The organism is Streptomyces sp. NPDC031445 (genome assembly GCF_055581365.1).
This window is the reverse complement of record NZ_JBVIJO010000008.1, coordinates 345,066-400,625: the sequence shown is the minus strand read 5'-3', so window position 1 is coordinate 400,625 and position 55,560 is coordinate 345,066. Positions and strand designations below refer to the sequence as shown.

53 protein-coding genes and 1 riboswitch (2 of these 54 running past the window's edge) are annotated in these 55,560 nt (G+C 73.4%); of the genes, 31 read left to right on the top strand and 22 right to left on the bottom strand.

What is annotated here, in order from left to right:
• Positions 1–165 carry the 3' portion of a hypothetical protein gene (locus ACZ5DC_RS23180; protein ID WP_468655496.1) on the top strand. The gene continues 1,023 nt to the left of window position 1, outside the view, so 165 of the gene's 1,188 nt are visible here — the last part of the coding sequence; the start codon falls outside the window, past its left edge; the stop codon is at positions 163–165.
• A 37-nt stretch (positions 166–202) separates the two neighbouring features.
• Here ACZ5DC_RS23180 and ACZ5DC_RS23175 read toward each other — a convergent pair whose 3' ends face one another.
• Complete coding sequence (locus ACZ5DC_RS23175) at positions 203–1,438, bottom strand: glycosyltransferase 87 family protein (protein WP_468655539.1); 1,236 nt, start codon at positions 1,436–1,438, stop codon at positions 203–205.
• A 165-nt stretch (positions 1,439–1,603) separates the two neighbouring features.
• On the opposite strand from ACZ5DC_RS23175, the gene ACZ5DC_RS23170 reads away from it, so the two are divergent.
• Positions 1,604–2,746 (top strand): glycosyltransferase family 4 protein, encoded by a 1,143-nt coding sequence (locus ACZ5DC_RS23170; RefSeq protein WP_468655494.1) that lies wholly within the window; start codon positions 1,604–1,606, stop codon positions 2,744–2,746.
• 343 nt (positions 2,747–3,089) lie between these two features.
• Here the strand turns inward: ACZ5DC_RS23170 and ACZ5DC_RS23165 are convergent, their stop codons facing one another.
• On the bottom strand, positions 3,090–4,886 hold the full coding sequence (locus tag ACZ5DC_RS23165) for an AMP-dependent synthetase/ligase (RefSeq protein ID WP_468655492.1): 1,797 nt from the start codon (positions 4,884–4,886) through the stop codon (positions 3,090–3,092).
• Positions 4,887–5,193: 307 nt separating this feature from the next.
• Between ACZ5DC_RS23165 and ACZ5DC_RS23160 the strand changes: the two genes are divergently transcribed.
• The 6 genes from ACZ5DC_RS23160 to ACZ5DC_RS23135 all read left to right on the top strand — a co-directional run bounded on the left by ACZ5DC_RS23160 (position 5,194) and on the right by ACZ5DC_RS23135 (position 10,183).
• Positions 5,194–5,991: a metallophosphoesterase family protein gene (locus tag ACZ5DC_RS23160; protein ID WP_468655490.1), complete on the top strand. Its 798-nt coding sequence runs from the start codon at positions 5,194–5,196 to the stop codon at positions 5,989–5,991.
• 123 nt (positions 5,992–6,114) lie between these two features.
• Positions 6,115–6,558 (top strand): SRPBCC family protein, encoded by a 444-nt coding sequence (locus tag ACZ5DC_RS23155; protein ID WP_366751472.1) that lies wholly within the window; start codon positions 6,115–6,117, stop codon positions 6,556–6,558.
• Positions 6,559–6,602: 44 nt separating this feature from the next.
• On the top strand, positions 6,603–7,775 hold the full coding sequence (locus ACZ5DC_RS23150) for an ArsA family ATPase (protein WP_468655488.1): 1,173 nt from the start codon (positions 6,603–6,605) through the stop codon (positions 7,773–7,775).
• A gap of 55 nt (positions 7,776–7,830) precedes the next feature.
• Positions 7,831–8,319, top strand: a complete 489-nt coding sequence (locus tag ACZ5DC_RS23145) for a DUF5304 domain-containing protein (RefSeq protein WP_468655486.1) — start codon at positions 7,831–7,833, stop codon at positions 8,317–8,319.
• Positions 8,320–8,386: 67 nt separating this feature from the next.
• Positions 8,387–9,340: an ROK family glucokinase gene (locus ACZ5DC_RS23140; protein WP_468655484.1), complete on the top strand. Its 954-nt coding sequence runs from the start codon at positions 8,387–8,389 to the stop codon at positions 9,338–9,340.
• A 99-nt stretch (positions 9,341–9,439) separates the two neighbouring features.
• On the top strand, positions 9,440–10,183 hold the full coding sequence (locus ACZ5DC_RS23135; RefSeq protein WP_468655482.1) for an endonuclease/exonuclease/phosphatase family protein: 744 nt from the start codon (positions 9,440–9,442) through the stop codon (positions 10,181–10,183).
• A gap of 6 nt (positions 10,184–10,189) precedes the next feature.
• Here ACZ5DC_RS23135 and ACZ5DC_RS23130 read toward each other — a convergent pair whose 3' ends face one another.
• Together ACZ5DC_RS23130 and ACZ5DC_RS23125 are read right to left on the bottom strand one after the other, a co-directional pair.
• Positions 10,190–10,819: a hypothetical protein gene (locus ACZ5DC_RS23130; RefSeq protein ID WP_468655480.1), complete on the bottom strand. Its 630-nt coding sequence runs from the start codon at positions 10,817–10,819 to the stop codon at positions 10,190–10,192.
• Positions 10,812–11,591 carry an alpha/beta hydrolase gene (locus tag ACZ5DC_RS23125; protein ID WP_468655478.1) on the bottom strand — a complete coding sequence of 260 codons (780 nt, stop codon included), beginning with the start codon at positions 11,589–11,591 and terminating at the stop codon, positions 10,812–10,814. The genes ACZ5DC_RS23130 and ACZ5DC_RS23125 overlap by 8 nt, the downstream gene beginning before the upstream one ends.
• 117 nt (positions 11,592–11,708) lie before the next feature.
• Here ACZ5DC_RS23125 and ACZ5DC_RS23120 point away from each other — a divergent pair, with 117 nt between their 5' ends.
• The 4 genes from ACZ5DC_RS23120 (at position 11,709) to ACZ5DC_RS23105 (ending at position 15,552) form a co-directional block, all read left to right on the top strand.
• Positions 11,709–12,461 (top strand): lysophospholipid acyltransferase family protein, encoded by a 753-nt coding sequence (locus ACZ5DC_RS23120; RefSeq protein ID WP_468655537.1) that lies wholly within the window; start codon positions 11,709–11,711, stop codon positions 12,459–12,461.
• A gap of 36 nt (positions 12,462–12,497) precedes the next feature.
• Positions 12,498–13,733: a MacS family sensor histidine kinase gene (gene macS / locus ACZ5DC_RS23115; protein WP_468655476.1), complete on the top strand. Its 1,236-nt coding sequence runs from the start codon at positions 12,498–12,500 to the stop codon at positions 13,731–13,733.
• Positions 13,730–14,404: a response regulator gene (locus ACZ5DC_RS23110; RefSeq protein ID WP_468655474.1), complete on the top strand. Its 675-nt coding sequence runs from the start codon at positions 13,730–13,732 to the stop codon at positions 14,402–14,404. Before macS ends, ACZ5DC_RS23110 begins: the two co-directional genes overlap by 4 nt.
• A gap of 119 nt (positions 14,405–14,523) precedes the next feature.
• Positions 14,524–15,552: a 6-phosphofructokinase gene (locus ACZ5DC_RS23105; protein ID WP_468655472.1), complete on the top strand. Its 1,029-nt coding sequence runs from the start codon at positions 14,524–14,526 to the stop codon at positions 15,550–15,552.
• A gap of 16 nt (positions 15,553–15,568) precedes the next feature.
• Here the strand turns inward: ACZ5DC_RS23105 and ACZ5DC_RS23100 are convergent, their stop codons facing one another.
• Positions 15,569–17,440 (bottom strand): anthranilate synthase family protein, encoded by a 1,872-nt coding sequence (locus tag ACZ5DC_RS23100; RefSeq protein WP_468655470.1) that lies wholly within the window; start codon positions 17,438–17,440, stop codon positions 15,569–15,571.
• 100 nt (positions 17,441–17,540) lie between these two features.
• Positions 17,541–17,597: a trp operon leader peptide gene (locus ACZ5DC_RS23095; RefSeq protein ID WP_366751506.1), complete on the bottom strand. Its 57-nt coding sequence runs from the start codon at positions 17,595–17,597 to the stop codon at positions 17,541–17,543.
• Positions 17,598–17,694: 97 nt separating this feature from the next.
• On the opposite strand from ACZ5DC_RS23095, the gene ACZ5DC_RS23090 reads away from it, so the two are divergent.
• A complete protein-coding gene (locus ACZ5DC_RS23090; RefSeq protein ID WP_468655468.1) occupies positions 17,695–19,047 on the top strand; it encodes a class II 3-deoxy-7-phosphoheptulonate synthase in 1,353 nt (450 codons plus the stop codon).
• A 168-nt stretch (positions 19,048–19,215) separates the two neighbouring features.
• Entirely contained in the window at positions 19,216–19,440 is a 225-nt protein-coding gene (locus ACZ5DC_RS23085; RefSeq protein ID WP_030641969.1) for a (2Fe-2S)-binding protein, read from the top strand.
• 19 nt (positions 19,441–19,459) lie between these two features.
• On the opposite strand, the gene bfr is transcribed toward ACZ5DC_RS23085, so the two are convergent.
• Positions 19,460–19,978, bottom strand: a complete 519-nt coding sequence (gene bfr, locus ACZ5DC_RS23080; RefSeq protein WP_468655466.1) for a bacterioferritin — start codon at positions 19,976–19,978, stop codon at positions 19,460–19,462.
• Between the two features lie 171 nt (positions 19,979–20,149).
• Here bfr and ACZ5DC_RS23075 point away from each other — a divergent pair, with 171 nt between their 5' ends.
• Positions 20,150–20,782 carry a sulfite oxidase-like oxidoreductase gene (locus ACZ5DC_RS23075; protein ID WP_468655465.1) on the top strand — a complete coding sequence of 211 codons (633 nt, stop codon included), beginning with the start codon at positions 20,150–20,152 and terminating at the stop codon, positions 20,780–20,782.
• A 12-nt stretch (positions 20,783–20,794) separates the two neighbouring features.
• Here ACZ5DC_RS23075 and ACZ5DC_RS23070 read toward each other — a convergent pair whose 3' ends face one another.
• From ACZ5DC_RS23070 to thiO, 6 genes are all read right to left on the bottom strand, one after another.
• Positions 20,795–21,343 carry a DUF4396 domain-containing protein gene (locus ACZ5DC_RS23070; protein ID WP_468655535.1) on the bottom strand — a complete coding sequence of 183 codons (549 nt, stop codon included), beginning with the start codon at positions 21,341–21,343 and terminating at the stop codon, positions 20,795–20,797.
• Positions 21,344–21,415: 72 nt separating this feature from the next.
• Positions 21,416–22,291, bottom strand: a complete 876-nt coding sequence (locus ACZ5DC_RS23065) for a deoxyribonuclease IV (protein WP_468655463.1) — start codon at positions 22,289–22,291, stop codon at positions 21,416–21,418.
• A 106-nt stretch (positions 22,292–22,397) separates the two neighbouring features.
• Positions 22,398–24,371, bottom strand: coding sequence for a Stk1 family PASTA domain-containing Ser/Thr kinase (gene pknB, locus ACZ5DC_RS23060; RefSeq protein ID WP_468655461.1), 1,974 nt, complete (start codon positions 24,369–24,371; stop codon positions 22,398–22,400).
• A gap of 126 nt (positions 24,372–24,497) precedes the next feature.
• Positions 24,498–25,292 carry a thiazole synthase gene (locus ACZ5DC_RS23055; RefSeq protein WP_468655459.1) on the bottom strand — a complete coding sequence of 265 codons (795 nt, stop codon included), beginning with the start codon at positions 25,290–25,292 and terminating at the stop codon, positions 24,498–24,500.
• 3 nt (positions 25,293–25,295) lie between these two features.
• A complete protein-coding gene (gene thiS, locus ACZ5DC_RS23050) occupies positions 25,296–25,508 on the bottom strand; it encodes a sulfur carrier protein ThiS (protein ID WP_030641983.1) in 213 nt (70 codons plus the stop codon).
• Positions 25,505–26,731, bottom strand: a complete 1,227-nt coding sequence (gene thiO, locus ACZ5DC_RS23045) for a glycine oxidase ThiO (RefSeq protein WP_468655457.1) — start codon at positions 26,729–26,731, stop codon at positions 25,505–25,507. The genes thiS and thiO overlap by 4 nt, the downstream gene beginning before the upstream one ends.
• A riboswitch (TPP riboswitch) is annotated at positions 26,729–26,840 on the bottom strand. (Overlaps the previous gene by 3 nt.)
• A 53-nt stretch (positions 26,841–26,893) precedes the next feature.
• Here thiO and ACZ5DC_RS23040 point away from each other — a divergent pair.
• The 6 genes from ACZ5DC_RS23040 (at position 26,894) to ACZ5DC_RS23015 (ending at position 31,723) form a co-directional block, all read left to right on the top strand.
• The gene (locus ACZ5DC_RS23040) at positions 26,894–27,244 is read left to right on the top strand and encodes an avidin-fold protein (protein WP_366751454.1); all 351 of its coding nucleotides are present in this window, start codon (positions 26,894–26,896) and stop codon (positions 27,242–27,244) included.
• 32 nt (positions 27,245–27,276) lie between these two features.
• Positions 27,277–28,536 carry an NAD(P)/FAD-dependent oxidoreductase gene (locus ACZ5DC_RS23035; protein ID WP_468655455.1) on the top strand — a complete coding sequence of 420 codons (1,260 nt, stop codon included), beginning with the start codon at positions 27,277–27,279 and terminating at the stop codon, positions 28,534–28,536.
• Between the two features lie 37 nt (positions 28,537–28,573).
• Positions 28,574–28,939, top strand: a complete 366-nt coding sequence (locus ACZ5DC_RS23030) for an Rv2175c family DNA-binding protein (protein WP_366751452.1) — start codon at positions 28,574–28,576, stop codon at positions 28,937–28,939.
• Between the two features lie 92 nt (positions 28,940–29,031).
• The gene (gene thiE, locus ACZ5DC_RS23025; protein WP_468655453.1) at positions 29,032–29,682 is read left to right on the top strand and encodes a thiamine phosphate synthase; all 651 of its coding nucleotides are present in this window, start codon (positions 29,032–29,034) and stop codon (positions 29,680–29,682) included.
• 119 nt (positions 29,683–29,801) lie between these two features.
• Positions 29,802–30,725, top strand: coding sequence for a methylenetetrahydrofolate reductase [NAD(P)H] (gene metF, locus ACZ5DC_RS23020; protein ID WP_468655451.1), 924 nt, complete (start codon positions 29,802–29,804; stop codon positions 30,723–30,725).
• Between the two features lie 56 nt (positions 30,726–30,781).
• Positions 30,782–31,723 (top strand): SCO2102 family sporulation regulator, encoded by a 942-nt coding sequence (locus tag ACZ5DC_RS23015; protein ID WP_468655449.1) that lies wholly within the window; start codon positions 30,782–30,784, stop codon positions 31,721–31,723.
• Between the two features lie 63 nt (positions 31,724–31,786).
• Here the strand turns inward: ACZ5DC_RS23015 and ACZ5DC_RS23010 are convergent, their stop codons facing one another.
• From ACZ5DC_RS23010 to ACZ5DC_RS22990, 5 genes are all read right to left on the bottom strand, one after another.
• On the bottom strand, positions 31,787–33,322 hold the full coding sequence (locus tag ACZ5DC_RS23010; RefSeq protein ID WP_468655447.1) for a phytoene desaturase family protein: 1,536 nt from the start codon (positions 33,320–33,322) through the stop codon (positions 31,787–31,789).
• Between the two features lie 58 nt (positions 33,323–33,380).
• Entirely contained in the window at positions 33,381–33,983 is a 603-nt protein-coding gene (locus ACZ5DC_RS23005) for a DUF4126 domain-containing protein (RefSeq protein ID WP_468655445.1), read from the bottom strand.
• 469 nt (positions 33,984–34,452) lie between these two features.
• Positions 34,453–35,082, bottom strand: a complete 630-nt coding sequence (locus tag ACZ5DC_RS23000; RefSeq protein ID WP_103815274.1) for a TetR/AcrR family transcriptional regulator — start codon at positions 35,080–35,082, stop codon at positions 34,453–34,455.
• 47 nt (positions 35,083–35,129) lie between these two features.
• Positions 35,130–37,214, bottom strand: a complete 2,085-nt coding sequence (locus tag ACZ5DC_RS22995; protein ID WP_468655443.1) for a YhgE/Pip family protein — start codon at positions 37,212–37,214, stop codon at positions 35,130–35,132.
• Positions 37,186–37,971, bottom strand: a complete 786-nt coding sequence (locus ACZ5DC_RS22990) for an ATP-binding cassette domain-containing protein (RefSeq protein WP_468655441.1) — start codon at positions 37,969–37,971, stop codon at positions 37,186–37,188. Before ACZ5DC_RS22990 ends, ACZ5DC_RS22995 begins: the two co-directional genes overlap by 29 nt.
• Before the next feature lie 167 nt (positions 37,972–38,138).
• On the opposite strand from ACZ5DC_RS22990, the gene ACZ5DC_RS22985 reads away from it, so the two are divergent.
• From ACZ5DC_RS22985 to ACZ5DC_RS22975, 3 genes are all read left to right on the top strand, one after another.
• Positions 38,139–38,768 carry an SAV_6107 family HEPN domain-containing protein gene (locus ACZ5DC_RS22985; protein WP_468655439.1) on the top strand — a complete coding sequence of 210 codons (630 nt, stop codon included), beginning with the start codon at positions 38,139–38,141 and terminating at the stop codon, positions 38,766–38,768.
• A 133-nt stretch (positions 38,769–38,901) separates the two neighbouring features.
• Positions 38,902–39,729, top strand: a complete 828-nt coding sequence (locus ACZ5DC_RS22980) for a class I SAM-dependent methyltransferase (RefSeq protein WP_468655437.1) — start codon at positions 38,902–38,904, stop codon at positions 39,727–39,729.
• Positions 39,730–40,044: 315 nt separating this feature from the next.
• On the top strand, positions 40,045–40,428 hold the full coding sequence (locus tag ACZ5DC_RS22975; protein ID WP_468655435.1) for a DUF3040 domain-containing protein: 384 nt from the start codon (positions 40,045–40,047) through the stop codon (positions 40,426–40,428).
• A gap of 319 nt (positions 40,429–40,747) precedes the next feature.
• Here the strand turns inward: ACZ5DC_RS22975 and ACZ5DC_RS22970 are convergent, their stop codons facing one another.
• The 4 genes from ACZ5DC_RS22970 to ACZ5DC_RS22955 all read right to left on the bottom strand — a co-directional run bounded on the left by ACZ5DC_RS22970 (position 40,748) and on the right by ACZ5DC_RS22955 (position 46,329).
• Positions 40,748–43,129 (bottom strand): transglutaminase TgpA family protein, encoded by a 2,382-nt coding sequence (locus tag ACZ5DC_RS22970; RefSeq protein WP_468655433.1) that lies wholly within the window; start codon positions 43,127–43,129, stop codon positions 40,748–40,750.
• Positions 43,129–44,487: a DUF58 domain-containing protein gene (locus ACZ5DC_RS22965; protein WP_366751440.1), complete on the bottom strand. Its 1,359-nt coding sequence runs from the start codon at positions 44,485–44,487 to the stop codon at positions 43,129–43,131. Before ACZ5DC_RS22965 ends, ACZ5DC_RS22970 begins: the two co-directional genes overlap by 1 nt.
• Positions 44,487–45,533: an AAA family ATPase gene (locus ACZ5DC_RS22960; protein ID WP_468655431.1), complete on the bottom strand. Its 1,047-nt coding sequence runs from the start codon at positions 45,531–45,533 to the stop codon at positions 44,487–44,489. The genes ACZ5DC_RS22965 and ACZ5DC_RS22960 overlap by 1 nt, the downstream gene beginning before the upstream one ends.
• 247 nt (positions 45,534–45,780) lie before the next feature.
• Positions 45,781–46,329 carry a beta-class carbonic anhydrase gene (locus ACZ5DC_RS22955; RefSeq protein WP_468655429.1) on the bottom strand — a complete coding sequence of 183 codons (549 nt, stop codon included), beginning with the start codon at positions 46,327–46,329 and terminating at the stop codon, positions 45,781–45,783.
• Between the two features lie 419 nt (positions 46,330–46,748).
• On the opposite strand from ACZ5DC_RS22955, the gene rsmH reads away from it, so the two are divergent.
• The 7 genes from rsmH to murD all read left to right on the top strand — a co-directional run.
• Positions 46,749–47,705: a 16S rRNA (cytosine(1402)-N(4))-methyltransferase RsmH gene (gene rsmH, locus ACZ5DC_RS22950; protein WP_468655427.1), complete on the top strand. Its 957-nt coding sequence runs from the start codon at positions 46,749–46,751 to the stop codon at positions 47,703–47,705.
• A 67-nt stretch (positions 47,706–47,772) separates the two neighbouring features.
• Positions 47,773–48,318 carry a cell division protein FtsL gene (gene ftsL / locus ACZ5DC_RS22945; protein ID WP_468655425.1) on the top strand — a complete coding sequence of 182 codons (546 nt, stop codon included), beginning with the start codon at positions 47,773–47,775 and terminating at the stop codon, positions 48,316–48,318.
• Between the two features lie 310 nt (positions 48,319–48,628).
• Entirely contained in the window at positions 48,629–50,593 is a 1,965-nt protein-coding gene (locus ACZ5DC_RS22940) for a peptidoglycan D,D-transpeptidase FtsI family protein (RefSeq protein WP_468655423.1), read from the top strand.
• A 31-nt stretch (positions 50,594–50,624) separates the two neighbouring features.
• Entirely contained in the window at positions 50,625–52,280 is a 1,656-nt protein-coding gene (locus tag ACZ5DC_RS22935) for a UDP-N-acetylmuramoyl-L-alanyl-D-glutamate--2,6-diaminopimelate ligase (protein ID WP_468655421.1), read from the top strand.
• Positions 52,281–52,308: 28 nt separating this feature from the next.
• Positions 52,309–53,724 (top strand): UDP-N-acetylmuramoyl-tripeptide--D-alanyl-D-alanine ligase, encoded by a 1,416-nt coding sequence (locus ACZ5DC_RS22930; RefSeq protein WP_468655419.1) that lies wholly within the window; start codon positions 52,309–52,311, stop codon positions 53,722–53,724.
• On the top strand, positions 53,724–54,794 hold the full coding sequence (gene mraY, locus ACZ5DC_RS22925) for a phospho-N-acetylmuramoyl-pentapeptide-transferase (RefSeq protein ID WP_366751504.1): 1,071 nt from the start codon (positions 53,724–53,726) through the stop codon (positions 54,792–54,794). The genes ACZ5DC_RS22930 and mraY overlap by 1 nt, the downstream gene beginning before the upstream one ends.
• On the top strand, positions 54,776–55,560 hold the 5' portion of the coding sequence (gene murD, locus ACZ5DC_RS22920; RefSeq protein ID WP_468655417.1) for a UDP-N-acetylmuramoyl-L-alanine--D-glutamate ligase. 658 nt of this gene lie beyond the right edge of the window; only the first 785 of its 1,443 coding nucleotides appear in the window; its start codon is at positions 54,776–54,778; the stop codon falls past the right edge of the window. Before mraY ends, murD begins: the two co-directional genes overlap by 19 nt.

The following is a 55,560-nucleotide window of genomic DNA, read 5'->3' as shown; positions in this document are numbered from 1 at the left end:
GCCGAGCGGTGGGGGGCGGACCGGCTCGCCGCCTTCTACCGGGCCGTCGGCGCCCACGGCAGGCGGACGGGCGCGGTGCGGCAGGCCCTTCAGAAGGTGCTCGGGACGACACCGGGGGAGTTCACCGCGAGCTGGCGCGCCTACCTCACGACCCGCCTCGGCTGAGCGCGGCGTGCCGCCCGGAGCCCCTGGTTGCCCGGAGTCACGAGGACACCGGGCTCTCCTGCGCGTGGGTGGGCCGGGGCGGGAAGGGGGTGGTGGCGTGCGGCGGCGCGGTCGCGCGCCACAGCCGGCGGGCCGCCATGACGGTGGCCGCGACCAGCAGGCCGTTGCGCACCACCAGCAGCGCGACCCCGTACCAGTCGCTCGTCACCACGTGCGAGAAGCCCAGCGGGAACTCCAGCACCGTCACGAAGGACGCGAGGAGACAGAGCAGCGCGGGCGGTCCCATGCGGCTCGCCCGGTACGAGACGCAGACGGCGGCCAGGCCGGTCAGCCACACCAGGTACTGCGGGCTGATCACCCGGCTGGTCACCGTGAACAGCAGCACCGCCGTCAGGGCCGCGTCGGCGAGGGTGTGCGGCGCGAACCGGGTCGCGCGCAGCCGCCACAGCAGCAGCCAGCCGAACGCGGCCCCGGTCAGCGCCAGCGCGGCCGTGCTGACCTGGTCGACGTGCGGGCCCAGGAACTCGATCGAGCCGTAGTTCAGCAACACCTCGCCCCGCCAGCCGAAGTGCCGGGCCACGTGGAAGACCAGCGAGCCCAGCGACTCCACCTCGGTGCCCCGGTCCCGCTGGAAGGTCAGGAACGCGAAGGCGCCCGGCATGGACACCGAGAACAGCAGGGCGAGTCCCGCCGCGGTCACCACCGCCGACGCCCACGCCCGCCGCCGCACGGCACCGACCAGCAGCAGCGCCGGCCACACCTTCAGCAGCGCGCCGAAGGCGGTCAGGGCGCCCATCACCCGCGGGTGCCGGGTCCCGGCCAGCAGCGCCGCCACGGCCACCGCGGTCACCATCACGTCGTAGCGGGCGTACACCGTCGGCCCGAGCAGCGGCACGCCCGCCACCCACACCCAGGCCCCGCGCGGCGACCGGTCCGGCCGTCCGCCCGCGTACCGCAGCAGGGCCAGCACGACGGCGTCGGCGAGGCAGGCCAGCACGAAGAAGGCGTGCGCGTACGACAGGAAGGGCAGGACGCCGGGGGAGAGGACCGGGAGGGCCGCGGCGGGCGGGTACTGCCAGGTCACGTCGTCCAGCGGAAACGTTCCTTGGCGCAGGACCTCGTACCAGCCGCGGTAGATCACCGACACGTCCGAGGTGACGTCCGGGCCCGGGAAGGCGAACACCCGGAACACGAACAGCAGCAGCGCCGCACGGGTGACGGCCCAGGTCGCGAGCAGCCCTGCCAGGGACCGCCCGGCACCCTTCGTCTCCACCTGATCCCCCTGCCGTCCGCTTCCCGCGCCGATCGCCGTGCCGTCCGCGTCCGAGGTGAGCGTCCGTGACGCGGCGAGCGTCCATGATGTCGTGCACACCTGTGCGCATGCCACAGGCTCGGCCGCTCCCGGCCGTGAACGCCCCGTTCGGTAGGGTCGGCGGCGATGCACAAGACCCTGATCGTCACCAACGACTTCCCGCCCCGGCCGGGCGGCATCCAGGCATTCCTGCACAACATGGCGCTGCGCCTGGACCCCGGCCGGCTGGTCGTCTACGCCTCCACCTGGAAGCGCGGGCGGGAGGGCGCCGAGGCCACCGCCGCCTTCGACGCCGAGCAGCCCTTCACCGTCGTACGCGACCGTACGACCATGCTGCTGCCCACTCCGGGGGCGACCCGGCGGGCCGTCGGGCTGCTCCGGGAGCACGGGTGCGCCTCCGTCTGGTTCGGCGCGGCGGCACCGCTGGGCCTGATGGCGCCGGCGCTGCGCAAGGCCGGCGCCGAGCGGCTGGTGGCCACCACCCACGGCCACGAGGCCGGCTGGGCCCAGCTGCCCGCCGCCCGGCAGCTGCTGCGCCGGATCGGCGAGTCCACGGACACGCTCACCTACCTCGGCGAGTACACCCGCTCCCGGATAGCGACCGCCCTCACGCCGGAGGCGGCCTCGCGGATGGCGCAGCTGCCGCCGGGCGTCGACGAGAAGACCTTCCACCCGTCCTCCGGCGGCGACGCCGTCCGCGCCCGGCTCGGGCTCACCGACCGCCCGGTGGTCGTCTGCGTCTCCCGGCTGGTCCCGCGCAAGGGACAGGACACCCTGATCCGGGCCATGCCCCGCATCCTGGCCGCCGAGCCGGACGCCGTCCTGCTCATCGTCGGCGGCGGACCGTACGGGAAGGACCTGCGCCGCCTCGCCCACGAGACGGGGGTCGCCGGCTCGGTGCGCTTCACGGGCGCCGTGCCCTGGTCCGAGCTGCCCGCGCACTACGGCGCCGGGGACGTCTTCGCGATGCCCTGCCGCACCCGGCGCGGCGGACTGGACGTGGAGGGCCTCGGCATCGTCTACCTGGAGGCGTCGGCGACCGGCCTGCCGGTCGTCGCGGGCGACTCCGGCGGCGCCCCTGACGCGGTCCTGGAGGGCGAGACGGGCTGGGTGGTCCGGGGCGGCTCGGTGGAGCAGACCGCCGAACGGATCGTGGCCCTGCTGGCCGACGCCGGACTGCGCCGCCGCATGGGGGAGCGGGGCCGCCGGTGGGTGGAGGAGAGGTGGCGCTGGGACCTGCTCGCGGAGCGGCTGAAGACGTTGCTCTGAACCCGGTCCCACCCGGATCGCGCGGGTCCTCGGCGAGGACACCGCGCGCGTGCGCCGCCCCCGCAAAGGCCCGCTCGCCAGGGCCGGGGTGATGGCTGGGGCCCGCTCGTCCAAGCCGCAGCCTCCCGCTGCGCGGCCTGCGTGCCCGCGCAGTGGCCCCCTGGCCGAGGTCTGCTCGTCCGGGCCGGGGCTGTCGGCGCGGCTGGCTCGTCCGGGCCGTGGTTTCCCGTTGCGCGACCTGCGCGCTCGGGCCATGACCCTCCGCATGACTCCGCTCGCCCGGGCCAGTGCCGTGGCCAGAGGTCACTTGTCCGAGCCGGGGCGTGCGTCAAGCCCGCCCCGGTCACTTGGCGTAGATCGCCTCGATCTCGTCCGAGTAGTCCTTCGCCACCACGTTCCGCTTCAGCTTCAGCGACGGGGTGAGGTGGCCCGACTCCTCCGTGAACTGGGCGGGCAGGATGCGGAACTTCCGCACCGATTCGGCCTTCGACACCGCGGCGTTGCCGTCGTCCACGGCCGCCTGGATCGCGGCGTTCAGATCCGGGTCGTCCTTCAGCGACGCCGCGGTGGACCCCGCCGGCTTGCCGTGCTCGGCGCACCAGCGGCCCAGGAACTCCTCGTCGATGGTGACCAGCGCGCCCACGAACGGCCGACCGTCGCCCACCACCATGCACTCCGCGACCAGCGCGTGCGCCCGGATCCGGTCCTCGATCACCGCCGGCGCGACGTTCTTGCCGCCCGCCGTGACGATGATCTCCTTCTTCCGGCCGGTGATCCTCAGATAGCCGTCCTCGTCGAGGGTGCCGATGTCACCGGTGTGGAACCAGCCGTCGGCCAGCGCCTCCGCGGTCGCGGCCGGGTTGTTCCAGTACTCCTTGAACAGGTGCTCGCCGTGCAGCAGCACCTCGCCGTCGTCCGCTATCCGCACCACCGAGCCGGGCAGCGGCTGTCCGACCGTGCCGATCTTCTGCCGGTCCCAGGGGTTGAACGCGGTCGCCGCGCAGGACTCGGTCAGGCCGTAGCCCTCCAGCACCGTGAAGCCGATGCCCCGGAAGAAGTGCCCGAGCCGCTCGCCCAGCGGGGCACCGCCGGAGATGGCGTACTCGCCCCGGCCGCCCAGGACCGCGCGCAGCTTGCCGTAGACCAGCTTGTCGAAGACCCGGTGCCTGAGCTTCAGGCCGAACGACGGGCCCGACGGGCTGTCCAGCGCCTTGCTGTAGGCGATGGCGGTGTCCGCCGCCTTGTCGAAGATCGCGCCCTTGCCGTCCGCCTGCGCCTTGGCCCGCGCCGAGTTGTAGACCTTCTCGAAGACGCGCGGCACGCCGAGGATCAGCGTCGGCCGGAACGCGGCCAGCTCGTCGGTGAGGTTCTTGATGTCCGGGACGCAGCCCAGCTTGATCGGCGCCATCATCGGCGCCACCTGCACCAGCCGCCCGAAGACGTGCGCGAGCGGCAGGAAGAGCAGGACGGAGCACTCACCGGTGCGGAACAGCGGGCGCAGCCGCTCCACGACGTTCCCGCACTCGGCGAAGAAGCTGCGGTGGGTGAGGACGCAGCCCTTGGGGCGCCCGGTCGTGCCGCTGGTGTAGACGATGGTCGCCGGGTCGTCGGCCTTGGCGAGCGAGCTGCGCTCCTCCACCGCCTGGTCCGACACGTCCTGGCCGAGCCGGGCCAGCTCCGCGACGGCCCCGGCGTCGATCTGCCAGAGGTGCTTCAGCGCGGGCAGCGACTCGCGCACCGCCTCCACGGCCGCCGTGTGGCCGTCCAGCTCCGTGACGCAGGCGGTGGCGCCCGAGTCGGACAGGATCCACCGCACCTGCTCCGGCGAGCTGGTCTCGTACACGGGCACGGTGATCGCGCCCGCGCTCCAGATCGCGAAGTCCAGGAGCGTCCACTCGTACCGCGTCCGCGACATGAGGCCCACCCGGTCGCCCGGCTGCACCCCGGAGGCGATGAGGCCCTTGGCGGCGGTGCGCACCTCGGCCAGGAACTCCCGGGCGGTCACGTCCTGCCAGGCGCCCCCGGCCTTGCGGGCGATGACGGCGACGTCGGGATGCTGCGCGGCGTTTCTGCGGACGATGTCGGTCAGATTCCCGTCCGCGGGGACCTCGTACAAAGCCGGAAGGCTGAACTCGCGCAAGACTGCTGCTCCTCATAGGGCGCCGGCGCCACGACGTTGTGCGATGCGACGGTGCGGTCCAAGGCTCGGGCAAGTGCTCCGGTACAACATGAGGATTCACATGTTGAAATCCTGAGCACGACTGGACTGCCCGGACGTTACCCGCCGGTATGGCGTCTACGACAGGGGGTCCAGGCGAGATGTTCGCTGCGTCACACACGGGGGCGTTCCTTCGCGCACAGTAGTCCACGGCCGAACCGACCGGCGAGTAACCGCAGGCCGGCCCGGCACTGTTCACCCGGACCGCACGCGCCTACGCTTGATCGCCATGGCATCCTCACGTTCCGGCGCCCGGCGCACCCGCGTCCATGTGGTCAGCGACGTGCACGGCAACGCCCGTGACCTGGCCCGGGCCGGCGACGGTGCCGACGCCCTGATCTGCCTCGGCGACCTCGTCCTCTTCCTCGACTACGCCGACCACGCGCGCGGGATCTTCCCGGACCTGTTCGGCAAGGAGAACGCCGACCGCATCGTCGAGCTGCGCACCGCCCGCCGCTTCGAGGAGGCCCGCGCCTTCGGCGCCCGGCTGTGGGCCGGGATCGGCACCGACCGGGCCACGGCCATCGAGAAGGCCGTGCGCAAGCAGTACGCCGAGCTGTTCGCCGCGTTCCCCGCCCCGACGTACGCCACCTACGGAAACGTCGACATGCCGACGCTCTGGCCGGAGTACGCCCGGCCCGGCACCACGGTCCTCGACGGCCAGCGGGCCGAGATCGGCGGGTGGACCTTCGGCTTCGTCGGCGGCGGACTGCGCACCCCGATGCGCACCCCGTACGAGATCGGCGACGAGGAGTACGCGGCGAAGATCGAGGCCGTCGGCGAGGTCGACGTCCTGTGCACCCACATCCCGCCGGAGGTGCCCGAACTGGTCTACGACACCGTGGCCCGCCGCTTCGAGCGGGGCAGCCGGGCCCTGCTGGACGCCATCCGCCGCACCCGGCCCCGGTACGCGCTGTTCGGGCACGTGCACCAGCCGCTGGTGCGCCGGATGCGGATCGGCGCCACCGAGTGCGTGAACGTGGGCCACTTCGCCGGGACCGGCACGCCCTGGGCACTCGAATGGTGAGGCCGGGCAGGCGGGGTGAAGGCGGCGGGCCGGCGGCGCGGTAGCCTTCACGCTGCACACACGTGCGCAGCCCGGCGCACACGAACCTCTCCCACCCGGCCCGCATCTGGAGGAGCCACGGCGATGGCGGAACACACCAGTTCGAGCATCACGATCGAGGCCGCTCCGGCCGACGTCATGGCGGTGATCGCCGACTTCGCGCGCTACCCGGACTGGACCGGTGAGGTGAAGGAGGCGGACGTCCTCGCCACGGACGAGCGGGGCCGCGCCGAACGGGTCCGCCTCGTCATGGACGCCGGCGCCATCAAGGACGACCAGACCCTCGCCTACACCTGGACCGGCGACCACGAGGTCTCCTGGACCCTCGTCAAGTCCCAGATGCTCCGTTCCCTCGACGGCTCCTACCTGCTGAAGCCGGCCGGCGCGGGCGCCACCGAGGTCACCTACCAGCTCACGGTCGACGTCAAGATCCCCATGCTGGGCATGATCAAGCGCAAGGCGGAGAAGGTCATCATCGACCGGGCGCTGGCGGGTCTGAAGAAGAGGGTCGAGTCGGGGGAGGAGTAGACGGCTCCGTCCACCCCCCGCGCACGGCGGTAGCGTTCACCGTCATGCGCACCATCCTGATCACGGGCCCCGGCGGCAGCGGTCGTACGACCGTGGCCGCCGCCACCGCGCTCGAAGCCGCCCGCGAGGGCCACCGCACCCTCCTGCTGAGCGCCGACCGCACGGACACCCCCGGCACCGCCCTGGGCACCGCGACAGGACCGGTCCCCACCGAGGTCACCCCGCGCCTCACCGCCTGGCGGCCCGATGCCGCCGAACGCTTCCGCCAGGACCTCACCGCCTTCCAGACCCGCGCCGCGAACGTCCTCGACCTCCTCGGCGCCGCCCGCCTGGACGCCGAGGAGGTCACCCCGCTGCCCGGCGCGGAGGAACTGTCCTTCCTGCGCGCGCTGCGGGACGCGGCCCTGTCCGAGCGCTACGACCTCCTCGTCGTCGACCTCCCGCCCCTCCCGCAGGCCCTCGCCCTGCTCTCCCTGCCCGAGGAGCTGCGCCGCTACCTGCGCCGCCTCCTGCCGCCCGAACGGCAGGCCGCCCGCGCCCTGCGCCCGGTCCTCGGCCGGCTCGCCGGCGTGCCCATGCCCGCCGACTGGCTCTACGAGACGGCGGCCCGCTGGGACGTCGAACTGGCCGCCGTCGAGGCCGTCCTCACCGACCGCGACACCGCCGTGCGCCTGGTCGCCGAGCCCGGCCCGGCCGGCGCCGACGCCGTCCGCACCGCCACCCTCGGCCTCGCCCTGCGCGCCCTGCGCACCGAGTCCCTGATCGCGAGCCGCGTCCTGCCCGAGACCGCCCCCGACAGCTGGCTCTCCGCGCTCCTGGCCCAGCAGCGCAAGGCGCTCGCCGACTGGCAGGAGTCGTACGACGTCCACCCCGTCCCGCACCTCGGCCACGACCCGCACGGCCCGGACGACCTCACCGCCCTCGCGGTGCCCGGCGTCAACCCGGCGACCACCCCGGTCGGGTGGCCCGTCACCGACCGGCTCGCGGAGGACGGCGTGCTGGTGTGGCACCTCCCGCTGCCCGGCGCGATACGGGACGAGCTGGACCTCGTCCGGCGCGGCGACGAACTCCTGATCACCGCGGGCCCGTTCCGCCGCATCGTCGCGCTGCCCTCCGCCCTGCGCCGCTGCACCGTCGCCGGCGCCGGGCTCCGGGACGGCGAGCTGCGCATCCGGTTCGCCCCGGACCCCGGTCTGTGGCCCGCCGCCGGACGGTGAACGGGTACGGCCGTTCGGGTAACGTCGTAAAGGCGAACCGGAGTCAGGAGCCGCCATGAGCGAAGAGCGTCCCGCACCCGACCCTTCCCCGGAGGAGCCGGCGAAGGCGACCGACGCCGACGCCTGGGCCACGGCCGCCGCCGAGGACCTCGCCGCCGAGCAGGCCCGCCGCCGCGCCGAGCACGGACCGCCGCCGGGCTCGGCGGCCGAGGAGCTGAGGAAACTCGTGGACACGGTGGCCGACAAGCTGTCCGGCCTCCAGTCACCCCTCCTCGGCGGCCTCGCCGGACCCGCCGCCCAGCAGGTGGTGCGGCAGGTCGTCCAGCAGGCGAAGGCCGCCGTCGAACCCGTCATAGAGCGCAACCCCGACGTCTTCGACCACCTGGCCGCGGCCGGCGGTGAACTGCTCGCCGCCTACCGCTCCGCCGTCCAGGCCCAGGAGCGCCGCTGGACCACGGACACGTCCGGCCCGGCGCGGGACCGGAAGGACCCGGGCGACCCGGACGAGGGCACCGGCCCGGGGGAGCGCATCGACCTGGACTGAAGCCCTCGCACGGCAGGGCCTCGGGTACGGTTGGCCGTAGCGGGGCTCGACCGAAACTGAGGGATTCATGGGACTCACCATCGGCGTCGACATCGGCGGCACGAAGATCGCGGCCGGCGTGGTCGACGAGGAAGGCAACATCCTCTCGACCTTCAAGGTGCCGACCCCCACCACGCCCGAGGCCATCGTGGACGCCATCGCCTCGGCGGTGGAGGGCGCACGCGCCGGGCACGAGATCGTCGGCGTGGGTATCGGCGCGGCCGGTTACGTCAACCGGCAGCGCTCCACGGTGTACTTCGCGCCGAACATCGACTGGCGCAACGAGCCGCTCAAGCAGAAGGTCGAGGCGCGCACCGGCCTCCCGGTCGTGGTCGAGAACGACGCCAACGCCGCCGCCTGGGGCGAGTACAAGTTCGGCGCGGGCAAGGGCCACCGCAACGTCATCTGCATCACGCTCGGCACCGGCCTCGGCGGCGGCATCATCATCGGCAACAAGCTGCGCCGCGGCCACTTCGGCGTCGCCGCCGAGTTCGGCCACATCCGGATGGTGCCGGACGGCCTGCTGTGCGGCTGCGGCTCGCAGGGCTGCTGGGAGCAGTACGCCTCCGGCCGCGCCCTGGTCCGCTACGCCAAGCAGCGGGCCAACGCCACCCCCGAGAACGCCGAGCTGCTGCTCTCGCTGGGCGACGGCACCCCGGAGGGCATCGAGGGCAAGCACATCTCCATGGCCGCCCGGCAGGGCGACCCGGTCGCGGTCGACTCCTACCGCGAGCTGGCCCGCTGGGCCGGCGCGGGCCTGGCCGACCTCGCCTCGCTGTTCGACCCGTCCGCCTTCATCGTCGGCGGCGGCCTGTCCGACGAGGGCGAGCTGGTCCTCGACCCCATCCGCAAGTCCTACAAGCGCTGGCTGGTCGGCGGCAACTGGCGTCCGGTCGCCGACGTGATCGCGGCCCAGCTGGGCAACAAGGCGGGCCTGGTGGGCGCGGCGGACCTGGCCCGGGAGCCCGACCCGGTCATGTAGTGCCCGAAGGGGCGCGAGGAACGGCGCGGCGAGTCACGACGGATGCGGCCCTCGCCCGCGGTTCCCGCGCCCCGGCCCACGGGGCGTACATTGATCCACATGGCGCTGCTCCCCGACTCCGCGACGCAGGCCGACGGCTCCGCGGTCGTCCGTGTCCTGAGCTACAACATCCGCTCGATGCGCGACGACACGGACGCGTTGGCGAGGATCATCACCGCCTGCGCTCCCGACCTGGTCCTCCTCCAGGAGGCCCCCCGCTTCTTCCGCTGGCGCAAGAAGCTGGCGCGGCTCGCCGCGGCCTCCGGCCAGGTCATCCTCACCGGCGGCGCCACGGCGGCGGGACCGGCGATCCTGTGCTCCCTGCGCGCCACCGTCGAACGCACACAGGACGTCCTCCTGCCGCTCACCCCGGGCCTGCACCGGCGCGGCTTCGCCACGGCCGTGGTCCGCTTCGGCGGCGTCCGCCTCGGCGTGGTCAGCTGCCACCTCTCGCTCCAGCGGGTCGAGCGCCACGACCAGGGCGGCCTGCTGCTCGACCGTCTCGCCGGACTCGGTGCCGAGCACGCCGTCGCGGGCGGCGACCTCAACGAGGGGCCCGACGGGCGCACCTTCCGCCGGCTCGCCGGCACCCTCCAGGACTGCCGTACGACCGCCCCCTGGGGCGGCGAGTTCACCTCCACGCCCACCGACCCCCGCCGGCGCATCGACGCGATCTTCGCGACCAAGGGCATCGAGGTGCTGGGCTGCGGGGTGCCCCTGGACCAGCCGGGCGTGCGCGAGGCGGACCTGAGGGCGGCCACGGACCATCTCCCGGTCCTCGCCGCCCTCAGAATCCCGGCCTGAGCCGGCTCAGACCACCGCGCCGCGCCCCGGGTCGTCGTCCTCCTCGTCGTCCGTCCGCATCCGCGTCACCAGCGTCACGAAGCCGCCGAGGAAGCCGCCGATGCCGAGGGTCGCCAGCCACCAGGTCATGTCCCAGCCGAGCAGCACCGCCAGCAGGAGCAGGACCGGGCCGCCGACCACGCCGAGCCAGGCGAACCTGGCGGTCGTGTCGGAGGTCGGCAGCGGGGGCGGCTCCGGCGGCACGAAGTGGCCCTCGTCGTCCTCGCCGAAGTCGTCGTCGGACGGCTCGGGCGCCGTGTAGTCCCGCGGGCCGACGCCCGGCGCGAAGGAGACCGAACCGCCCAGCGGCCGGGCGGGCTGCCGGTCCGCGGACTCCTCCGGTTCGTCGCGCGGCTCGTCCTCCTGGTCCTTCACGGCCTTCTTCTCCAGCAGCGCGAGGTCCTCGACCGGCTTGAAGGGCCGGGCGCCCGGCGGGTCCGGCGGTTCCTCGCCGTACCCGGCGACGATGGCGCGCCAGACGGCGTCCTCGTCGAACGGCACCTCCTGCCGGTCCGGCTCGCGGGTCTCGTGACCGCCCTGGTCCTCGTGGCCCTCACGGCCGTCGCGGTCCTCACGGTCGGAGTAGTGCTCAGCCAACTGCGGCCGTCCCTTCCTTGCCGACACCGGGTGCGAGCCGGCCGATGAAGGCGAGGCTCTCCTCGAAGATCCGGTCCGCGTCGTTGTCCAACGTCGCGACGTGGTGACTGTGTTCCAGCACGATCTCCGTGACGTCCGTGGCCGACACCCGGCTCAGCACCCGCGCCGAGTCGGCCGCCGGGACGACGTGGTCCCGGGCGCTGCGCAGGAGCAGCAACGGCTGGGTGACCTGGGGCAGCTCGCCGTCCAGCCGGCGCAGGAACATCCGCAGCGAGTGCGCCGCGTGCAGCGGCACCCGGTCGTAGCCCAGCTCGGCCGCGCCCTCCTTGGCGATGTCGCTGGCGATGCCCCGCGTCGTGCGCACCAGGTGCCGGGCCACCGGAAGGGCGTACGCCGACAGGCCGTGCACCTTGTTGGCCGGGTTGACGACCACCGTGCCCGCGACCCGCCCGCCGTGCCGGGCCGCGAGCCTGAGGGCCAGCGCCCCGCCCATCGACAGGCCCGCGACGAACACCCGGGAGCAGCGCTCGGCGAGCAGCCGCAGTTCGCGGTCCACCTGCGCGTACCAGTCCTGCCAGGTCGTGAGCTGCATGTCCTCCCAGCGGGTGCCGTGGCCGGGCAGCAGGGGCAGGGAGACGGTCAGGCCGTGGGCCGCGTGGTGCTCCGCCCAGGGGCGCAGCGACTGGGGCGAGCCGGTGAAGCCGTGGCAGAGGAGAACCCCCACCTCACCGCCCTCGTGGCGGTACGGCTCGGCTCCGGGGAGAACTGGCATGTGCTTCACCGTACGCGACCGCACCGACACCGACCAGGGTCGTCGGGCTCATTGACGGTCCCGCGGGTTAAGGTCTCCTCGGAGAGACCAGGAGGCATACGGGTGTTGTACGGCGCGATGAAGGTCGCCATCGGAGGGCCGCTGAAGGTCGCCTTCAGGCCATGGGTGGAGGGCCTGGAGAACATTCCGGCCACGGGCCCGGCCATCCTGGCCAGTAATCACCTGTCCTTCTCGGACTCGTTCTTCCTGCCGGTGATGCTGGACCGCAAGGTCACCTTCATCGCCAAGGCGGAGTACTTCACCACGCCGGGTGTGAAGGGCCGGCTCACCGCCGCCTTCTTCAAGGGCGTCGGCCAGCTCCCGGTGGACCGTTCCGGGGCGCGCGGCGCCGGTGAGGCGGCGATCAAGAGCGGCATAGAGGTGCTGGAGCGGGGCGAGCTGTTCGGCATCTACCCGGAGGGCACCCGCTCGCCCGACGGACGGCTGTACCGGGGCAAGCCGGGCGGCCTCGCGCGCGTGGCCCTCGCCACCGGCGCGCCGGTCATCCCCGTGGCCATGATCGACACGGAGAAGATCCAGCCGCCCGGGCAGGTCGTGCCGAAGCTGATGCGGCCGGGCATCCGCATAGGCAAGCCCCTGGACTTCAGCCGGTACCAGGGCATGGAGCACGACCGGTTCGTGCTGCGCGCGCTGACCGACGAGGTCATGTACGAGATCATGAAGCTCTCCGGCCAGGAGTACGTCGACGTCTACGCGACCGCCGCCAAGCGGCAGATCGCGGAGGCGGCGAAGGCCGCCAAGGAAGCGGAGAAGGCGGCGAAGGCCGCCAAGGAGGCGGAGCAGGCCGGCGAGGAGCGGGCCGGGTCCTAGGCAGGGCACGAGGGGGACCGGGGGGAACCGGGGGACATGCCCAAGCGCGAACGCGTCATGCGCATGTCGGTCGAGCTGCCGCTGTGGCGCGCGCTCGCCGGCTACCGCGTCCTGACCATGCTGTACGCGATCGGCCTGTGCGCCACCGCGTACGACCACTTCGTGCGGCCCTGGGTCGCCGTCGCCTACTACGCCGTGCTGGCCGTGTGGACCCTCGCCACCCTGCCCAAGGTGGCGAGCGCGGCGAGCTGCACCCGGCGCTTCCTGGCCGCCGACCTGACCGTCGCCCTCGTCGGCATCCTGCTCACCCCGGTCGCCGACAACCACGAGCGGATCGCGGGCGGCGGCCCCACCCTGCCGTCGATATGGACGGCCGGCGCGGTGCTGGCCTTCGCAGTCAAGGGCGGCTGGCGCTGGGCGGCCGTCGCCTCCACGGCCGTGGCCGCCGTCAACCTGGTCGAGCGCGGCCGGCCGGCCCGGGACACCGTGCACAACGTGATCCTCGTCTGGGTGGCCTCCATCGCCATCGGCTACGTGGTGGAGGTGGCCCGCGCCTCCGAGCGCACCCTCGCCCGCGCGCTGGAGATCGAGGCCGCCACCCGCGAGCGGGAGCGGCTGGCCCGCGACATCCACGACAGCGTGCTCCAGGTGCTGGCGATGGTGAAGCGCCGGGGCGCGGCCCTCGGCGGCGAGGCGGCGGAACTGGGCCGGCTGGCCGGGGAGCAGGAGGTGGCCCTGCGCACGCTGGTGTCGGGCGGCCTGGTCCCGGTGTCCCGGGTCTCGGAGGACCTGGCGGCCGGAGCCGTGGTCCGCGCGGTGGAGGAGCCCGACGAGGACGCCCCGGCCGGCCCGGTCGACCTGCGCTCCCTGCTCGCCCGGTACGCGTGCGCCCGGGTCAGCCTCGCCGAGCCCGGTGCCCCGGTGCTGCTGCCGTCGGCCGCGGCCCGCGAGGTGGCCGCCGCGGTCGGGGCCGCCCTGGACAACGTGCGCCTGCACGCGGGGGCGGACGCCCGGGCCTGGATCCTGGTGGAGGACGAGCCGGACGAGATCGTCGTCACCGTCCGGGACGACGGCCCCGGCATCCCCGAGGGCCGGCTGGCGCAGGCCGAGGGCGAGGGCCGGCTCGGGGTGGCGCAGTCCATCCGGGGCCGGCTGCGCGACCTCGGCGGCAGCGCCGAGATCGTCTCCGTGCCCGGGCAGGGCACGGAAGTGGAACTGAAGGTACCGAAGGGCGCCGTCCGGGCGCGGGGGAAGAAGGCGGAACAGCGATGACACAGCAGGACCCGATCAAGGTCATGGTGGTGGACGACCACCCGATGTGGCGTGACGCGGTCGCCCGTGACCTGGCCGAGTCCGGCTTCGAGGTGGTCGCCACCGCCGGCGACGGCGAGCAGGCGGTCCGCCGCGCCAAGGCCGCCGCCCCGGACGTCCTCGTGCTGGACCTCAACCTGCCCGCCAAGCCCGGCGTCCAGGTGTGCAAGGAACTCGTCGGCCTCAACCCGGCGTTGCGCGTCCTGGTCCTGTCGGCGAGCGGCGAGCACGCCGACGTGCTGGAGGCCGTGAAGTCCGGCGCGACCGGCTACCTGCTGAAGTCGGCGTCCACCGGGGAGCTGCTGGACGCGGTGCGCCGTACCGCCGTCGGCGACCCGGTGTTCACGCCGGGCCTCGCCGGGCTGGTCCTCGGCGAGTACCGGCGGCTGGCCGCCGAGCCCGCGCCCGCGCCGGACGCCGACGAGCCGGGCGCGCCCCGGCTGACGGACCGGGAGACGGAGGTGCTGCGGCTGGTGGCGAAGGGTCTGAGCTACAAGCAGATCGCCGAACGCCTCGTCATCTCCCACCGCACGGTGCAGAACCACGTGCAGAACACCCTCGGCAAGCTCCAGCTGCACAACCGGGTGGAGCTGGTGCGGTACGCGATCGAGCGCGGCCTCGACGAGGAGTAGGACCGGCGCGGCCCGCTTCCGGCCGTGCACCGGAATCACCCTTCCCGCCCCTCCCGGTGTGACCTGAATCACCATTAGCGTGACCGGGTGTCAGGGAACCGCTGCGAAGGGACATTTCCATGCGGGTCGGAGTACTGACCGGAGGCGGCGACTGCCCCGGGCTCAACGCCGTCATCCGGGGCATCGTCCGCAAGGGCGTGCAGGAGTACGGCTACGACTTCGTCGGCTTCCGGGACGGCTGGCGGGGTCCCCTCGAAGGCGACACCGTCCGTCTCGACATCCCCGCGGTGCGCGGCATCCTGCCCCGCGGCGGCACCATCCTCGGCTCCTCGCGGACCAACCCCCTCAAGGCGGACGACGGCATCCGCCGGATCAAGGCCAACCTCGCCAAGCTGGACGTCCAGGCGCTCGTCGTGATCGGCGGCGAGGACACCCTGGGCGTCGCCGCGCGGCTGTCCGGCGAGTACGGGGTGCCCTGCGTCGGGGTGCCCAAGACGATAGACAACGACCTGGCGGCCACCGACTACACCTTCGGCTTCGACACCGCCGTCAACATCGCCACCGAGGCCATCGACCGGCTGCACACCACCGCCGAGTCCCACATGCGGGTCCTGGTGGTGGAGGTGATGGGCCGGCACGCCGGCTGGATCGCGCTGCACTCCGGTCTGGCCGGCGGCGCCAACGTCATCCTCATCCCCGAGCAGCGCTTCGACATCGAACAGGTCTGCGACTGGGTGACCTCCCGGTTCCGGGCGTCGTACGCGCCGATCGTGGTCGTCGCCGAGGGCGCCGTGCCGAAGGACGGCGACATGGTGCTCAAGGACCGGTCGCTGGACTCCTTCGGGCACGTCCGGCTGTCCGGGGTGGGCGAGTGGCTGGCCAAGGAGATCGAGAAGCGCACCGGGAAGGAGGCCCGCACCACGGTCCTCGGGCACGTCCAGCGCGGCGGCACGCCGAGCGCCTTCGACCGCTGGCTCGCCACCCGCTTCGGTCTGCACGCCATCGACTGCGTCCACGACGGCGACTTCGGCACGATGGTCGCCCTGCGCGCCACCGACGTCGTCCGCGTCCCCCTGGCCGAGGCGACGGCCCGGCTGAAGACGGTGGACCCGAGGCTGTACCAGGAGATCGGGGTGTTCTTCGGCTGACGGCGGCCTCCCGCGGCTACACGGTCGTACGGCGCAGCCGGCCGATCAGCTCCCGTACGACCGCCGTCCCGTTCAGGGTCAGCACCGACTCGGGGTGGAACTGCACGCCCGCGAAGCCGGGGCCCCGCAGGGCGTGCACCTCGCCGTTGGCCGCGCGGCTCACCTCGACGCCGTGCGCGGCCAGTTCGCGGGCGGCCTCGTCGTCGCAGCGCGCCGTGAAGCTGTTGTAGAAGCCGACCGTCTCCGGCCGTCCGAACAGCTCGATCTCCGTCTGCGCCCCCTGGTACGGCACCTCCTTGCGGACCAGGTCAAGGCCCAGCTCGGCCGCGAGCAGCTCGTGCCCCAGGCAGACGCCCAGCACCCCGTGCCGGTGTTCGCGGATCACGGTGGCCGCGAGCTCCCGCAGGAACCGCATCTTCGGGTCGGCGCCGTCGCGCGGGTCGCCCGGTCCGGGGCCCAGCACCACCGGCCCCTCGTGCGCGCGGACGGCCGCCCGCAGCCCCGGCTCGTCGAAGCGCCGTACCGTCACCTCCAGTCCGCCCGAGCGCAGCACGTGCGCCAGCATCGCCGTGAAGGTGTCCTCGCCGTCGACGACCAGCGCGTGGCCCGCCGGTTCCGGCGCGTGCTCCTGCATCCGCAGCCAGAACGGCGCGAGCCCGGCCCGGCGCCCGTCCAGCGCCGCCCGCACCCGGGGGTCGTCGGCCAGCCGGGGCCGCTCCCGCTCCGCCCGCGGCCGGGACGGCCGTACCCCGAGGGCGGCCAGCACGCCCGCCGCCTTGGCGTGGGTCTCCGCGACCTCGCCGGCCGGGTCGGAGCCGCGCACCAGCGTCGCCCCCACCGGAACGCGCAGCCGGCCGCCGGCGGAGATGTCGGCGGTGCGGATCAGGATGGGGGAGTCGAGGGTCTGCGCGCCCCCGGAGTCCCGCCCGAGCAGGGCCAGCGCCCCGGCGTAGTACCCGCGTCCCACGCCGTCCCGTCCGAGGGGCTCGTACCGCTCGATCACCCGGCAGGCGTTCTGCACCGGCGAGCCGGTCACCGTCGCCGCGAACATGGTCTCCCGCAGCACCTCCCGCACGTCCAGCGAGGACTTCCCGCGCAGCTCGTACTCGGTGTGCGCGAGGTGCGCCATCTCCTTCAGCCGCGGGCCGACGACGACCCCGCCGCGGTCGCCGACGGTGCACATCATCTTGAGCTCCTCGTCGACGACCATCGACAGCTCCTCGACCTCCTTGCCGTCGGCGAGGAAGCCGAGCAGGTGCTCCGGGGTCGGGCCCTCGGGGGGATAGCGGTACGTCCCGCTGATCGGGTTCATCACCACGGTCCCGCCGCTCATCCGGACGTGCACCTCCGGACTGGCCCCCACCAGCGTCCGGTCCCCGGTGTGCACCACGAACGTCCAGTACGCGCCCCGCTCGCCCTCCAGCAGCCGCCGGAACAGCGCGAGCGCGTCGGCGCGGCCGAAGCCGGGGATGGCGCCCTCGTAGGTGCGCCGGATCACGAAGTTCGCGCCCTCGCCCCGGCCGATCTCCTCGCGCAGCACCCGCCCGACGGTCTGCGCGTACTCCTCGTCGCTCACGTCGAAGCCGCCGCCCTCGACCCGCACGTCGTGCGCGGGCAGCCGGCGCAGGGCCTCGTCCAGCGGCAGCGTGTGCGTCTCCTGCGGGGTCAGCACCAGCAGCGGGGTGCCGTCGTCGCGCACGTCGAAGCCGCGCTCGCGGATCTGCCGGAACGGAATCAGGGCGAGACCCTCGTCGGGCAGGTCGGCGAGCCGGTCCCGGCCGCTCACCGGGCCGAGCAGCACCTCCACCAGGTCCTCGTCGCGGCCCGGGGTGCGGCGGCGGAGCAGGGCGAAGGGGCGGGGATCGGACAGCAGGTCCATGAGGTCCACGGGTCGGGTTCCTTCTCGATCGTCTGACGGAGAGGAACGACCCCGGACACACCGAAGGCCGCCCCTCGGGCGGCCTTCGCGAAGTCGTGCGTACGCGCAGTCAGTGGGCCGCCGGATGAGCGGTCCACCACCAGGTCTGGGTCGAAAGCGCGAACATGCGACGCACCCTACCGCATGTCCGCACTGTGTACGCGGTGTCTCATCAGCTGAGCACCGGCGGGGACGGCGCGACGGCACCCCGTAATGTTGGGGTCGTGACCGTGAACGCTAAGACCAGCCCGAGCGCTGGCAACACCTGGCGAGACCTGCCCGCGGCGCAGCAGCCCGAGTACCCCGACCCCGAGGCTCTGCGCGCAGTGATCGCGGAGCTCGAGTCGTATCCGCCGCTCGTCTTCGCGGGCGAGTGCGACCAGCTGCGCGCCCGGATGGCGGCCGTCGCCAAGGGAGAGGCGTTCCTCCTCCAGGGCGGCGACTGCGCCGAGGCCTTCGACGCGGTGTCCGCCGACCACATCCGCAACAAGCTCAAGACGCTGCTCCAGATGGGTGCCGTCCTCACCTACGCGGCCTCCGTGCCGGTGGTCAAGGTCGGCCGGATCGCGGGCCAGTACTCCAAGCCCCGCTCCAAGCCGACCGAGACCCGCGACGGCGTGACGCTCCCGGTGTACCGGGGTGACTCCGTCAACGGCTTCGACTTCACCGAGGCCAGCCGCATCCCGGACCCGGAGCGGCTGAAGCGCATGTACCACGCGTCGGCCTCGACGCTGAACCTGGTGCGCGCCTTCACCACCGGCGGCTACGCCGACCTGCGCCAGGTGCACGCCTGGAACCAGGACTTCGTGCGGACCTCGCCGTCGGGCCAGCGCTACGAGCAGCTCGCGCGCGAGATCGACAGCGCCCTGAACTTCATGCGGGCCTGCGGCACCGACCCGGAGGAGTTCAAGACCGTCGAGTTCTACTCCTCGCACGAGGCGCTGCTGCTGGACTACGAGTCCGCCCTGACCCGGGTCGACTCCCGCACGGGCAAGCTGTACGACGTCTCGGCGCACATGGTGTGGATCGGCGAGCGCACCCGCCAGCTGGACCACGCGCACATCGAGTTCGCCTCGCGCATCCGCAACCCGATCGGCATCAAGCTCGGCCCGGCCACCACGGCCGAGGAGGCGCTGCGGTACATCGACCGCCTCGACCCCGAGCGGGAGCCGGGACGGCTGACCTTCATCGTCCGCATGGGCGCCGGCCAGATCCGCGACAAGCTCCCCGAGCTGGTCGAGAAGGTCACGGCGTCCGGCGCGACGGTGGCCTGGGTGACCGACCCGATGCACGGCAACACCTTCGAGGCGGCCTCCGGGCACAAGACCCGCCGCTTCGACGACGTGCTCGACGAGGTCAAGGGCTTCTTCGAGGTCCACAAGGCGCTCGGCACCCACCCGGGCGGCATCCACGTGGAGCTGACCGGCGACGACGTCACCGAGTGCGTGGGCGGCGGCGACGAGATCTTCGTGGACGACCTGCACCAGCGCTACGAGACGGCCTGCGACCCGCGGCTGAACCGCAGCCAGTCGCTGGACCTGGCGTTCCTGGTGGCCGAGATGTACCGGGACCAGTGACCCGGGACCGGTAGCCACCGCCTGGTGACGCGGAGTCCTGGGGCGCGGATCACATCCGATCCGCGCCCCTGCCACTTTCGCGGCCGCCGGAGAGATGGGTAAGGTTAGGTTTGCCTCACCGATACGGGGATGGCAGGAACAGGGACCCCCGGCGGGAGGTGAATCCGCGTGTACGTCTGCAGTTGCTTCGGTGTCACCGAGGACCAGGTCAAGCAGCACGCGGAGAACGGCGCCTGCACCCCGCGCCAGATAGCCTCCGCCTGCAAGGCGGGCACCGACTGCGGCGGCTGCGTCCGGCGCATCCAGGCACTGCTCGGCCGCGGCGCCTGCCCCCGCCGGGAACTGATCGACCAGCGCGCCCCGGCCCTCGTGCCGCTGGACGACGCCGCGTAACGTCCGCGCCCCCGCGGGCTCAGTGGGTGGAGAAGCCGCCCGTGCCCGGACCGGAGGAGTCGGGCTGGCTCTGCTCGACGACGGTCGACAGGTACAGCGCCTCGCCCAGCTTGTCCACCAGCTCCAGCTGGGTGTCCAGGTAGTCGATGTGGTGCTCCTCGTCGGCCAGGATCGCCTCGAAGACGTTCGCCGACGTGATGTCGTCCTTCTCGCGCATCACCTGGACGCCCCGGCGCAGCCGGTCGATGGCCTCGACCTCGATCTGCCGGTCGGCTTGGAACATCTCGGTCACCGTCTGCCCGACCCGCACGTGGAAGAGCCGCTGGTAGTTGGGCAGGCCGTCGAGGAGCAGGATGCGGTCGGTGAGGACCTCGGCGTGCCGCATCTCGTCGAAGGACTCCGCGCGCGTGTACCGGGCGAGCTTCGTCCACCCCTTGTGGTCCTGGAGCTTGGCATGCAGGAAGTACTGGTTGATCGCGGTCAGCTCGGCGGTCAGCTGTTCGTTGAGCAGTTCGATGACCTCGGGGTCGCCTTGCATCGCTGTGGACTCCTTCCAGGTGGGCCCGGCCGATAGCGCCGCATGATTCCACCGGTGAGGAAGATCGTCCAGTAAGTACGCACTTAGTAAGTACGTCATGAGTCGATGGCGATTGTCCGGTTCCGGAGCGGGTGGTCAAGGGCACTGCCCGAGGTCTGTCAGGATGGATACATGGGTCATCCGGTGGAGCGAGGGTCTGGGGCGGCGGCGGGGTCCGAGCTTCCGCCGGGTCAGCGGCTCCAGCGGGGCTGGCCGGTCACGCACTACGGGCCGGTCCCGAAGTTCCGGCCCGAGCGCTGGGAGTTCCGGGTCTTCGGCGCCACCGCCGACGGTGACAAGCGCACCTGGGACCACGAGGAGTTCACGGCCCTGCCCTACACCACGGTGGTGGCCGATCTGCACTGCGTGACGAAGTTCAGCATGGTCGGCGCGGAGTGGGGCGGCATCCCGGCCCGCGTGATCGTGGACCTGGCGCCGCCCGCGCCGGACGTCACCCATGTGATGGTCTGGGCGGAGTACGGCTTCAGCTCGAACCTGCGCCTCACGGACTTCGTCTCCGACCGCACGGTCTTCGCCACGCACAAGGACGGTGAGCTGCTCACCGCCGAGCACGGCTTCCCGGTCCGGCTGATCGTGCCCCACCTGTACGCCTGGAAGGGGCCCAAGTGGGTCCGGGGTGTGGAGTACATGACCGCCGACCGCCGCGGCTTCTGGGAGGAGCGCGGCTACCACAACATCGGCGACCCCTGGAAGGAGCAGCGCTACTCCTACCAGGAGGAGCCCGGGGACGGCCCCGAGCTCTGATCCCCGGCCCGCTCAGTGGTGGTACCCGTGCACCACCGCGTGCCCCTTGCCCCGGCCGATCATCCACTTGTTGACCGGGGTGGTCACCACGAACGCGAGCGCGAACGAGACCGCGAGCGAGATCCAGAACAGCGCGTCGCCCAGCGTGGCGTCCATCGCCGACGGCCAGACCAGGATCACGCCGTTGTCCATCAGCTCCATCACGGCGATGGACAGGGTGTCGGCGGCCAGCGCCACCCGGAAGGCCGTGCGGAAGCCGACGCCGGCCCGCCGGACCCCGCGCAGGGTGAGCGAGTAGCCGAAGACGAAGGCCAGGACGACCGCCAGCACCATGGTCGGCAGGTTGCCCCAGCCGAAGGCCGTGCCGGCGACCATGCCGAGCACCTCGCCGATGGCGCAGCCGGTGAGGCAGTGCAGGGTGGCCTGGACGGCCGTCGCCCAGGTGGCGGCGGGTGCGGGGTGCCGGCCCCGGTGGGCTTCGTGCCCTTGGTGGTGTTCCCGGTGGCCCGCGCCGGCGGCCTCGTGGTGGTGTGCGTGTGCCGTGTGCGCCTCGTGCTCCATGACGACCCCCATGTCAGGTGACGGCTCCTGCGCCGACAGGAACCATATACCCCACGGGGGTATTCCCGACGGTCAGTCCTCGCGGAGTGCCTTCAGCCGCGCCACGTCCGCGGCGTGCCCCTCCTTGCCGCCGGGCGTCTCGATGACCAGCGGCACACCCTCGGTCGCGGGGTGGGTCATCAGCGCCCGGAACGGGTCCTCCCCGATATGGCCGGCGCCGATGTTCTCGTGCCGGTCCTTGTGGGCGCCCGCCACATCCTTGGAGTCGTTGGCGTGGATCAGCTTCAGCCGGCCCGGGCCGACGGTGTCCACGAGCAGGTCCAGCGTCCGGTGCATGCCGTCCGGCCCCGTCAGGTCGTGCCCGGCGGCGAAGACGTGGCACGTGTCCAGGCACACGCCCAGCTTCGGATGCGCGTCCAGCGCCTCGAAGTACGGCCCGAAGTCCCAGGTCCGCGAGCACAGCGAGGCGCCCTGCCCGGCGGTCGACTCCAGCAGCAGGAACGGGTCGTCGTCGTGGGTCAGCTCGTCCAGCAGCGGCAGCAGGTGCGCGCGCACCTGCTTCAGCGCGACCTCCCGCGTCCGGCCGCCGGTGGCGCTCCCGGTGTGCACCACGACACCCAGCGCGCCGATCTCCCGCCCGCGCCGCAGCGAGTGCCGCAGCGACTCCACCGACCGCTCCGCGGTCGCCTCGGTGTGCGAGCCGAAGTTGATCAGGTACGGCGCGTGCACGTACGCCGGGATCGACTCCTCGGCGCAGGCCGCGCGGAACGCCTCGTCCTGCCGCGGGTTCCCGGTGGGCGTGGCCCAGCCGCGCGGATTGGCGACGAAGACCTGCACGGTCTCGGCCTTCAGGTCACGGGCGTACGACAGCCCGACGGAGTGCAGGCCGCCGGCCACGGGCACATGGCCGCCGACGGGGTTGCGGAGGGGGGACTGAACGGGACTCACCTGTTCAGGGTGTCATGTCCGCCCCAGTGCCCGGACCGCGCTCCCCGGTGAGGCCGGTCACCGGTGCCTCCCGATCACGGGCCATCCGAGTGCCCGTGATCGCCCGTCACCGGATGGTGATCGTTATCGTCGACCCCTCGGGCGCCTCGTCGCCGCCGTCCACCGACTGCTTCTTCACGGTGTCCCCGAACAGCCCCAGCAGCCCGCGGTCCTCCTTGACCTCGAAGCCGGCGTCCTCCAGGGCCTGGTGGGCGTCGTCCACGCTGTCGCCGACCACGTCCGGGACCTCGATCATCTCCGGGCCCTTGGACAGCGTCAGCGTCACCGTGTCGCCCTCGGCCGCCTGGTGACCGTCCTCCGGGCTCTGCGCGGCGACCTCGCCCGCGTCGTACTCGGAGCTGACCCGCTTGCCGGCCACCTCGACCTTCAGCCCGGCGTCCGTCAGCTCCTGCTTCGCGCTCTCCAGGTCGTCGCCGGTGACGTCCGGCACGTCGATCGGGCTGCCCTTGCTGACGATCAGCGCGATGGCCGAACCCGCGTGCCGCTCGGTGCCCGCCTCGGGTGCCGTACCGATCACCGAGCCCCTGGGGACGTCGTCGCTGAACTTCCGGGTGACCATGCCCGGCTCCAGGTCCTTCGCCTTCAGCCGCGCCCGCGCCCCGGCGAGCGACTGGCCCGCCACGTCCGGGACGTCCACCGTCTTCGGTCCCAGCGACACGGTCAGCGCCACGGAGTCGTGGTCCCGGATCCGCGCGCCGGGCGCCGGGTCGGTGCCGATCACCGTGCCGCGCTCGACCGTGTCGCTGTAGGCGCGCTCGACCTTCCCGACGTCCAGCCCGGCCGTCTTCAGCCGCTCCCTGGCCTGCGCCTCCGTCTTCGCCAGCAGCGGCGGCACCTTGGTGAACTGGCCGGAGTTGATGTACCAGACGCCGGCGCCGACGCCGAACACCACCAGCACGGCCGCGATCACCGCCAGCACCGCGCGCGGGCGCCGCACCGGGCGCCGGCGGGGGGGCAAGGGCGGGCTCTGGAACCGGGCGGTGCGGTCGACGCCGTCCCCGGCGCCGCCCCCGAACGCGTCCTCGTCCGCCGCCGGCGGCCGGGACGGGGGGTCCCCCGCGCGGGCGAAGCCGGGCACGGGGGAGGTCAGCGCGCGCGGGATGACGCTCGTGCGGTCCTCGGCGTTGTCGTGCGCCGCGGTCAGGGCCCGCGGCGGCAGCGCGTCCAGCTGCTCGTCGGTCAGCGACAGGTGGGCCGCGCGCACCTGGGCGAGCAGGGCCACGGCGTCGTGCGGGCGTATGTCCGGGGTGCGTGCGGTGGCCGACGCGACCAGCTCGTCCAGCTGGTACGGCAGGCCGGGCACGAGCGCCGAGGGCGGCGGCACGTCCTCGTGGAGGTGCTTGTAGAGCACCTGGGCCGGGGAGTCCCCGGAGTGCGGCTTGGCGCCCGTCAGCATCTCGTACAGGACCACACCGCACGCGTACACGTCGGCGCGCGGATCGGTGGTGCCCTGCTCGATCTGCTCCGGCGCGAGGTAGGAGACGGTCCCGAGCACGGCGCCCGTCGTGCTGGTCACCGTGTCCACGGAGCGCACCAGCCCGAAGTCGGCGACCTTGACCCGGCCGTCGTCGCCTATCAGCACGTTCTCGGGCTTCATGTCGCGGTGCACGAACCCGGCCCGGTGCGCGGCGCCGAGCGCGGCGAGCACCGGCTCCAGGACGTCCAGCGCGGCCCGCGGCTGCACCGCGCCCCGCTCGCGCAGCACGTCCCGCAGGGTGCAGCCGGCTATGTACTCCATCGCCAGGTAGACGTACGACCCGTCGGTCCCCTGGTCGAAGACCTGCACCACGTTGGGGTGGTCGAGCCGGGCGACGGACTTGGCCTCCCGGATGAACCGCTCGACGAACACGCCGTCGGCCGCGAGCGTCGGGTGCATCACCTTCAGCGCGAGCACACGGTCCAGGCGGGTGTCCAGGGCCCGGTAGACCGTGGCCATCCCGCCGGCCGCGATCCGCGCGTCGACGCGGTACCGGCCGTCGAGCACCTGCCCGACGAGGGGGTCCTGAAGGGTCGTATCCACGAGAGGCGAGTCTACGAGGGGCACCGACGGTTCCCCCGCCGAGACCGCTTTCCCACCAGCACTGCAGCCGACCTGTGACGCACCCACGACCTCGCGGCCGCCGGCCGGACGGCGCCGCGGCACCGGTCAGAACGCGGGACGCTCGGGGTCCAGCACGGCCAGGCCCTCCGCGGGAGACGACGCCTCGGCGAGGTACCTGCGGGGAATCCGCCCGGCCCGCCGGGCCAGCCGGCCCCCCTCCACCGCGAGCCTCATGGCGCGGGCCATCAGCTCCGGCTCCTGGGCCCGCGTCACCGCTGAGGCGAGCATCACACCCGCGCACCCCAGCTCCATCGCCGACGCCGCGTCCGACGCCGTGCCGGCCCCCGCGTCCAGGATCACCGGCACGCGCGCGTGCTCCACGATCAGCTGGAAGTTGTGGGGATTGCGGATCCCGAGCCCGGACCCGATCGGCGACCCCAGCGGCATGACCGCGGCGCACCCCACGTCCTCCAGCTTGCGCGCGAGCACCGGATCGTCGTTCGTGTACGGCAGCACCGTGAACCCGTCGTCCACCAGCGTCTCCGCCGCCTCCAGCAGCTCCACCGGATCGGGCAGCAGCGTCCGCTCGTCGGCGATGACCTCCAGCTTCACCAGATCCGTGCCCAGCGCCTCCCGGGCCAGCCGGGCGGTCAGCACGGCCTCGCCCGCGGTGAAGCAGCCGGCCGTGTTCGGCAGCACCCGGATGCCGAGCTTCTCCAGCACCGACAGCACCGAGCCGTGCACGGAGGGGTCCACCCGGCGCATCGCGACCGTGGTCAGTTCCGTGCCGGAGGCGACCAGCGCCCGCTCCAGCACGTCTAGGCTGGGCGCCCCGCCCGTGCCCATGATCAGCCGGGAGGAGAAGGACAGGTCACCGAGGACCAGGGGATCACCGGTCATGGCTCAGCCTCCCTGCACGGCGGTGAGGACCTCGACCCGGTCGCCGTCGGCGAGGGCGGTCGTCGCCCACCGCGCGCGCGGGACGACCGTCTCGTTGACGGCGGCGGCCACCCCGCGCGGGGCGGCGGTGAGGGTCCGGACGAGGGTGTCGAGGGCGGTGCCCGGGGCGATCTCCCGGCGCTCCCCGTTGACGGAAATCATGACCGGGCTGTTCATACGGGCTGCTCCACCTCTTCCTTCTCTTCCCTCGTCTCCCCGTGCTCTTCCCTCGTCCCCGCGCGCGCGGCGGCCTCTCCGGTCGCGGCGCCGAACCGCCGCGGGGTGAACGGACGGGCCTCCTCCGGAAGCTCGCCGGTGACCAGCGCGTGCGCCAGCACGTCCCCGGTGACCGGCGTGAGCAGCACGCCGTTGCGGTAGTGCCCGGTGGCCAGCAGCAGCCCGGCCAGCCCGGACGGGCCGAGGAGCGGCGCGTTGTCCGGGGAGCCGGGGCGCAGCCCGGCCCGGGTCTCGGTCAGCGGCAGCTCGGTGATGCCGGGCACCAGCTCGTGCGCGTCGCGCAGCAGCTCGTACACGCCGCCGGCGGTGACCGTCGTGTCCCAGCCCAGCTCCTCGCTGGTCGCGCCGACGACCAGTTCGCCGTTCTCCCGCGGCACCAGGTAGACCTGGCCGCCCCGCACCACGGCCCGCACGGTCCGGCTCAGGAACGGCGCGTACCGGCGCGGCACGGTCAGCCGCAGCACCTGCCCCTTCACCGGCCGCACCGGAGGCAGCAGCTCGTCCGGCACGCCCGCGAGCCGCCCGCTCAGGCTGCCGGCCGCGAGCACCACCCGGTCCGCGCGCAGAGCCGTGCCGTCCGCCGTGGTGGCCCCGGCGGCCCGGTCCCGCACCACGTCCAGCCGCTCCGCCCACGCCCGGTGGAACACCACACCGGCCCGCTCGCACGCGGCCACCAGGGCCGCCGCCAGCCGGCGCGGGTCGATCTGGTGGTCGCCGTCGACCCGCAGCCCGCCCCGCACCCCCGGCGCCAGCATCGGCTCCAGGCGCCGGCACTCCCGCCCCGACAGCCACTCCGAGGTGAGGCCCGCGCGCCGCTGGAGCGCGTGCAGCTCGCGCAGGTGGGCCCGGTCGTCGGCGTCCAGGGCGACGGCGAGGGTGCCGCAGCGGCGGTAGCCGAGGTCGTGGCCGGTCAGTTCGGTCAGCTCGGCCGCGAAGGCGGGGTAGCGGCGGGCCGACTCCAGGTTCAGGGCGAGCAGGGTCTCCTCGCCGTAGTGCAGCTCGGTGACCGCGGCCAGCATCCCGGCCGCGACCTGCGCGGCCCCGCCGCCGGGTGCGGGGTCCACCACGGCCGTGGCCAGCCCGCGCTGCGCCGCGCGCCAGGCCGTGACCAGGCCGATGATCCCGCCCCCGATGACGAGGACGTCGGACGTACGTGACGACATGGGCGTCCAGCCCCTCCCTTCGCCGGCATGACCCGGATCAGGTTCGTACGGTCGGAGGCCGCCAGCCTCCCTCTCAGCCCGGTGCGTCCGGGCTCCCGCGAGTGCTTGTACGGTGGCAACCCTAGCCCGCCGTTCCTCTCACCCGTAAGGGAGCCCCGTTCCATGGCCCGGTCGCTCGACGGACTGATCCTCGCCCCCGTGGCGGACCAAGCCCCAGGTCAGGTGGGTACCCGCACACGGTTCGCGTACCACGAGGAGGACGGCGCGATCTGGGCGGAGTACGCGGGCGGCGACGTCGTGCGCGGCCATCTGGTCGGCACCCGCGAGGGCGACCGGCTGGACTTCCGGTACGTGCAGCTGAAGACCGACGGGACGACCTCCTCGGGGCACTGCGCGTCCACGGTCGTCGAGCTGCCGGACGGGCGGGTGCGCCTGGACGAGACCTGGGAGTGGGAGTCCCAGGCCGGCTCCGGCACGAGCGTGGTGGAGCAGGTCACCGAGCCCGCCCCCTGACTGACTCCTCGTCAATTGTCTATGGTGATCGGGTGAGCGAGCAGACAGCGCAAGAGGGTACGGCGGCGGCGCGGCGCGTGGTCGTCGTCGGCGCGGGCATGGCCGGGGTGCAGACCGCGGTCGCCCTGCGGGAGCAGGGTTTCCGGGGCGACGTGACCGTCCTCGGCGCCGAGCCGCACCAGCCGTACGACCGGCCGCCGCTGTCGAAGGCGGTGCTGCTCGGCAAGGCCGAGGACTCCGCCTTCGAGGTGGACTTCGAGTCCCTCGGCGTCCAGCTGCGGCTCGGCTGCGAGGTGTACGGCGTGCGCCCCGCCGAGCGCGAGCTGGACACCGGGACGGGCCCGGTGCCCTACGACGTCCTGGTCCTCGCCACCGGCGCCGAACCGGTCCGGCTGCCCGGCACCGAGGACATGCCCGGCGTGCACCTGCTGCGCACCCTGGACGACGCCGAACGGCTGCGCCCCGTGCTCGCCCGGCAGCACGACATCGTGGTCGTGGGCGCCGGCTGGATCGGCGCCGAGTTCGCCACCGCCGCCCGCGAGGCCGGCTGCGCGGTGACCGTCGTGGAGGCCGCCGGTCATCCGCTCGCCGGTGCCCTGCCCGCCGAGGTCGCCGCGCCCATGGCCGCCTGGTACGCCGAGGCCGGCGTGGAGCTGCGCGTCCACGCGCGCGTGGAGCGCGTCGAGCCCGGCGAGGTGGTGCTCGACGACGGCACCCGGCTGCCCGCGGGCGCCGTCGTCGTCGGCATCGGCGCCCGCCCCGCCACCGGCTGGCTGGCCGGCTCCGGCATCGAGCTGGGCGCGCACGGCGAGGTCCTCACCGACGACCGCCTGTGCACCTCCGTGCCCGAGGTGTACGCCGTCGGCGACTGCGCCTCCTTCCCGTCGGCGCGCTACGGCGAGCGGCTCCTCGTCCACCACTGGGACAACGCCCTGCAGGGCCCGCGCACGGTCGCCGCGAACATCCTCGGCGAGACCCCGGCGGTCTACGACCCGGTGCCGTACTTCTGGTCCGAGCAGTTCGGCCGCTTCGTCCAGTACGCGGGTCACCACTCCGGGGCCGACCGGCTGGTGCGGCGCGGCGACCCGGCGGGCCCCTCCTGGACGGTCTGCTGGCTCCGCCAGGACCGCCTGGTGGCCCTCCTGGCCGTCGGCCGCCCCCGCGACCTGGCCCAGGGCCGCCGCCTGATCGAGGCGGGCCGGCGGATGGACCCCGAGGCGCTGACCGACCCGGCGCGGCCCCTGAAGAACGCCACGGCCGACCAGCACACCCTCCCGCCTGGACCTGCCTGACTTCCGACTGTCGGTGGGGGATGGCAGGCTAGGGAGCGTGACCGAGATTGACGCAAAGATCGATGCTCTCGTCCCCGCCTGGCTCACCCTGCCCGACATCGCCGACATGCTCGGTGTCGAGGTGACGCGTGTCCGGCAGCTGGTCAAGGAGGGCCAGCTCATCGCCGTACGCCGGGGTGAGAACAGGGCGCTGCACGTCCCCGCCGCCTTCATCGACGGGGACAAGGTCGTCAAGGGCCTGGCCGGGACCCTGACGCTCCTGCGGGACGACGGCTTCACGGTCGAAGAGATGATCGAGTGGCTCTTCACCCCCGACCCGACCCTGCCCGGCACTCCCGCGCAGGCCCTGAGCGAGAATCGCGGCACGGAGGTGAAGCGCCGCGCCCAGGCGCTCGCCGTCTGAGCCGATCCGCAGCAGGCAGGTGGCGTGCGGGCCGGACGCCCGTACGCCACCGCGCACCACCGCCAGGGACACCGACCACGGGGGGACCCCTCATGTCCGACACCGCCCGCGCCGCGCTCGCCGACGCCCGCCTGTACCTGTGCACGGACGCCCGCACGCGCCAGGGCGACCTGCCGGAGTTCCTGGACGCGGTCCTGGCCGGCGGTGTCGACGTGGTGCAGCTGCGGGACAAGGGCATGGAGGCCGCCGAGGAGCTGGAGCACCTGGAGGTCTTCGCCGACGCCTGCGCCCGGCACGCCAAGCTGCTCGCGGTCAACGACCGGGCGGACGTCGCCCATGCGGCCCGCGCCGACGTGCTCCACCTCGGCCAGGGCGATCTCCCGGTCCCCGCGGCCCGGGCGATCCTCGGCGACCGGGTGCTGATAGGCCGCTCCACGCACGCCGAGGCGGAGGCCGCGGCCGCCGCCGTCCAGGACGGCGTGGACTACTTCTGCACCGGCCCCTGCTGGCCCACCCCCACCAAGCCCGGCCGCCACGCCCCCGGCCTGGACCTGGTCCGCTACACGGCGTCCCTCGGCACCGACCGCCCCTGGTTCGCCATCGGCGGCATCGACCTCGGCAATCTGGACCAGGTGCTGGACGCCGGGGCCCGCCGGGTGGTCGTGGTCCGCGCGATCACCGGGGCGGACGACCCGGGCGCGGCGGCGGCGGAGTTCGCGAAGCGGCTGCGGGACGCCCGCTAGGGCCTCCGAACGGCAGGTCCGAGGGCCGTTCTGTCCATCTGCTGGACAGGAGAGCGGCAAATCGGGCGAATTACCGGCATCCGGTTGGGGGACCGCCCACCCGTGGCTAACCTGCCGGTATGGCCCTCGGAACCGCATCCACCAGGACTGATCGCGCGCGCACCGTGCGCGACATCCTCGCCACCGGCAAGACGACGTACTCGTTCGAGTTCTCGGCGCCGAAGACCCCGAAGGGCGAGCGGAACCTGTGGAGCGCGCTCCGGCGGGTCGAGGCGGTCGCCCCCGACTTCGTCTCCGTGACCTACGGCGCCGGCGGATCCACCCGCGCGGGCACGGTCAAGGAGACCCAGCAGATCGTCGCGGACACCACGCTGACCCCGGTCGCCCACCTCACCGCGGTCGACCACTCCATCGCCGAGCTGCGCAACATCATCGGCCAGTACGCGGACGCCGGCATCCGCAACATGCTCGCCGTGCGCGGCGACCCGCCCGGCGACCCGATGGGCGAGTGGGTGCCGCACCCCCGCGGCTTGACCTACGCGGCCGAACTCGTCCGGCTCATCAAGGAGTCGGGCGACTTCTGCGTGGGCGTCGCCGCGTTCCCGGAGATGCACCCGCGCTCCGCGGACTGGGACACCGACGTCGCCCACTTCGTGGACAAGTGCCGTGCGGGCGCCGACTACGCCATCACACAGATGTTCTTCCAGCCGGAGTCGTATCTGCGCCTGCGCGACCGCGTGGCGGCCGCGGGCTGCGGGACGCCGGTCATCCCGGAAGTCCTGCCGGTCACCAGTGTGAAGATGCTGGAACGGTTGCCGAAGCTCAGCAACGCCCTTGTCCCGGACGCCCTGAAAGAGCGGATCCTCACAGCGAAGGACGATCCGGCGGCGGTACGCTCCATCGGTATCGACTTCGCCACGGAGTTCTGCGCGCGGCTGCTGGCCGAGGGAGTGCCCGGACTGCACTTCATCACGCTCAACAACTCCACGGCGACCCTGGAAATCTACGAGAACCTGGGCCTGCACCACCCCCCGCAGGCCTAGACCGGCCGCATCGCGGTACGACACACTGCGTAGCGGCCACTGGGAGAGGGGCGTACATGGGCTGGACGGTCCTCTACATCGCGTTCGGCGGCGTCGCGCTGTGGCTGCTGGGCGAGGTACTGCTGCAGTACAAGGCGCGGCTGCGCTGGCGCCTCCTCGCCTTCGGCGGCTTCCTCGGCGTCGTGGTGGGCGTGCTGATGCCGTCCGTCATCGTGATCGGGCTGGGCGCGATCGCCTTCGCGGTCGGCCAGACCTACGTCACGCTGTCGTTCCGCCGCGGCTTCGCCTCCGGCTGGGCGGTCAAGCGGCCCGGCCCCGAGGCGGCGGCCGGCAGCAAGCGGCGCCGCGGCCGGGCGGACCGGCACGCGCCGGACCCGCAGGCCGCCGACCCCGGGTCCGCCCCGGCGACCGACGACGGCGACCCCGGCGCCACCGGCCACCAGCCCTACGGCCACGGCCAGGCGCACGGCGACTACGACGACGACTACGACCGCGACGACGTCTTCACCCCCGCCGCCCGCGCGGCCGACCCCACCGCCGCCGAGACCACCGCCGTCTACGAGCCGCAGCCCCTCCCCGACGACACCGGCAACTACGGCGTCTACGGCGACCCCGCGCACGCGCACCCCGCCCCGCAGGGCGACCAGCCGAGCTACGCCTACGACTACTCCGGCTACGGCCAGCCGCAGGGCTACGACTACGACGGCGCGGCCCAGCAGGGGTACGCCAACTACTCCGACCCGTACATCGGCAGCCAGTCCCACGGCTCCTACGACCAGGGATACGCCCAGCAGTACGGTCAGCAGCAGGGCTACGCGCAGGACCCGTACGCCACCGGCGGTTACGGCGAGACCCCGGCCGGCGGGGTGTGGGTGCCGCAGCAGCGCACCGACGAGGCCTACGGCGGCGAACTCCCGCAGGAACAGCCGTATCCCCACCAGCAGGGCGGACAGCAGCCGCAGTCCGGGGCCGGCTACGACGAGCAGTACCGCTTCTGACGGCCGGGCCCTGGGCCTCACCCGGGCCCGTCCGGCGTGCACCCGCCGTTCACCGGCGCCCGTTCACTGCGAGCCGCGGAACTCCGGGCCCTCCACGATCAGGCCGGCCACCAGCGCGCCCGACATGCCGGCGTGCGGGAGGCCGCCGCCCGGGTGGGACCAGCCGCCGACGGCGAACAGGCCCTCCAGCGCCGTTGAGTTGGCAGGATGCAGCACCCCCTCCGGCGCGGCCAGCGCGGGCGGCGGCACGGCACCGCCCACGGCTCCCGTCTCCCGCTCGGTGTCCAGCGGCGTGCGGACCTCGCGCCACAGCACCCGCTCGCGCAGCCCCGGCACGGCCCGCTCGGCGGCGGCGGCCATCCGGTCCGCGAAGGCGTCGGCGGCACCGGGCGCCGCCCAGTCGTACTCCCTCGCCGAGGGCACCGTCGCCGTCAGCACCACGCTCTCGTGCTCCCCGTCGGGGCGCAGGGCCGGGTCGTCCGGCCGGTCGACGACGGTCGTCGGCAGGTCGGGCAGCAGCCCGTGCCGCAGCAGATCCAGATCGCCCTCGTCGTCTGCCGCGTGCACCACCGTGCGGTGCACCGCGCCCGGCTCCCGTGCCCCGCGCAGCGCCAGGCACACGACCACCCGGCCCGGATACCGGTCCTCCGGCCGGGGTGCGACGGCCTCGGCGCCGTACACCTGCCGGCCCGTCAGGCCGCGCAGTCTCCACGGGCCCTGGCCGACCACGAAGTCCGCCTCGGCCACCGTCCCTCCCCCGGAGCCGAGCGCCCGGGAGGTGTCCCCGGCCAGCTCCACCCCGGCCGCGCGGCCGTCCTCCTCCAGGATCCGGGTCACCTCGGCGCCGAACACGAACTCCACCCGCCGTTCCCGGCACCGCTCGTACACCGCGTCCGCCAGCTCCCGGATGCCGCCGCGCACGTACCAGGTGCCGAAGGCGTGCTCCATGTAGGGCAGCACGGCCGCGCTCGCCGGGGCGGTGCCCGGGTCGACGCCGTACGCGAGCGCGTACCCGTCCAGCAGCTGTGCCAGCCGGGGGTCGCGCAGCTCCCGCCTGCCGATCTCGGACAGACTGGCCACGCGGCGCCTGCCCAGCAGCCGCTTGTACGTGGTGCCGGGATACGGCTCCTTGCCGGCCAGCACCTGCCAGTTGGGCCACAGCGGCTCCTCCAGCAGCGGCCGGCGGGTGCGGTCCCAGGCCTCGCGGGCCCGCACCAGGAAGTCGCCCCAGCGCTCGCCCGCCCCCGCGCCCAGCGCCTCGTCCAGGGCCGCGACGACGCCGGCGCGGGAGGCGTTGGGCAGGGACACCCGCGTGCCGTCCGCGAAGACGTGCCGCGCGGACGGGTCGACCTGGACCAGCTCGACGCGGTCCTCCAGCGGTTCCCTGCCGGTCTTGACGAACAGGTCGCGGTACACGGCGGGCAGCGTCAGCAGTCCCGGGCCCGTGTCGAAGCGGAACCCGTCCCGCTCGAACCGGCGTACCGCGCCGCCGTACGTCTCCGTCCGTTCGTACACCGTCACCCGGTGGCCCGCGACGGCCAGCCGGGCGGCAGCCGCCATCGCGCCCATCCCGGCGCCGATCACCGCAATCCGTGCCATGCCCGTGACTTTATCGACCGCCACCGACAGCCCGGCCGCGGGGCGGCTCAGGCGCAGGTCAGGGGGCCCGCGAGGCGAGACGCCGCTCCTCCCGGCGCTGGGCCCGGCGCCGCAGGAAGCGGCGGATGCGGGACACCAGGAACAGCAGGGTGGCCAGCCCGCCGGCCAGCAGGACGGCCGCGATGACCGCCGCCGCCTCGGGGTGGAACACCGCGAAGGTGACGATGCCCCCGACCCCGACGTCCTCGGCGAGGCTCAGCGCGATGTTGCTGAACGGCTCGGGCGAGGTGTTGACCGCCATCCGCGTCCCGGCCTTGACGGCGTGGCTGGCCAGCGCCGTCGAACCGCCGATCAGGCCGGCCGCCACATCGGAGAGCGAGCCGCTCTGCCCGGCGAGCAGCGCCCCGACCCAGGCACCGGCGAGCGGACGGACCACCGTGTGCACGGAGTCCCACAGCGAGTCGACGTAGGGGATCTTGTCGGCGACGGCCTCGCACAGGAACAGCGCGCCCGCGACGATCAGCACCTCGGGGCGCTGCAACGTCTGCGGGACGTCGTCGGCGACCCCGGTCGCGCCGAAGAGGCCGAGCAGCAGCACCACCGCGTAGGCGTTGACGCCGCTGGCCCAGCCGCTCGTGAAGACCAGAGGGAGTACGGACACGCACGCGATCGTAGCCAGGCGCCGGAGCACAGGCGTGGGCACGCGCGCGGACGGCTGAGTACGCGTACTCAGACGGCCAGATGAGTACGCGTGCGGATGGGCCGGAACCCGTGCGAACGGGAGAGTGGAGGCACGGCAGAGGGGGGCGGCCCGGCACCGCCGGCACGGGGCGGCGGAACGGCGCCCGCCCCCTGGCCGCTCCTTCCGCCGATCCGTCGGCGGAAGCGAGGCACGGGGGCCTCGGGGGACGACCGCCACGGGGATCCGCGGCGAGGGGCCCGTACGGGGGAGTACGGGAGGGACGTACGGGGGAGCCGCCGGGAGGAACGGGGGAGAACGGGGGAATCCCGGTGGCGGCACGGGGAAAGGGGAAGGCGCCGGTCCACAGCGGACCGGCGCCTTCCGCGTGCGCCTTCCGGGCCGGGTGCGCCTCCCGGGCCGGGTGCGCCTCCCGGGCCGGGCGCACCGCTCAGACCTTGCCGCTGACCCGCCCCTGGAGCAGCCGGGACAGGGCCGCGTGCACGTCGTCCAGGGAGCGCTCCGGCTGGAACGACTTCCAGTCCAGCGCGGCCACCAGGACCATGCCGACCAGTGCCGCCGCCGTCAGCTGGACATCGATCTCGTCGCTGAACTCGCCCGCCGCCACGCCTTCGCGCAGCACGCCCTCCACCACCGCGACCGCCTCCTGCCGCACCACCATCAAGGTGGACTGCCAGGCCCGGTTGGTGCGCCACAGCTCGGCGACGTACAGCTGGGTGAAGGCCGGGTAGCGGTCGATGAAGACCAGGCCCGCGCGGATCATCGCGTCCAGCGCGTCCACCTTGCCGCGGCCCTCGCGTGCCGCCTGCTCGGCCGCTTCCTTCAGGGAGGCGGTGAGCAGGCCGACGCCGTGCCTGAGCAGCTCCTCGAAGAGAACGGACTTGCTCGCGAAGTTGTAGTAGACCGTGCCCTTCGCGACCCCGGCCCGCTCGGCGATCTCGTCCACCGTGGTCGCGGAGAAGCCCTGCTCGGCGATGAGCGTGACGGCCGCCTCGTAGAGCTTCTGCCGGGTGGCCTCGCGGCGCGTGCTGCCGCCGGCCTTGGCGCTGCTGCTTTCCATGGCCCCGATTCTCACAGGTACGCGCGCGTGCGGGCGCTCGCCCCGGATCACAGGCTCAGCTCCGGGTGCAGCCGGGCCGGGGTCCACACCTGGCGGCGGCGGGCCGCGAGGGCGGTCAGCGCGAGGGCGCCCGCGGTGAATGCCCCGAGCACGCCGCACGCCAGCCACACCGGGCCGAGTCCGCCGCCCGTGATCAGCCGGCGCAGCGCCTCCACGATGTAGCTCATCGGCAGGAACGGGTGGATCGCGTTGAAGAACCCCGGGCTGGTCTGGACGGGATAGGTGCCGCCCGCCGAGGTCAGCTGGAGCATCAGCAGCGCGAGCACGAGAATCCGGCCGGCCGCGCCGAAACGGGCGTTCAGCCACTGCACGATCGCCGCGAAACAGGCCGTGACCAGGAACAGGAAGCCGATCGTGCCCGCCGCCCGCAGCATCCGCAGGCCGACCGCCCAGTGCAGCACGGCCATCAGGGCGGCCACCTGGAGCACGCCCACCGCGACCACCGGCAGCCAGCCGGCGAACGCGATCCGCCAGGCGGAGGCGCCGGCCGCCAGCGCCCGCCGGTTCAGCGGCGGGATCAGCATGTAGGCCACCATCGCGCCGACCCACAGCGACAGCGGGATGAAGTAGGGGGCGAAGCCGGTGCCGTAGTTCGGCGCCTTGTGCAGGTCGTGCGAGGCGAGCTGGACCGGGTCGGCCATCACGCCGGTGCGCCGGTCGCGGTCCTGCTTGTCGTAGTCCGGGATCTTCCGCGCGCCCGAGTGCAGTCCGCCGGCGAGCTTCCCGGAGCCGTCGGACAGCTTGTACAGGCCGCCGTTGAGGGTCTCGGCGCCCGACTCCGCGGTGCCGATGCCCTTGTCGAGGGCGACCGCGCCGGTGTGGGCGGTGCCGAGCCCGGTGTGCAGCTTCTCGGCGCCGGCGGCGACCTGGTGGGCGCCGGTGTTCAGCTCGTCGATCTTCTTGACGGCGTCCTCGGCGTCCTCGGACAGGTGCGGTGCGCGCTCGGCGAGGGCGTCGGCCTGCTTCTGGAGCGCGCCCAGGTTGTCCCGCATCGTCTTCAGGTCGCCGTCCTGGTCGGCGATCAGCGTGTTCAGGTCGTCGGCGACGGTGGCCACTTCGGCGGCGGCCGTCCTGGCCCGCTTCAGCTCGGGGCAGGCCGGGTCGGGGACCGTCGCGCCCTCGCAGCGCCGGTCGTACACCTCGTCCAGGACGGCGGAGGAGGCGTGCGCGGTCTTCGCGGCGCCCGGCGCGAGCTTCACCAGCACGTCCAGGTTGTCCTTGACCGCCTTGGCCGAGTCGGAGACCAGCCGGGCGGTGTCCCCGATGGTCTTCTCGTTGTGCCTCAGGAACGGGCCCGCCTGGGCGTAGACGCCGTCGACCTTGTCGGCCAGCGCCTGGGTGCCGTCGGCGACCTGCCGCGAGCCCTCCTGGAGGTCGCCCGAGCCGGTGTCGAGCTTCTTCAGACCCTTGGCCAGCTTGCCGCTGCCGCCCTTGGCGTCCTTCAGCCCGTCCGCGAGGTCCTTGGAGCCCTTCTCCGCCTTTCCGATCCCGCTGTTCAGCCGGTCGGCGCCCCGCGCTGCCGTGACGGTCTCGTCGTGGATGTCGGAGAAGGACACGAAGATCTTGTCCAGGAAGCTCCGGGACGCCTTGGTGGACGCGGCCGAGCGCACCTCGTTGAAGACCGTGCGGGAGATCTGGCCGACGATGTAGTTGTTCGCGTCGTTGGTGCGCACCCGCAGGGCGCCGGTCTCCGGGGAGTCGCCCGAACTGGACGCGATCCGGCGGCTGAAGTCGGCCGGCATGGTCAGCGACAGGTAGTAGGTGCCGTCCTCGACGCCCGCGCGGGCCTGTTCGTCGCTCACCTCGTGCCACTCGAAGGTCCGGCTGTCGCGCAGCCCGTCGACGATGTCGTCACCGGCGGTGATCTTCTTCCCGCCCGCCGTGGCGCCCTTGTCGTCGTTCACCAGGGCCACCGGGATGCGGTCCAGACGGCCGTACGGGTCCCAGAACGACCACAGGTACAGGGCGCCGTAGAGCAGGGGCAGCACGAGCAGGGCGACGAGGGCGGCCCGGGGGAGCCTGCCCCGCCCGAAGCGCCTGAGCTCAAGCGCGGCCAGCCTCGGTGAGCGCATCACCGGCGTCCTCCTTCTCCGGCTCGGTCGAGACGCTGACGCAGTCCTCGGGAGCGGTGCGGCACACGGCCAGGACCGTCGTGCCCGCGCGCGTGAGGGACCGCAACCGGTCCCAGACCTCGGCGCGTTCGGCGTCCGAGAGTTTCATGTCGACGTCGTCCACCCCGAGCAGCAGGGGCCGCCCGAGCAGGGCCAGCGCGAGGGACAGGCGCAGCTCCTGCGGCCGTTCCAGGTCGCGTACGGCCGTCCGGGAGCCCTTCGGAAGCGTCTCCAGGTCGAGTCCGGCGGCGGCCAGGGCCGCGTCGACGCGCAGCCGCGCCTCGTACGCGCGCTGGGCCCGGGGCCGCACCAGTTGGCGCAAGGAGTCACCGAACCGGCTTTGCAACAGCGCCCGTTCGCGCAGGTGCTCGCCGACCGTGAGGGCCGGCTCCAGGTCGGTCACGCCGGTCACGTTCGCCACCGCGCCGACACGGCGCAGGGCCGCCATCTGACGGGGGAGTTTGAACCCGGCGACGGCGGCCACTCCCTCGGTGGGCTTCATCCGTCCCGTGAGTGCGAGCAGCAGACACGTGCGGCCGGAGCCCGACGGTCCCTCGATCGCGATCAGCGAGCCGGGCCCCGCGTCCAGGGTGACGCCGCGGAAGGCCCAGCCCCGCGGCCCCTTGAGCCCGAGCGCCTCGGCCCTGACAGCGGCGCCGGCCGCGGCGCCCGCGTCGGCGGTTCCGTCCGCGCCGGCCGTTGTGAGTACGTCCTCCACAAGCCCCCCTGCCGTGTGGGCCACATTTGAACTGACTGGTCAGTGCAAAAATACGCCCGAACCTACGATCGAGGCAAAAGCCCAGGTCGGAACGGATTGTCAGTGGCATACCGCACGATGGGCACATACGGCATTCATGCCGTTACCCAGACGACAGGAGGTTCGTCATGGCCCACTCGTCCGCAGCCGCCGCCCGCCGGCGCCGCGCCACCGGCCCTGCCCCCTCACTGACCGGCCCGGCGAGCGACGTGCACCCCGTGCTCCGCCGGGCCACGGCCCCGCCCGCCGCTCTCGACCTGCTCGCCCAGGCCCGTGCCGGACTGGAGGAGGCCACCGTCCTTCAGACGCCGAACGAGCGCTACGCCACGGCCCACCTCGCCGCCCTGCGCACCGCCGCCGCCGTGCTCGCCGCCCGGGGCCGGCCCGAGACCTCCCCGCGCCGCCGGGCCCGCATCCGCAGCGCCTGGGAGGTGCTCCCCGAGATCGCCCCGGAACTGACCGAGTGGAGCGCGCTGTTCGCCTCCGGCGCCGCGCGCCGCGCCCGCGCCGAGGCGGGCATCCAGGGAGCGGCCGGGCAGCGGGACGCCGACGACCTGATACGCGACGTGGAGATGTTCCTCCGCATCGTGGAGCGGCTGCTGGTGCTCCAGCCGGTCCTGCCCCAGCCCCGCCAGGACACCGCCGGTGACACCGCCGCCGCCGTCGACGACGGCGCCGACGGCGTTCAAGGCCCGAGGAGGGGAGGCGGCCGGGGGAGGGGAGCCGGTCCGGGAGGTGACCTGCCGGACGCGGGCTGACCGGACGCGGGCCGACGACGGGACCCCGCCGGGAGGCGCACGTGGCCCGGCGTCGTCGCGGTGACCAGGCACGGCGTGGAGGCAATAGGGTGGACATCGCCTGAAGTCCCGCCCCGCCGAGGAGTCAACTGCCGTGTCGGACCCGATGCGCCCGCCCGTCTCCCACGACCGTCCCCAGACGACGTCGCTGCGCTCCGACCCCTCCCGTCCTCGCGCCTCTCTCGGCACGGCGGTGGTCTGGGAGGTCCTTCAGGACGCCCTGGACCGCCGGGTCAAGGCCACCGGCCGGGACGCGCTGGACGTCCTGGACACCGGGGGCGGCAGCGGCAGGTTCGCCGTGCCCCTCGCCCGCCTCGGCCACCACGTCACCGTGGTCGACCCCAGCCCCAACGCGCTGTTCGCGCTGGAGCGCCGCGTCACCGAGGCCGGCGTCGCCGGCCGGGTCAAGGGCGTCCAGGGCGACGCGCACGGCCTGTTCGACGTGGTCGAGCGCGGCGGCTACGACGCCGTCCTGTGCCACGGCGTCCTGGAGTACGTGGACGACCCGGCCGAGGGCATCCGCAACGCGGTCGCCGCGCTGCGCCCCGAAGGCGTCCTCAGCCTGCTCGCGGCCGGCCTCGGCGGTGCCGTGCTCGCCCGTGCCCTGGCCGGCCACTTCACCGAGGCCCGGCAGGCGCTCCAGGACCCCGACGGCCGCTGGGGCGCCGGCGACCCGGTGCCCCGTCGCTTCACCGCCGAGCAGCTCACCGCGCTGGTCGAGGGCGCGGGTCTGCGGGTCGGCGCGGTGCACGGCGTGCGCGTCTTCGCCGACCTGGTCCCCGGGGTGCTGGTGGACACCGAGCCCGGAGCCCTCGACGCGCTGCTGAAGCTGGAGGCCGCGGCGGCCGAACTGCCCGCGTTCCACTCCGTCGCCACCCAGCTCCACGTGCTCGGGGAGACCACGGGTCCTCACGAGGCCTGAGATCACCGTCGGTACGCGAGCGCATCCCGGGGACGGAGGCGCGCAGCCGGGGCGAGCCGCTGATCAGCGCCTCGTGCGCGGATGGAGTACGCCACAAGCCCCCCGATCGAGGGGTTTGCGCCGTATGATCGAGGTACACCGCCCGGCATGACGGGTCGGCCGCCGGGGAATGGAAGCCTCAGCGAGTCGGACGGCCATGACGGGCTCCGGTTGGCCAGTTGGCGTAGAGGGGCGGGTTTCACGGGGGCGATTCCCTGCCTATCCTGAAGGGACCCCCCGGGTCGCCCCCGGCGACTGCACGATGAGGAGGACTCCGTGCCGCTCTCTGAGCACGAGCAGCGAATGCTTGAGCAGATGGAGCGAGCGCTGTACGCCGAAGACCCCAAGTTCGCGTCGGCGCTTGAGGGAAACGGGCTGCGGACGTACACCCGGCGGCGGGTCTACCAGGCGGTCGCAGGCTTCCTCGCGGGTATCGCGCTCCTCATGGCCGGAATGGTCGCGCAGCTGATCTGGGTCAGCGTGGTGGGTTTCCTCGTCATGCTCGGCTGTGCCGTGCTCGCCGTCACCGGCTGGCGCAAGGCGCCGAAGCCGGGTGAGCAGCCCCCCGTCGGCCTGCGCCGCCAGGCGCGGCCGAAGCGCTCCGTGATGGACCGGATCGAGCAGCGCTGGCAGCGCCGCCGGGACGAACAGGGTCACTGACCGCGCCGCGCCTCCCACGGCGCCGGACCCGCGGACATCCGTGAGGGGCGGCCACCAGCCGGTGGCCGCCCCTCACGCGTGCCCGGCCCCTCCGTCCCGCACCCGCGAAGTGAGCCGCGCTGCCGCCGGGCCACGCGGCCCCAGGTGTGCTGTCCCGGGACGTCGGTGACACGCGTGCCGGGGCTTGAACAGGTGAGGGCCTTTTGGGTTCGGTGTCCCGCGTCGGCCCGCGCGCCCAGCCATGAGCCGCCCGCGCCCCGCCCCGCGCCGGCCGCGCCGTCCGTGCTCGGTGTGCCGGCCGCACGGACGGCGCCGCTGCTCAGCTTCGCTGGTCCGACGGACGGCGCAGTGCCGGGCGGGCCGCCGTGAGGCGGGTTCGCAGGGCTGACCAGCGGGCCGCGAGCGCCCACAGCACCCGGACCGAGGAGCGGGGCAGGAACCGGGCCCGCAGCCGCGTCCCGGTGCTCACCGTGGCCCGCAGCCCCTCGGTCACCCGGCGTACGTCCTGTGCCGTTCCCGCGGCCGGGCGCGGGGCGGGCGCGTACAGCACCTGCTCCACCGCGTCCGCGACCCGGTGCACCGCGGCCCCGGCCGCCGGATCGAGATGGCCGAGCCGGACGATCCGGTCGGCGGCCTTGCGCGGAGTCAGCGACTCGTCCGGCGCGATGCCGTGGTCCCAGGCGCTGTCGGTCAGCTCCTGCCACGCCGCCAGGGTGTGCGCCGCCGCGCCCCCCGGCGTCCGGTCGTGCCCGCCCAGCCGGCGCCCGCGCATCCGCTCCCGCCACAGCAGCGGCGACAGCGGAACCGCCAGGACCAGCAGCGCGCCCAGCCCGGTCAGCGGCCACCACCACCAGCCGTCGCCGCCGTCCTCGTGGGCCGGGACCGCCGCCGCGGACGCGCTGCCGCAGGCCTGGAGCCTGCGCAGCTCACCGGCGCAGCTCTCGCTCGGCGAGGCCGCCGCCGAGGGCGCCGAGGACGCGCCCTTGGACGGCAGCACCTCGTCCGGCACCGAGCTGCCCGGCGTGTCCGACTGGGTGTACGACGGCGTGGTGCCCCGGGTCGGGGTCGGCTCGAAGCGGGTCCAGCCCACGCCCTCGAAGTACAGCTCGGGCCACGCGTGCGCGTCCTTCTGGCTCACCGCGACCGTGCCGTCGGCCTGCGGAGTGCCGGGCGCGAAGCCCACCGCGACCCGGGCCGGGATGCCGAGGGTGCGGGCCATCGCGGCCATCGCGAAGGAGAAGTGGACGCAGAAGCCCTGCTTCTTCTTCAGGAAGTTCGCTATGGCGCCGGGACCACGGCCCACCTCCACCGAGGTGTCGTACTGGAAGCCCCCGCTCACCGCGAACCAGTCCTGGAGCTTCACGGCCTCCTCGTAGTGACTGCTCGCGCCCGCCGTGATCTCCCGCGCGGTGCGGGCCACCACCTTCGGCAGCGAGGACGGCACCTTGGTGTACTCGCGCCCCAGCGCGGCCGGCGGCTGCGGCGCGGCGGCCAGCTGCTCCGCCGTCGGCCGCACGTCCAGGCTGGTCACCTGGTAGGTCTCGCCGCGCGTGGTCTGGCCGCGGTCGCCGACGAGGGTCATCCCGACGGGCTCGTACCGCCACCGGCCGCCGATCTTCACATCGCTCGGCGGGTAGGGCATCGGCAGCCAGTCCTGCGCGTACCAGCCCGCCGCCGTGACGGTCGTCGTCACCTTGCCGCGCTCGACGTCCGACCCCAGGCCGATGGGGGTGGGGAGCTTGTCCGGCACGCCGACGATGTGCCGCTGCGCCGGCTTCCAGGTGGTGCCGTCGAAGTCGTCCAGGGAGACGATCCGCAGGTACAGGTCGGAGATGTCGTTCGTGTCCGTCCGCAGCGTCAGCACCTGGCGGTCGTCGTTCGTGTTCAGGTTGTCGCGCAGGGACACCAGCGGGTTGACCGCCGAGATCGTGCCCCCGTTGCCGCCTCCCACCCCCACGCCGGCGCCCGCGGCGTCCAGCAGGCCGCCGTTGATCGTGGGCAGGGCGAGCGGCACCACCAGGGCCACGCCGAGCGCGACCGCGCCGATCCGGCGTCCGGTGCGCACCGGTGCCACGGCGCCCTCCGGGCCGCCCGGGGTGCGGGGCGCGCCGCCGAAGACCCGGCCCCACTGGGCGAGCCGGTCCCGGCCCTCCGCGAGCAGCAGCATCAGATAGCCGGCCGCCGCCACCAGGAACCACAGCCAGTCCGCGCCGCCGCCGGACAGGCCGGCGGCCACCGAGTACAGCGCGAGCAGCGGCAGCCCGGCCGGGGCCGCGCTGCGCAGCGTCACCGCGAGCGTGTCCACCAGCAGGCCGATCACCAGCGCGCCGCCGATCAGCATCAGTTTTATGCCGTCGGTGACCGGTGCCGGTGTCGCGTACCGGCTGACGTCGTCCGTGCCCTGCTGGAGCAGGCCGGCGAAGTACCGGAAGGTGTCCGGGCCGGGGATCAGCCCGATGAGCGCGTGCCCCCGGGCGAAGACCAGGGTCAGCAGCATCAGGGTGACCAGCGCCTGCGCCGCCACGGTCAGCGTCCGCCCGAGCGGCACCCGCCGGGCGGCCGCCCCGACTCCGGTCTGGATGGCCACCAGCGGGACCAGTTGCAGCAGCCAGGTCGGCTCGGTGACCAGCGGCAGCAGCGCACAGGAGGCCATCAGGGTGGCCGCCGCCGCGCACAGGGCCAGCCGTGCCCGCCCGCTCATCACCTTGCCTCCCCGGTCACGGCGGTCAGCCCGGAGCGTTCCCGGTCCGCCTGCCGCCACAGTTCGTCGGCCGGTGCGCCGCGCGGCACGCTCAGCGCCGTCCAGCCCGCCTCGCGCAGCATCCGCAGCCGCTGCTCGTGCCGGTCGCCCGGGCGGGGCACGTCGGTCGCCTCCCGGGTCCAGGTGCCGGGGTCCAGCACGAAGGCGACGGCGCCGCCGCTGCGCCGGCTCATCTTGGCGACCGTCGTGGCCTGCTCCTCGTCCAGGTCGCCGAGGAAGGCGATCAGCAGCCCCTCGTTGCCGCCGCGCAGCACGTCGTAGGCCCGGGACAGCCCCGTGCCGTCGGAGTGGTCGATCACCGCGAGGGTGTCCATCATCAGCCCGGCCGCGTCCGCCGTCTCCTGGCCGGTGCCGGCGAACCCGTCGGCGCCCTCGCCGGGCACCGCGCTGCCGGTGTCGGTCAGCAGCCGTACCGAGAAGCCGCGCTCCAGCATGTGCACCAGCACGGAGGCGGCGCCGGAGACGGCCCACTCGAAGGCGGAGTCCGGGCCCGCTCCCTCGTAGGCGCCGCCGCGGGTGTCCAGGAGCACGGTGCACCGGGAGCGCCGTGGCTGCTCCTCGCGGCGCACCATCAGTTCGCCGTAGCGCGCGGTGGACCGCCAGTGCACCCGGCGGAGGTCGTCGCCGTAGCGGTAGCCGCGCGGGATGACGTCGTCCTCGCCGGCGAGGGCCAGCGAACGCTGGCGCCCGTCGCCGTACCCCTTGGCCTCGCCGCCGAAGCGGACCGGGGAGAGCGGCGCCACGCGCGGGATCACCGTCAGGGTGTCGTACGTCGAGAAGGAGCGGGTCAGCTCGCACATGCCGAAGGGATCGGCGAGCCGCAGCTGGAGCGGGCCGAGCGGATAGCGGCCCCGCAGGTCCGAGCGGACCCGGTAGGACACCTCGCGGCGGCCGCCCGGCTCGACCCGGTCCAGCACGAAGCGGGGCCGGGGCCCGAGGACGTAGGGCACCCGGTCCTGGAGCATCAGCAGGCCGGTGGGCAGCCGGGAGACGTTGTCCATGCGCAGGTGCACCCGCGCCTCGCTGCCGGCGGGGACGCGCGCGGGGGCGAGACGGCGGCTCGCGGCGACCCGGTAGCGGGTGCGGTACAGCACGGCCGCGCAGAGCAGGGGCAGCACGGCGAGCAGCAGACCGACCCGCAGCAGCTCGCTCAGACCCAGCACGAACGAGCAGATCGCGGCGGCGATCCCGGCGGCGAGGAAGGAGCGGCCCCGGGTGGTGAGGCCCGCCAGGGCCGTACGGACCCCGCCCGCCTCCCCGCGGTCGGCCTCCGCCGGCCCTGCCCCCCAGGAGCTCATCACAGACCCCGCGGGGGCTGCTGGGGGTAGGCCGGGACGACGCGGCCGAGACCGCCGAAGCCGTTCTGCGGGGCCGGGGGCTGGGCGGTGGGCACCGGGGTGTGCTGGAGGATCTCCAGTACCACCTGCTCGGCCGTGCGGCGGTTGAGCTGGGCCTGGGCGGTGGGCAGCAGGCGGTGGGCGAGGACGGCGACGGCGAGCGCCTGGACGTCGTCCGGCAGTGCGTACTCCCGGCCGGCCAGGGCCGCGGACGCCTTGGCCGCGCGCAGCAGGTGCAGCGTCGCCCGCGGGGAGGCGCCGAGTCTGAGGTCGGGGTGGGTGCGGGTGGCGGCGACCAGTTCGACCGCGTAGCGCCGGACCGGCTCGGCGACGTGCACCCCGCGGACCGCCTCGACCAGCTTGACGATCTCGTGCGCGTGCGCCACCGGCTGGAGGTCCTCCAGGGGGCTGACCCCGCCGTGGACGTCGAGCATCCGCAACTCGGCCTCCACGCTCGGGTAGCCGACGGAGACGCGGGCCATGAAGCGGTCGCGCTGGGCCTCGGGCAGCGGGTAGGTGCCCTCCATCTCGACCGGGTTCTGGGTGGCCACCACCATGAAGGGGCTGGGCAGTTCGTACGTCTGCCCGTCGATGGTGACCTGCCGCTCCTCCATCGACTCCAGCAGCGCGGACTGGGTCTTGGGCGAGGCGCGGTTGATCTCGTCGCCGATCACGATCTGCGCGAAGATGGCGCCCGGCTTGAACTCGAAGTCCTGGCGCTGCTGGTCCCAGATGGACACGCCCGTGATGTCCGAGGGCAGCAGGTCCGGGGTGAACTGGATGCGCCGCACCGAGCAGTCGATGGACCGCGCCAGCGCCTTGGCCAGCATCGTCTTGCCCACTCCGGGGACGTCCTCGATCAGCAGGTGGCCCTCGGCGAGCAGCACGGTCAGCGCGAGTCGTACGACCTCGGGCTTGCCCTCGATCACGCCCTCCACCGAACCGCGCACCCGCTCCACCGTGGCGGTCAGCTCAGTGAGGTTCGCTCGATCGTCATAGGTCGTCACCCGGCCCTCCTCGGCCTGTTCTTTCCAGGCCGGCGCTCTCGTGCGAAACCGGCCCACCCCGAAACACGGACACCACGCGGGAAAAGTTCCGCGCGACGTCACACCCCGCATTCTTGCCGCCGTTACCGATTCGTGTCACTCGCCTGTGGACAACTGCCCGCACGATGCCGGTCTTACGACTTTTCGACCGTGTTTTCGATACGGGCACGGCGGAACGCGTACCGGGGCGGTGGGCCGGCGCCCCGGGTCAGGCCGGGTCGACCTCGCGCAGCAGACCGGTGCGCACGTCGAAGACGAAGCCGCGGACGTCGTCGGTGTGCGGCAGGAACGGCGAGGTGCGCACCCGCTGCATGGACTGGCGCACGTCCTGGTCCACGTCGCGGAAGGACTCCACCGCCCAGGACGGCCGCTGGCCGACCTCCATCTCCAGCTCGTTGCGGAAGTCCTCGGTGAGCGCCTCCAGGCCGCAGCCGGTGTGGTGGATGAGCACGATGCTGCGGGTGCCGAGCTTGCGCTGGCTGATGGTCAGCGACCGGATGACGTCGTCGGTGACCACACCGCCCGCGTTGCGGATCGTGTGGCAGTCGCCGAGCTGCAGGCCGAGGGCCTGGTGCAGGTCGAGGCGGGCGTCCATGCACGCGACGACGGCGACGTGGAGCACGGGGCGGGCGTCCATGCCGGGGTCCGTGAACGCCTCGGCGTACCGCCGGTTGGCCTCCACGAGGCGGTCGGTCACGGTGTCTCCGGCCGGTATGGCGCCTTCGGATCCAGTGGGCACCGCTGCGGAAGTCGTCATGCTGACGACGTTACTGGTCACCCGGGGTTCCGGCGTCCTGTGAGAGGGGCAGGGAGCGTCATCGCGGCGCGTTGTGAGCTAACCCACACGGAGGGCGAGACCGACCGGACGGACGAATCCGTTCGCATGACCGCCCCCGGTCCGTGCGCGGTGCGCGACGCGCAGGCCGGTTGATTGACCGCGAGACAGGGTGGACTAAAGTGGCGCGAAGCGGGAGGCGTGGCTCTTCCCGCTGGTGAAACCCCCGGAGACCCCGGCATGCGCCCGGACCGTCTCCCCACGCGCGCGGCGCGTACGTACGGCTCGGCCTCCTCCCGCTCCCGGTCGGCTGACGCTTCCGGCGCCGGCAGGCCGTCCCTTCACGAGCTGGCGGGGACCCGTGGCGGTGCGTATCCTGCGCCGGACCCTGAGAGGCCCCCTTGAGCCAGAGTCGACACGTCCCGGTGATGCTCCAGCGGTGCCTGGATCTGCTGGCGCCCGCCCTGGAGCAGCCGGGCGCGGTGGTCGTCGACTGCACCCTCGGCCTCGGCGGGCACAGCGAGGCGCTGCTCGTCCGGTTCCCCGGCGTGCGGCTGATCGGCCTCGACCGGGACAAGGAGGCGCTGCGGCTGTCCGGTGAGCGGCTGGCCGCCCACGGGGACCGCGCCACCCTCGTGCACGCCGTGTACGACGAGCTGCCCGAGGTGCTGGACCGGCTCGGCATCGCGCGCGTGCAGGGCGTGCTGTTCGACCTCGGCGTCTCCTCCATGCAGCTGGACGAGGCAGGCCGGGGCTTCGCCTACGCGCAGGACGCACCCCTGGACATGCGCATGGACCAGACGACCGGGATCAGCGCCGCCGAGGTCCTCAACACCTACCCGGCCGGCGAACTCGTGCGGATCCTGCGGGCGTACGGCGAGGAGAAGCAGGCCAAGCGGATCGTCGCCGCGATCGTCCGGGAGCGCGAGAAGGAGCCGTTCGGCAACAGCGCGCGGCTGGTGGAACTCATCAGGGACGCGCTGCCCCAGGCCGCCAAGCGCACCGGCGGCAATCCGGCCAAGCGCACCTTCCAGGCGCTGCGCATCGAGGTCAACGGGGAACTGTCGGTCCTGGAGCGGGCGATCCCGGCGGCCGTGAAGGCCCTGGACGTCGGCGGGCGCATCGCCGTGCTGTCGTACCACTCGCTCGAAGACCGGCTCGTCAAGCAGGTGTTCGCGGCCGGGGCCGCCACCACCGCGCCGCCCGGGCTGCCCGTCGTGCCCGAGCGGTACCAGCCGCGGCTCAAGCTGCTCACCCGTGGTGCCGAACTTCCCACCGAGGAAGAGATCGCCGAGAACCGCCGGGCCGCACCGGCCAGACTGCGGGGTGCCGAGCGCATCCGGGAGGACGTCGAGTGAGCGAGACGGGTCGGAAGGGTTCCCCCGCGCACCGGGGGAGCGGTGTCCCGCACGCACCGGGGGAGCAGTGAGCAGGAAACCCGAGCTGAAGGGGAGGGCCGCCCGGCTGGCCCGGCTCTTCCCGGCCGGCCGCGCCCAGGCGGCCCGCACCCCGTTCGTCCTGCTCGTCGTCGTGCTCCTCGGCGGCGGCCTCATCGGGCTGCTGGTGCTGAACTCCGCGCTCAGCGAGGGCTCGTTCGAACTCGCCGACCTGCAGAAGCGGACGAAGAGCCTCACCGACGAGGAACAGGCCCTCCAGCGCGACATCGACGCCTACTCGTCCCCGGACGCCCTCCAGCGCCGCGCCCGCGAACTCGGCATGGTCCCCGGCGGCGACCCGGCCTTCCTGGGCCCCGACGGCACCGTCAAGGGCGTCCCCGGCGTCGCCGCCCCCGAGCCCGCCGCCCTCACCGCCCCGGCCGGCCCCGGGCCGCTCACCCCGGCCGGCGTCACCCTCCCCGCGACCCCGCCCGTCGCCCCGGCCCCCACCGCGCCGTCCCAGCCCCCGGGCGACCCGGCGGCCGCGCCGCCCGCCGCCCTCCAGCCCCTCCCCACCCCGACCCCCGGCAGGTGACGGAAGTGTCCGACAGGCAACCGCCGCACTGCCGCGTGCCCGGGCCCGCCCGCTGCGGCCCGCCGGCGCCGGGCGGACACGGCTTCCCGCGCCCGTCGCTGCGCGCACCCCGGCGCCGGCCGGCCCGGAAGGGGCCGCCGCGCCGCGGTGGCGGCGGCCGGCCCGGGTGCCAGGGGCGGCCGGTGGCCCCGCGCGCGGGGCGCCGTTGTCCGGTCGTCCGGCGGCGCACGGCCCGGACGCCGGCCCCGGCCGGCGCGATGAGGCCGTCCCCGATCCCCCAGCCCACCCCGACCCCCGGCAGGTGACGGAAGTGTCCGACAGGCAACCGCCGCGCCGCCGCGTGCCCGGGCCCGCCAAGCCTCCCCGGCCGCGGGGTGCCGTCCGGCGGCAGCCCGCGCCCGGTGCCCGGCCGGTCCGCCGCTCCGGCGGTGCCCGGCCCCCGGTGTCGCGCCCCCTCCGGCTCGGCAGCCCCCGGCCCCGGCTGCGGCTGGTCAGCCTCGCCCTGACCCTGGTGCTGCTCGCCTTCGTGGTCCGGCTGCTCCAGGTCCAGGCCGTCGACGCGAGCTCCTACACGGCGCGGGCCGAGCAGAACCGGTACGTGGTGCACACACTGGCCGCCGAGCGCGGCGAGATCACCGACCGCAACGGCGTCGCCCTCGCCGTCAGCGAGGACGCGTACGACATCACGGCCGACCCGACGATGTTCGGCCCCGCGCAGCTGAAGATCTCCGACGGCCCGGAGAAGGCCGCGGCGCTGCTCGCGCCGATCCTCGGCCAGGACCAGGCCACGCTCGTCAGGAAGCTGCGCCCCGCGAACCGGAACTCCCGCTACACCCGGCTCGCCACCCGGCAGACCCCGCAGGTCTGGCAGCAGATCAAGGACCTGAAGACCGCGCTCACCAACAAGTCGGAGACGGACCACACCACCGTCAACGTGCTGGCCGGCGTCTTCGCGGACCCCAGCAGCCAGCGCGTGTACCCCAACGGCGACCTGGCCGCCGGGATACTGGGCTGGGTCAACGCCGACGGCCAGGGCGGCGGCGGCATCGAGCAGGAGCTGGACAAGCGGCTGTCCGGGAAGGACGGCAAGGTCCGCTACGCCCAGGCCGGCGGGCGCCAGGTGCCGACGGCCGGGTCCACCGAGACCCCCGCCGTGCCCGGCTCCGACGTCGAGCTGACCATCGACCGCGACATCCAGTGGGCCGCGCAGAACGCGATCAGCGAGCAGGTGAGGAAGTCCCGGGCGGACCGGGGTTACGTCATCGTCCAGGACACCCGCACCGGCCAGATCCTGGCCATGGCCAACTCGCCCGGCTTCGACCCCAACGACCTGTCCAAGGCCGACGGCGACGCCATGGGCAACGCGGCCGTGCAGGACGCCTACGAGCCCGGCTCCACCGCGAAGGTGATGTCGATGGCGGCCGTGCTGGAGCGGAACGTCGCGACCCCGCTCACCCACGTCGTCGTACCCAACCGGCTGCACCGCGGCGACCGGCTCTTCCAGGACGACGTCGACCACGGCACCTGGAACCTGACCCTCAACGGCGTGCTCGCCAAGTCCAGCAACATCGGCACCATCCTGGCCACCGGCGAACTGGCCAGGACGCAGCCCGAGGCCAACAAGGTCCTCTACTCCTACCTGCGCAAGTTCGGCATCGGCAGCCCCACCGGGCTCGGCTTCCCCGGCGAGACCGCCGGCATCCTCGCGCCGCCGCAGAAGTGGTCCACCTCGCAGCAGTACACGATCCCCTTCGGCCAGGGCTTCTCCATCAACGCGATGCAGGCCGCCTCCGTGTACTCGACCATCGCCAACGGCGGCGTCCGCGTCCAGCCGACTCTGGTGCGCGGCACCAAGGGCGCCGACGGCCGCTTCGACCCCGCGCCGAAGCCCGAACGGACACGGGTCGTCAGCGAGAAGACCGCCAAGAGCCTCGCACAGATGCTGGAGTCCGTCGTGGACGACGGCCAGGGCACCGGCATCAAGGCCCGCATCCCGGGGTACCGGGTCGCGGGCAAGACCGGCACGGCCAACCGCGTGGACCCGCTCACCGGCCGTTACCACGGCTACACGTCGTCCTTCGCCGGCTTCGCCCCCGCCGACAAGCCGCGGATCACCGTGTACTGCGCCATCCAGAACGCCACCTCGGGCAGCTACTTCGGCGGCCAGATCTGCGCCCCCATCTACAAGCAGGTGATGGAGTTCGCCCTGAAGACCCTCCAGGTCCCGCCGACCGGCGCGAAGGCCGCCAACCTGCCCGTCGACTACAAGCCCTGATCAGCACCTCGGAAACACCAGGAACCAGCTCGTGACCACGATCACCCCGGACCCCGGGAACCAAGGCGCCCACAGGCCCTCACTTCGCTCCGGAGCGGGTGCGCCCGGTACGCTCACCGCCGTGCCACACGCTGATCAGTCCCCCATCACCCAGAAGGGCCAACCCGTGACATATCCGGGACTGCCCCGGCCGACGACGCTTCCCGCCACACCCCTCGCGGAGCTCGCCGGCCAGCTGGGTGCCACCGCGCCGGAGACCGCCGCCGAGGTCACGGGGATCACCCACGACTCGCGCGCGGTCCGCCCCGGTGACCTGTACGCCGCCCTCCCGGGCGCCCGGCTGCACGGTGCCGACTTCGTCACCCAGGCCGCGAGCCTGGGCGCCGTCGCCGTGCTCACCGACCCCACGGGCGCCGAGCGCGCCGCCGCGTCCGGGCTGCCCGTCCTGGTGGTCGAGGACCCGCGCGGCCGGATGGGAGAGCTGGCGGCCACGATCTACCACCACCCGGGCCGCGACCTGCTCCAGATCGGCATCACCGGCACCTCCGGCAAGACCACCACCGCCTACCTGGTGGAAGGCGGCCTGAAGACGGCCCGTTCGACGGGCCTCATCGGCACCGTCGAGATCCGCATCGGCGACGAGCGCATCAAGTCCGAGCGCACCACGCCGGAAGCCACCGACCTCCAGGCCCTGTTCGCCGTCATGCGCGAAGAGGGCGTCGAGGCGGTCGCCATGGAGGTCTCCAGCCACGCCCTGGTCCTCGGCCGGGTCGACGGCTGCGTCTTCGACATCGCCGTCTTCACCAACCTCAGCCCGGAGCACATGGAGTTCCACTCCGGCATGGAGGACTACTTCCAGGCCAAGGCGCAGCTGTTCACGCCCGAACGCAGCAGGCTGGGCGTGGTCAACGCCGACGACGAGTACGGCCGCCGGCTCGCGAGGGAGGCGACCGTGCCGGTCGTCACCTTCTCCGCCGAGGGCCACCCCGACGCCGACTGGCGCGCCCAGGACGTCCAGGTCGGCCCCATGGACTCGACGTTCACCGTCCTCGGCCCGAACGGCGAGCGCGTGCACGCCAAGTCGCCGCTTCCGGGCCCCTTCAACGTGGCGAACACCCTCGCCGCCGTCGTCGCCCTCGCCGCGGCCGGTCTCGACCCGCAGGCCGCCGCCGACGGCATCGCCGCCGTCCCGGGCGTCCCGGGCCGCCTGGAGCGCGTCGACGCCGGACAGCCCTACCTCGCGGTGGTCGACTACGCCCACAAGACGGACGCCGTCGAGTCGGTGCTCAAGGCGCTGCGCAAGGTCACCAAGGGCCGGCTGCACGTCGTCCTCGGCTGCGGCGGCGACCGCGACCAGACCAAGCGCGCCCCGATGGGCGCCGCCGTGGCCCGGCTCGCCGACACGGCCGTACTGACCTCCGACAACCCCCGCTCCGAGGACCCCCTCGCGATCCTCGCGGCCATGCTCCAGGGCGCGGCCTCCGTGCCCGCGCACGAGCGCGGCGAGGTCCTCCTCTTCGAGGACCGGGCCGCCGCCGTCGCCGCCGCCGTGGGCCGCGCCCAGGCCGGCGACACCGTGCTGGTCGCCGGCAAGGGCCACGAGCAGGGCCAGGACATCGCCGGCGTGGTCCGTCCCTTCGACGACCGCCAGGTGCTCCGCCAAGCCATCCAGAAGACCCAGGGATGAAAATCCAGAAGACCCAGGGGATGAACTTGTGATCGCCCTCTCCCTCGCCGAGATCGCAGCAGTCGTCGGCGGGCAGACGCACGACATACCGGATCCGTCCGTACAGATCACGGGACCGGTCGTCCGGGACTCCCGCGAGGTGGTGCCCGGCAGCCTGTTCGCCGCCTTCGTCGGCGAGCGCGTGGACGGGCACGACTACGCCCGCGCGGTGACCGAGGCCGGCGCGGTCGCCGTGCTGGCCTCCCGCCCGGTCGGCGTTCCCGCGATCGTCGTCGAGGACGTCCAGACGGCCCTCGGCGCCCTCGCCCGGCACGTCGTACGCCGGCTCGGCGCGACCCTCGTCGCCCTGACCGGCTCGGCCGGCAAGACCAGCACCAAGGACCTCATCGCCCAGGTGCTCCGGCGCAAGGCGCCGACGGTGTTCACGCCCGGCTCGCTCAACAACGAGATCGGGCTGCCGCTGACCGCCCTGTCCGCCACCGAGGAAACCCGGTTCCTCGTGCTGGAGATGGGCGCCCGGGGCATCGGGCACATCCGCTACCTCACCGGCCTCACCCCGCCGAGGATCGGCCTGGTGCTCAACGTCGGCAGCGCCCACATCGGCGAGTTCGGCGGACGTGAGCAGATCGCCCAGGCCAAGGGCGAACTCGTGGAGGCGCTCCCGGCGGCCGAGGAGGGCGGCGTGGCGGTCCTCAACGCCGACGACCCCCTGGTGCGCGCCATGGCCTCCCGTACCAAGGCGAAGGTGGTCCTTTTCGGAGAGTCGGCCGAAGCGGACGTACGGGCCGAGAACGTACGACTCACGGACAGCGGACAGCCCTCCTTCAGGCTTCACACACCCTCCGGTGCAAGTGATCTGACGATGCGCCTGTACGGTGAGCACCACGTGTCGAACGCGCTCGCCGCGGCCGCCGTCGCCCATGAGCTGGGCATGTCCGCGGAAGAGATCGCCACCGCGCTCTCCGAGGCGGGCTCCCTCTCCCGCTGGCGCATGGAGGTCACCGAGCGCCCGGACGGCGTGACCATCGTCAACGACGCCTACAACGCCAACCCCGAGTCCATGCGGGCCGCCCTCAGGGCGCTCGCGGCCATGGGCAAGGGGCGCCGCACGTGGGCGGTGCTCGGCAAGATGGCCGAGCTGGGGGACGAGGCGCTCGCCGAGCACGACGCCGTCGGACGGCTCGCCGTCCGGCTCAACGTCAGCAAGCTCGTCGCCGTCGGGGGGATTGAGGCCTCCTGGCTGCAATTGGGCGCATATAACGAGGGTTCGTGGGGTGAGGAGTCGGTGCACGTGTCCGACGCACAGGCGGCGATCGACCTGTTGCGCAGCGAGTTGCGCCCGGGGGACGTCGTGCTCGTGAAGGCGTCCCGTTCGGTGGGTCTGGAGAGCGTCGCCCAGGCGCTCGCCGAGACCGGTGCCGAGGGTGAGGTTGCCGCCCGATGATGAAGCAGATCCTGTTCTCAGGAGTCATTGGCCTCTTCCTGACGCTGGTCGGCACCCCGCTGCTGATCAAGCTCCTCGCCCGCAAGGGCTACGGCCAGTACATCCGTGACGACGGCCCGCGCGAGCACGCCAGCAAGCGCGGTACGCCGACCATGGGCGGTATCGCCTTCATCCTGGCGACGATCGCCGCGTACTTCCTGAGCAAGCTCATCACCGGTTACCCGCCCACCTACTCCGGGCTGCTGGTCCTCGGCCTGATGGCCGGCATGGGCCTGGTCGGCTTCCTCGACGACTACATCAAGATCGTCAAGCGGCGCTCGCTGGGCCTGCGGGCCAAGGCGAAGATGGCCGGCCAGCTGATCGTCGGCATCGCCTTCGCCGTGCTGTCGCTCCAGTTCTCCGACGCCCGCGGCAACACCCCGGCCTCCACCAAGCTGTCGTTCATCACCGACTTCGGCTGGTCCATCGGCCCGGTGCTGTTCGTCGTCTGGGCGCTGTTCATGATCCTCGCGATGTCGAACGGCGTGAACCTCACCGACGGCCTGGACGGTCTGGCCACCGGCGCCTCCGTGCTCGTCTTCGGCGCCTACACCTTCATCGGCGTCTGGCAGTTCCAGGAGTCCTGCGCCAACGCGGGCACCCTGACGAACCCCGGCGCCTGCTACGAGGTGCGCGACCCGCTGGACCTGGCCGTGGTCGCCTCCGCGCTGATGGGTGCCTGCCTCGGCTTCCTGTGGTGGAACACCTCGCCGGCGAAGATCTTCATGGGCGACACCGGCTCGCTCGCCCTCGGCGGTGTCCTCACGGGCCTGGCCATCCTCTCCCGCACGGAGCTGCTGGTGGCCATCATGGGCGGCCTGTTCGTCCTCATCACCATGTCGGTCGTCATCCAGGTCGGCTCCTTCCGGCTCACCGGCAAGCGCGTCTTCCGGATGGCACCGCTCCAGCACCACTTCGAACTCAAGGGCTGGTCCGAGGTCCTGGTGGTGGTCCGGTTCTGGATCATCCAGGGCATCTGTGTGATCGTCGGACTGGGCCTCTTCTACGCGGGATGGGCAGCGGACAAGTGACCTCCTCGGTGCCTTCTGGGCCTTCCGACTTCCAGGGCAAGCACGTCACCGTCGCCGGGCTCGGCGTCTCCGGCGTCCCGGCGGCCAAAGCGCTGCACGCGCGCGGGGCGATCGTCACGGTCGTCAACGACGGCGACGACGCACGCGCGCGGGAGCAGGCCGCGGAGCTGGAGGCGCTCGGCGTCACCGTGCGCCTCGGCGACGGCGAGACCCTGCCGGAGGGCACCGAGCTGATCGTCACCGCGCCCGGCTGGAAGCCGGACAAGCCGCTGTTCCTCGCCGCCGGCCGGGCCGGTGTGCCGGTCTGGGGCGACGTGGAGCTGGCCTGGCGGCTGCGCGGCCCGGACGCGGCCCCGTGGCTGGCCGTGACGGGCACCAACGGCAAGACCACGACCGTCCAGATGCTCGCCTCCATCCTGACGGCGGCGGGCCTGCGCACGGCCGCCGTGGGCAACATCGGCGTCTCCCTGCTGGACGCCGTCCTCGGCGAGGAGCGGTACGACGTCCTCGCCGTGGAGCTGTCCAGCTACCAGCTCCACTGGGCGCCCTCGCTGCGGGCGCACTCCGCGGTCGTCCTCAACCTCGCGCCGGACCACCTGGACTGGCACGGCTCCATGGAGGCGTACGCGCGCGACAAGGGCCGCGTCTACGAGGGCAACAAGGTCGCCTGCGTCTACAACGTCGCCGACAAGGCCACCGAGGACCTCGTGCGCGAGGCCGACGTCGAAGAGGGCTGCCGTGCCGTCGGGTTCACGCTCGGCACGCC

What these genes read in the sequence shown, in the direction of transcription:
- macS (WP_468655476.1), top strand. Translation starts at nt 12,498, where the DNA reads ATGCCCAAGCGCGAACGCGTCATGCGCATGTCGGTCGAGCTGCCGCTG.
- ACZ5DC_RS23125 (WP_468655478.1), bottom strand. Translation starts at nt 11,591, where the DNA reads ATGCCAGTTCTCCCCGGAGCCGAGCCGTACCGCCACGAGGGCGGTGAG.
- ACZ5DC_RS22985 (WP_468655439.1), top strand. Translation starts at nt 38,139, where the DNA reads ATGGCCCACTCGTCCGCAGCCGCCGCCCGCCGGCGCCGCGCCACCGGC.
- ACZ5DC_RS23105 (WP_468655472.1), top strand. Translation starts at nt 14,524, where the DNA reads ATGCGGGTCGGAGTACTGACCGGAGGCGGCGACTGCCCCGGGCTCAAC.
- ACZ5DC_RS23040 (WP_366751454.1), top strand. Translation starts at nt 26,894, where the DNA reads ATGGCCCGGTCGCTCGACGGACTGATCCTCGCCCCCGTGGCGGACCAA.
- ACZ5DC_RS22955 (WP_468655429.1), bottom strand. Translation starts at nt 46,329, where the DNA reads ATGACGACTTCCGCAGCGGTGCCCACTGGATCCGAAGGCGCCATACCG.
- ACZ5DC_RS23055 (WP_468655459.1), bottom strand. Translation starts at nt 25,292, where the DNA reads ATGACCGGTGATCCCCTGGTCCTCGGTGACCTGTCCTTCTCCTCCCGG.
- thiE (WP_468655453.1), top strand. Translation starts at nt 29,032, where the DNA reads ATGTCCGACACCGCCCGCGCCGCGCTCGCCGACGCCCGCCTGTACCTG.
- ACZ5DC_RS23120 (WP_468655537.1), top strand. Translation starts at nt 11,709, where the DNA reads ATGAAGGTCGCCATCGGAGGGCCGCTGAAGGTCGCCTTCAGGCCATGG.
- mraY (WP_366751504.1), top strand. Translation starts at nt 53,724, where the DNA reads ATGAAGCAGATCCTGTTCTCAGGAGTCATTGGCCTCTTCCTGACGCTG.
- ACZ5DC_RS23075 (WP_468655465.1), top strand. Translation starts at nt 20,150, where the DNA reads ATGGGTCATCCGGTGGAGCGAGGGTCTGGGGCGGCGGCGGGGTCCGAG.
- ACZ5DC_RS23015 (WP_468655449.1), top strand. Translation starts at nt 30,782, where the DNA reads ATGGGCTGGACGGTCCTCTACATCGCGTTCGGCGGCGTCGCGCTGTGG.
- ACZ5DC_RS22965 (WP_366751440.1), bottom strand. Translation starts at nt 44,487, where the DNA reads ATGAGCTCCTGGGGGGCAGGGCCGGCGGAGGCCGACCGCGGGGAGGCG.
- ACZ5DC_RS22995 (WP_468655443.1), bottom strand. Translation starts at nt 37,214, where the DNA reads ATGCGCTCACCGAGGCTGGCCGCGCTTGAGCTCAGGCGCTTCGGGCGG.
- ACZ5DC_RS23140 (WP_468655484.1), top strand. Translation starts at nt 8,387, where the DNA reads ATGGGACTCACCATCGGCGTCGACATCGGCGGCACGAAGATCGCGGCC.
- ACZ5DC_RS23000 (WP_103815274.1), bottom strand. Translation starts at nt 35,082, where the DNA reads ATGGAAAGCAGCAGCGCCAAGGCCGGCGGCAGCACGCGCCGCGAGGCC.
- ACZ5DC_RS23145 (WP_468655486.1), top strand. Translation starts at nt 7,831, where the DNA reads ATGAGCGAAGAGCGTCCCGCACCCGACCCTTCCCCGGAGGAGCCGGCG.
- ACZ5DC_RS23170 (WP_468655494.1), top strand. Translation starts at nt 1,604, where the DNA reads ATGCACAAGACCCTGATCGTCACCAACGACTTCCCGCCCCGGCCGGGC.
- ACZ5DC_RS23010 (WP_468655447.1), bottom strand. Translation starts at nt 33,322, where the DNA reads ATGGCACGGATTGCGGTGATCGGCGCCGGGATGGGCGCGATGGCGGCT.
- ACZ5DC_RS22970 (WP_468655433.1), bottom strand. Translation starts at nt 43,129, where the DNA reads ATGAGCGGGCGGGCACGGCTGGCCCTGTGCGCGGCGGCGGCCACCCTG.
- ACZ5DC_RS23070 (WP_468655535.1), bottom strand. Translation starts at nt 21,343, where the DNA reads ATGGAGCACGAGGCGCACACGGCACACGCACACCACCACGAGGCCGCC.
- ACZ5DC_RS23150 (WP_468655488.1), top strand. Translation starts at nt 6,603, where the DNA reads ATGCGCACCATCCTGATCACGGGCCCCGGCGGCAGCGGTCGTACGACC.
- ACZ5DC_RS23155 (WP_366751472.1), top strand. Translation starts at nt 6,115, where the DNA reads ATGGCGGAACACACCAGTTCGAGCATCACGATCGAGGCCGCTCCGGCC.
- thiS (WP_030641983.1), bottom strand. Translation starts at nt 25,508, where the DNA reads ATGAACAGCCCGGTCATGATTTCCGTCAACGGGGAGCGCCGGGAGATC.
- ACZ5DC_RS23135 (WP_468655482.1), top strand. Translation starts at nt 9,440, where the DNA reads ATGGCGCTGCTCCCCGACTCCGCGACGCAGGCCGACGGCTCCGCGGTC.
- metF (WP_468655451.1), top strand. Translation starts at nt 29,802, where the DNA reads ATGGCCCTCGGAACCGCATCCACCAGGACTGATCGCGCGCGCACCGTG.
- bfr (WP_468655466.1), bottom strand. Translation starts at nt 19,978, where the DNA reads ATGCAAGGCGACCCCGAGGTCATCGAACTGCTCAACGAACAGCTGACC.
- thiO (WP_468655457.1), bottom strand. Translation starts at nt 26,731, where the DNA reads ATGTCGTCACGTACGTCCGACGTCCTCGTCATCGGGGGCGGGATCATC.
- ACZ5DC_RS23110 (WP_468655474.1), top strand. Translation starts at nt 13,730, where the DNA reads ATGACACAGCAGGACCCGATCAAGGTCATGGTGGTGGACGACCACCCG.
- ACZ5DC_RS23160 (WP_468655490.1), top strand. Translation starts at nt 5,194, where the DNA reads ATGGCATCCTCACGTTCCGGCGCCCGGCGCACCCGCGTCCATGTGGTC.